Raw genomic sequence first — 56215 nt, 5'->3', positions numbered from 1 at the left:
CTCATGACCGGCATCGCAAACGAGCGCAGCATCTGGCCCGGCGACGAGATGTCAACCGAATAAGACAGCGCCGGCAGCCAGCGCAAATGCACCGCAAACACCAGCACCGCGAGTGTGGCGACCAAAAATTCGGGCACCGAGACCACGGCCACCGCGCCCATGCTGGCGGCGCGGTCAAACCAGGAGCCGCGCCAGACCGCCGACAAAATGCCCAGCAGCAGCGCCAGCGGCACCGACACCAGCGCGGTCACGCCGGCCAGCATCAGCGAGTTGGGCAGCCGGCTGCCGATCAGGTCGGCGACCGGTGCGCTGCTGACAATCGACTGGCCCGGGTTGCCGCGCAGCAAGCCGTTCAGCCACTGCCAGTAACGTTCCGGGCCGGACTGCGTGAGGCCCATTTGCTGGCGCAGCGCTGCCAGGGCTTCAGGCGTCGCCTCCTGGCCCAGCTGCTCCTGCGCCGCGTCGCCGGGCAACAAACCCGTGATCGTAAACACGACGGCCGACACGATAAGAAGCGATACCAGCCCCACGGCCAGCCGGCCCGCGATAAGGCGCAGGAGTTGCAGGTTCATGCTTCCAGCCAGACGTGTTCAGCGAAGGCGTAGCCCATCAGGCCGCCGACCGGGATAGGCGACAAGCCCTTGAGTTTCTTCGAGTGGCCGTCAATGCTGGCCAGGAACAGCGGAATGCCGATGCCGCCCTGCTCGTGCACCAGCACCTGCATGTCGGCGTACATCTTGCGGCGCTTGGTGTCGTCGGTCTCGGCACGCGCGGCAACCAGCAGCTGGTCGAACTTCTCGTTTTTCCAGCCCGACTCGTTCCAGGCCGCATCCGACTTGAAGAACTGCGTGAACAGCGTGTCGGCGCTGGGGCGCGGATTGACGTTGCCGAAACCGACCGGGCTCTTCATCCAGTGATTCGACCAGTAGCCGTCGGCAGGCATGCGTTTGACGTCCAGGTTCAAGCCCAGTTTCTGCGCCGTCTGCTGCATCACCAATGCCATCTCGACAGAATACAGCGCCGCGGGCGAGGCCACAACCGGAATCGGGGCACTGCCCAGATTGGCTTTTTGCAGGTGGAACTTGGCCTTGTCCAGATCGAAGGCGCGCTGCGGCAGGCCCGCGAAGTAAAAGCGGTTGGTCGGATCGATAGGCTGGTCATTGGCAACGACCGCATGGCCCAGCGCAATGGAGCGCTTCATCTGCTCGCGGTCGAACAGGTACTTCATGGCCAGCACAAAGTCGGGGTTGGAGCCCGGGCCACCCTCGCGACGCATCACCAGGTCGGTGTACTGGCCCGCCTGCGTCTCAAAGATCGCATGGCCGGCGGAGTCGCGCACCCGCTGCACCGAACGCGGATTGACCGAGCCCACCAGGTCCAGGTCGCCCGACAGCAGCGCATTGACGCGCGCGCCTTCGTCGCCGATGCCTACGTATTCAATCTCGTCGAGGTAGGGACGGCCAGGCTTCCAATAGGCGTCGTTGCGCACCGCGATCGAGCGCACGCCAGGCTTGAATTCCTTGACCTTGTAAGGGCCGGTGCCGATGCCGGCATTGAAGTCGGTGGTGCCGTCCTTGACGATATGGAAGTGGAAGGTGCCCAGGATCACCGGCAAGTCGGCGTTAGGCGCAGTCAGCCTGATCGTGACTTCGTTCGGGCCGGTGGCCTTGACGTCTTCAATCTGGTCGGCCAGCGCCTTGGCCTTGGAGGCCGTGGCCGGGTCCTTGTGGCGCATCAGCGAGAACACCACGTCGGCCGGGACCAGCGGCTTGCCGTCATGGAACTGCACGCCCTTGCGGAGCTTGAAGACCCAGGTGGTCGCATCCCTGGTGGTGAACTCCTCGGCCAGCGCGGGGCGCGGCGTGAGGCTGCCGTCCAGCACCGTGAGGCCGTTGTAAAACATGCTGCCGCGAATGTAGTCGCTCTGGTTGGACTGCTTGGCCGGATCCAGCGTGTCATTGATGGCAGCGGTAGCGCCGGCCACCCGAATCCGTCCGCCACGGCGCGGGGTCTGCGCATGGGCAACACCGGCGAGGCCCGCCAGGCTACCGGCCAGCGTGGCCTGCATGCCGCCGGCCATGAGCATGGCGAGCACATCGCGCCGCTTGGCGCCTGTCTGCATCGCGTTCATCACGCGCATGCTTTCCTGGGGGCCGATCAAGGCTTGCAGTTTTTTGCTTTCGTTCATCGCGGTTCTCCTGGGTGGTGGTTCGATAACAACTAAAAGAGGTCAGAGCAAAGAGATCAAAGCAATTTGTCTTTGAGGCGGTAGTACAGGCCGATCGCGGGCAAAAACCAGGGCGGCCCGAAGTGGCCCGGAATCGCCGGCCAGCGCAGGTCGCGCCAGGGGTTGGCCGAAAGCTCGCCGCCCATCACACGCGCCATGCACTGGCCCATGTGCACCGACATCTGTGTGCCGTGCCCGCTGTAACCCATCGAGTAATACAAACCGTTGTGCTGGCCCGCGTGCGGCAGCCGGTCCTGCGTCATATCGACCAGGCCGCCCCAGCAGTAGTCGATGCGCACGTCGCCGAGCTGAGGGAACATCTGCGCCAGCGCCTGCTGCAGGATGAGGCCGCTTTTGGCGTCCGACTGCGGGCTTGACATCGCAAACCGCGCCCGCCCGCCAAAGACCAGCCGGTCGTCGTGCGTGAGGCGGAAATAGTTATGGATGTTGGCCGTCGTCGTATAGGTGCGGCGGCCCGACAAAACCTTGAGCGCGCGTTCGCGCCCCAGCGATTCGGTGGTGATGATGAAACTGCCTATGGGCACAATGCGCCGACGCCAGAAACCGTAGCTGCCGTAGTTGCCATGCAGCGTGGCGCCCGTGGCAACCAGCACCTGCGCCGCCTCAATCACGCCACGCGCGGTATGCACACGGTGCGCGTGGCCGGTGGACGTGATGCGTTCCAGCTTCATGGCCGGCGTCTGCGCATGGATCTGCGCGCCGTGCTTGATCGCCGCTTGCGCCAGGCCCACGGCAAAACAGCCCATGTGCATTTGCCCGCTGCGTTTTTGCAGCAGCCCGCCGTAAAACTTGTCGCTATCGACTTCCTGCCTGACCTGGGACGCGTTGAGCAATTCCACATCGGCATCGACCTCGCGGCGCAGGCGGTCCAGGCCGCGCGCCAGCGTGTCGTAATGTGCGGGGCGCGAAGCCAGCTTGAGTTTGCCGTTGCGCTCGAAATAACAGTCTATGTTTTCCTCGCGGATCACTTGGGCCACGGTATTGACCGCCGCATCATAGGCGCGGTACCAGTCGCCGGCTTTTTCGCTGCCGACACGCTCGGCCAGCAGCGCGTAGTCCACCGCCAGGCCGTTATTGACGTGGCCGCCGTTGCGGCCCGATGCTTCGCCGGCCACGGCGCCGGCTTCCAGCACCACGACCTTGGCGCCGCGCTTGGCCAGCGCCAACGCGGCGGACAGGCCGGTAAACCCACCGCCCACAATCACCACGTCGGCACGGGCCGGCAAGGCCTCTTGCGCGGGCGCAAACAGCGGGGCGCTGTCGGTCCAGTAGGAGTGGAGTTTCATATCCGCCGTGTCAAAAATTAAAGGCCGACCACACCGGGCAAGCCGCCGATGTCCTGGATCTCGACGTAGTTGTACGCCGGGTTGCCAGGACCATGACCGCGATTGACGAACACCTTGTTTTTGATGCCCAGGTCATCAGCCGACATCAGGTCGTAGCGCAGGCTGGACGAGACATGGAGAACGTCTTCAGGACCGCAACCGAGCTGGTCCAGCATGTACTCAAAGGCCTGCAGACGCGGCTTGTAAGCCTGGGCCTGCTGAGCGGTGAAAACACGATGAAATGGCGCACCGAGCTTGTCTACGTTCTTGTGTATCTGGTCGTTGGACGCGTTGGAAAGAATGACCAGCGGAATCTTGTCGGCGATGCGCGACAGGCCGGCAGGCACATCGGCGTGCGGCCCCCAGGTGGGCACGGCGTCGTAGTAAGCTTGGCCTTCGGCGTCGGTGCACTTGATGTTCCACTTTTTGCAGGTGCGGTTCAAGGCGTTCTTGAGCACATCGGCATAAGGCTTCCAGGCGCCCAGCACTTCGTCAAAACGGTAGGCGCTGAAGTCGGCGACAAACAGCTCCATCTGCGCGGCCGGGATACGGTCGGCAAACATCTCGCGGGCCATGTCGCCCATGCGAAAACGCGTCAGGGTGCCGTAGCAGTCAAAAGTAATGAATTTCGGGCGGAAGCTCATGTCTGGAGTCCTGATTAGATTGAAGGTTGAAAAAAAAAGGTTTCAGATGTTTAAGCGATGCGCTTATTCGCCTGTCACCATGACGTCATTGAAACATGGGCCTAAAAAATATTTGAGGCGTATTGAGGCCACTTCAAAGCGAAAACTGGTGTTTTGGACGGCCCGCCCGGCATGGACTGCGGTGCGCACGCTGGAAGTGCACCCGGCACCAAAATACTTCGCGTTAACCCTAGGCCGCCCATGAACAGGGCGCGGCCTAAACCGGCACGGCAAAGTCGACCAGCACGCTCTTGAAACGCAGGTTGGCTTCCACCGCCTGGCGTCCCAGGTCCTTGCCTATGCCCGACTGGTGATAACCGCCGGTGGGAATCACAAAATCATTGCTGCGCCCATACCGGTTAACCCAGACCGTACCGGCCTCCAGCTTGCGCACCGCACGCAGCGCGCGGCTGATGTCCGCCGTATGCACACCGGCGGCCAGGCCGTAGCATTCATGAGCGGCCAGCAACAAGCCTTCATCTTCCTCTTCGAAGGTCTGCACCGTCAACACAGGGCCAAAGATTTCCTCGCGCACGGCAGGGTTGTCGCCGTCCACACCTTCCAGCAATGTGGGCAGGTAATACGCACCGCCCTGACGCGCAGCCGCGATATCGGCAAACGAGCCACCGCAGCGCACGATGGCGCCCGCCTCTTTTGCACGGCTCACAATGCCATCAATCCGCACACCCTGCGAAGCAGAAATGATGGGTGGCAGCGTGGCCTCGGCATCCCAGGTTGGGCCAGGGCGGTGAGCCGCAAAGTGTGCGGCGACACGCTCGATGAGCTCCTCGGCAATACCGCGCTGCACAATCAGGCGCGAGCCGGCGACACAGACCTGGCCCGCATTGCCGGTGATGGCACCCGCAATCAGGGCCGCAAGTCTGTCGATATCCGGTGCATCGTCAAACACCAGCTGCGGGCTTTTTCCGCCCAGTTCCAGCGTCACGGGTTTGGGGCCGTATTGCGCGCAGGTAGCCATGATGCTGGAGCCGGTGCGGGTTGATCCGGTAAACGTCATCTTGGCAATGCGCTGATGCCGGCTCAGCGCGTCGCCGGCCACATGGCCATAACCCTGGACCACATTAAAGATATCCGCCGGCACACCGGCCTGCACGGCCAACTCGGCCAGCCGCAGCGAACTGAAGGGCGTGAGTTCAGAAGGTTTCAGCACCACCGCATTGCCTGCGGCGAGCGCGGCGCCGACCTTCCACGACACCATCACCAACGGAAAATTCCAGGGTGTGATCGCGCCCACCACACCATAGGGTTCGGCAATCGTCATGCCGAGCTGGCTATGCTGCGTGGCCGCAACCTCGCCGCCTATCTTGTCGGCATACTCGGCAAAAAAGCGCAGGCCTTCAGCGGTGAAGGGAATGTCCCAGGCCATCACATCGCGCACCGGGCGGGTTGAACCCACGGCTTCTATCAGGCCCAGGGTGGGCGCATCGGCTTCGACCAGGTCAGCCCAGCGCCTGAGCACGCGCGCACGGTCGCGCGGCGCGCGGCGTGCCCAGTCGCTGCTGCGCCAGGCTTTCCATGAGGCCTCGACAGCGCGGTCCACCAGCGCCTCATCGGCCAGCGGCAGCTGCGCATACACCTGGCCGTCGGACGGACGGCGCACCGCCATCGTTTCTGCGCCGGCATCGCCGACCAAAGCGCCGTTAATAAAATGCCCTGTGGGGACGCTGATTTGATTCGGATCGAATGTTTGCAAACTGGGCCTCGTTATCAGGAATAAAAGCAACTTGCATGCTAGCCACGCTGCCGCGGCATTTGCTGCTGTAGCAGCCCGCGCCAGCGCAGCAAGTTGCGATTACGACGGCCTTCATAAACGATCATGGCGAAATTGTGAAACCCGCCCCAGGCATGCAAATTTGACTGGCGGTGCGCCGAAAATTAGGCAATAGTGAGCCTGCTTTTTGACGTATCGGAGAATGTCGTGCCCTCTTTTCCTCAAACCCTGAAAACCTCTGACGACGGTATCGTGCTGCAAGCCATGACGGCCGACGACTTGCCGGCCGCCCATGGGCTGTCGCAAGAAGTGCGCTGGCCGCACCGGCTTGCCGACTGGGAGTTTCTGCTGAGTTTTGGCGAAGGCCTGGTGGCCAGGAGCGACGGCGAAATCGTCGGCACCGCGATCTGCTGGCCCTGGGGCGACCACACCGCCACCGTGGGCATGGTGATAGTCGCGCCGCACTGCCAGGGCCGGCGTATAGGCCAGCGCCTCATGCTAGGCCTGCTGGACCGCCTCGAAGGCCGCTCGGTGCTGCTGCATGCGACGGCAGAGGGCCGTGGCCTTTACGAGCGCCTGGGTTTTATCGCCACCGGTGAAGTGCGCCAGCACCAGGGCAAGGCGGTGCAGGCACCGTTGATCGCGCTGGAGCCCGGCCTGCGCCTGCGCCCGCTAAGCCGCAACGACACCGAACGCCTGATAGCACTGGACACGGCAGCCTGCGGCATGCCGCGCGATGCGCTGATACGGCATCTGATCAACAAGGCCGACACCGTGGTGCTGGACCGCGACGGCGAAGCCCAGGGGTTTGCGATGATGCGGCGTTTTGGCCGCGGCCGGGCGATTGGCCCGGTGATTGCGCCCGATGCAGAAGGCGCCAAAGCCCTGATCGCCTACTGGGTCAACCAGTGCGTCGGCAAATTTGTGCGCGTTGATGTGGACTTTGCCAGCGGCATGACGACCTGGCTTGAAAGCCTGGGGCTGCAGCGCGCCGGCGGGCCGCTGGCCATGGTGCGCGGGCCGGCCCTGCAGCGCGATGCCGATGTGCGTCTATTCGCGCTGGCCAGCCAGGCTCTGGGTTAATTTGAATGCATGGGGTTGGAAGACTGAGATGACATTTTTATACAAAGCCGATCCAGCGCGTGGCGCTGTATGGCGCCAGTTGTTTACCCAGAAAGCGCCGCAGCGCGAGTTCCGTATCTGGCCCGATATCGGCGACCCCGAAAAAGTCCGCTTCCTGGCCGCCTGGGAACCGCCCCAAGACATTAAAAAAACCTTCCCGAATCTCGAGGTGCTGTTTTCCATAGCCGCCGGCGTGGACCAGTTCGACCTGTCCTTGCTGCCGCCGGAATTGCCGGTGGTGCGCATGGTTGAACCGGGCCTGGTCAATGGCATGGTCGAATACGCCTGCTTCGCGGTGCTGGGGCTGCACCGCAACATGCCGCTTTACCAGCGCCAGCAGCGCGCGGCCCGCTGGCAGGCGCTGCCGGTCATGCCGGCCGCCCAACGGCGCGTCGGCGTGCTGGGCCTGGGCAGCCTGGGCCAGGCCGTGTTGGCGCAGTTGCGCACCTTTGGTTTTGACTGCGCGGGCTGGAGCCGATCGCAACGCCATGTCGAAGGCGTGCAGTGTTTTGCCGGCCAGGACTCGCTGCCCGATTTTCTGGCGCGCACCGACATACTGATATGCCTGCTGCCTTTGACGCCCGAGACGCGCGGCATGCTCAATCACCGGTTTTTTGCCGGCCTGCCGCAGGGCGCCGCGCTGGTGCATGTGGGCCGTGGCCAGCACCTGGTCACCGACGATCTGCTGGGCGCGCTGGCCAGCGGCCAGCTCAGCGAGGCGGTGATCGATGTCTGCGATCCCGAACCGCCGCCAGCCAGTCATCCGTTCTGGCAACACCCCAACATCTGGCTCACGCCGCATATCGGCAGCATGACCCAGCCTGAAAGCGCGGTCGATGTGATGCTGGACAACCTGCGCCGTTATGAAGCCGGCGAGACCATGACCGGGCTGGTAGACCGCACGCGCGGTTACTAAAAATAAAAACGCGCGCCGCACGATCTGCTGCCAGTGCTTTCACAACAGCAGGCTGCTGCACCGCAAGCACCCAAAGCAGCAGCAGTCACCAGCGATGGCGGCTTACGATGACAGCATTCCATCGAACCACTGCTGCCGCACCATGCCGTCCAACACCTCCTCCCTCATAGACCTAGACCGCGCCCATCTGATCCACCCTGTTGCGCCCTGGCGCAAACACGAACAGCGCGGCGTCACCGTGCTGGAGTCCGGCCACGGCGCCTGGCTCAAAGACGCCGCCGGCAATGAACTGCTGGACGCCTTTGCCGGCCTGTGGTGCGTCAACGTCGGCTACGGCCAGGAGAGCGTGGTGCAAGCCGCCACAGCGCAAATGCGCAAGCTGCCCTATGCCACGGGTTATTTCCACTTCGGCAGCGAACCGGCCATTCAGCTGGCCGCCAAACTGGTCGAGATTGCGCCGCCGTCGCTCAAGCACGTTTACCTGACGCTGGGCGGCTCCGAAGCCATCGATGCCGCCGTGCGCCTGATCGTGCATTACTACAACGCCACCGGCCGCCCCGGCAAAAAGCAGTTCATCTCGCTGGAGCGCGGTTACCACGGCTCGTCGTCCACCGGCGCAGGCCTGACCGCACTGCCGGTCTTTCACCGCGGTTTTGACCTGCCGCGCCCGGAGCAGCATTACATTGCCTCGCCTTATCTGTACCGCAGCCCTGAAGGCAGCACCGCGCAGTCCGTCATAGACGCCTCGGTGCAGTCGCTGCGCGCCAAAGTCGCCAGCCTGGGCGCAGATAATGTTGCGGCATTTTTCTGCGAGCCGATACAAGGCTCGGGCGGCGTGATCGTGCCGCCCACGGGCTGGCTCAAGGCCATGCGCCAGGCTTGCACCGAACTCGGCATACTGTTTGTGGTCGATGAGGTCATCACGGGTTTTGGCCGCACCGGCCCGATGTTTGCGTGCCAGGCCGAAGGCGTGGAACCCGACCTGATGACCATGGCCAAGGGCCTGACCTCGGGTTATGCGCCCATGGGCGCGCTGATGATGTCCGACGCGGTGTATGCCGGCATTGCCGACGGTGCGGCGCCAGGAGTGCCTATCGGCCACGGCGCGACCTATTCGGCCCATCCCGTGAGCGCCGCGATTGCGCTTGAAGTCATACGCATCTACCAGGAAGGCGGCATGCTGGCCCACGCGCAAAAAGTGGCGCCACATTTTGCGCAAGGCCTTGACGCGCTGACAGCCCACCCGCTGGTCGGCGAAGCGCGTCACCGCGGTTTGCTCGGTGCGCTGGAACTGGTCAGCAACAAAACCACCAAAGCCGGCTTTGACCCCGCGCTGGGCCTGTCCGACCTGCTGTTTGAAACCGGCTACCGCAACGGCCTGGTGTTCCGTTCGTTTGGCGACAACATCCTGGGTTTTGCGCCGGCGCTGTGCTACACCGAGGGCGAATTTTCGCAGCTCTTCCGGCGCCTTGAAAAGACCCTCGACGAGGTTCTGGCCGTGCCCGAAGTGCGGCGCGCTCTGGGCTAACAAAACCGGTGGTGGTAGCGCAAAATCAGGCTTATGAATACCGATCTCAAACTCGACCGCCTCGACATCCGCATCCTTTGCCAGCTGCAAAAAAACGGCCGCATCACCAATGTGGATCTGGCCGATGCGGTCGGTTTGTCGCCCAGCCCCTGCCTGATACGTGTCAAACGGCTGGAGAAAGCCGGGTACATCGCGAGTTACGGCGCGCAGCTCAAACTCGACAAACTGGCCGACATGCTGACAGTGTTCACCGAGGTCACGCTGGCCGACCACAGGCGCGAGGACTTTGTGCGTTTTGAGCTGGCGATCCGCGAGATCGACGAGATCCTGGAATGCCATCTGGTCAGCGGCGGTTACGACTACCTGCTCAAGTTCACGACGCGCGGCGTCAACCACTACCAAAGCATTATTGAAGGCCTGCTCGAACGCAATATAGGCATTGAGAAGTACTTCAGCTTTATTGTCATCAAGTCCCCTTTCATCAAGCCGCACTATCCGATAGAACGGCTGATAGACCCTTCAACCTGAGGCCCGCCTCAAGGCTTTCATCACTCTTTTTTTTGCATGCCTTCTCCCACCAGCTCCCAAGCGCGCTTTGTCCGCCTGGCCGAAACCGGCCGCCCCGCCATCACCCTGCAAATTGACGGCGCCAGCGCCAACGCGCTGGAAGGCGACACGCTGCTGGTGGCCTTGTTAAGCCATGGCAAACGCGTGCGCGATTCGGAATTCGGCGACGGCACACGCGCCGGTTTTTGCCTCATGGGCGCCTGCCAGGACTGCTGGGTCTGGGACCAGACCGGGCAACGCCTGCGCGCCTGCACCACACCCGCGCAAGCCGGCATGGTCATCAGCACCCGCACCCCGGAGGCGACATGGCCGAAACACCCGTGAACCCGCGAGTCATCGTCGTGGGCGCAGGTCCCGCCGGCATACGCGCGGCCCAGGCACTGGCGGAAGCCGGCCTGCGGCCCATCGTGATTGACGAGGGCAGGCGCGACGGCGGGCAGATCTACCGCCGCCAGCCCGAAGGTTTTAAGCGCTCTTATGCCACGTTGTACGGCAGCGAAGCCGGCAAGGCCCAGTCCCTGCACCAGGACTTTGATGCGCTGCGCCAAAAAATCGATTACCGCAGCGACACCCTGAGCTGGAACCTCACCCCCGGCATGCTGCACACCGTGAGCCAGGGCCTGGCGCAAAGCCTGGCCTATGACGCGCTGATCATCTGCAGCGGCGCGACCGACAGGCTGATGCCGGTCGAAGGCTGGAACCTGGCCGGTTGCTACAGCCTGGGCGCAGCGCAGATTGCGCTCAAGTCGCAAGCCTGCTCGATCGGCGCCAGCGTGGTGTTTGCCGGCACCGGGCCGCTGCTGTACCTGGTGGCCGCGCAATATGTGAAGGCCGGCGCCAACGTCGAAGCCGTGCTCGACACCTCGCCGGCCCTGCCGCCGCTGGCCGCACTGCGCGGTTTGCTGGCGCGCCCGCGCCTGCTGCTGCGCGGCCTGGGGCTGATCGCCTCGCTGCGACGCTCGGGCGTCAAGGTCTGGCAAGGCATCACGCCCTTGCGTGTTGAAGGCGCGCCCGACAGCGGCGTCAGCGGCATCACGCTGCGCGATGCCCATGGCAACAAACAAACCATCCCATGCGATGCCGTGGCGCTCGGTTACCACTTGCGCGCGGAAACACAGCTCGCCGATCTGGCGGGCTGCGACTTTGTGTTTGATGCCTTGAGCCGCCAATGGCTGCCGCGCATGGACGGCGATGGCCGCAGCAGCGTGGCCGGCATCTATCTGGCCGGCGACGGCGCACGCATACTGGGCGCGGACGGCGCCGAGGCTGCAGGCCGGCTGGCCGCACTGGCAGCCCTGCACGACCTGGGCGATGACAAGGGCCGCACGCTGTTCAAGGAGCAGGCGCCGGGACTGCGCAGCACCTTGAACACCATGAACAAATTCCGTGAAGGCCTGGCGCGCGCTTTTCCGTGGCCGCACCAACAGGCCGCCACGCTGCCCGATGCGGCCGTGGTGTGCCGCTGCGAAGCCGTGACCGCCGGCGAATTGCGCCGCTCGGTGCACGAAATGGATAGCCAGGAGATCAACCGCGCCAAAGCCTTTAGCCGCGTCGGCATGGGACGTTGCCAGGGCCGTTATTGCGGCCATGCGGCGGCAGAAGTGGTGGCCCATGCGGCGCATATTCCGATTGAAGATGTGGGGCGGCTACGCTCACAAGCGCCCGTTAAACCGCTGTTGATGGATGTGCAGCCATGAGCCAGGACAAACGCAGCGATGTATTGATTATTGGCGGCGGCCTGATGGGTGTGACCACGGCTTTCTTTTTGCGCCATGACTACGGCCTTGGCGTGACCTTGCTTGAACGCGAGCTCATAGGCCGGCAAGCCAGCGGCACCAACTTCGGCAATGTGCGGCGCCAGGGCCGCGCGCTGGAACAAATGCCGCTGGCCAACCGCGCGCATGCGGTCTGGGGCCGCGTCAAATCGCTGCTGGGCGAAGACATAGAGTTTTTGCCGCTGGGCCACCTGCGTGTCTGCTACACCCACGAACAAGCCGCCAAACTTGAAGAGCATGCCAGGCTGGCGCGCCCCATGGGCCTGGACCTGGAGCTGCTCAGCGCCGACATGCTGCGCCAGCGTTATGGTTTTTTCAGCCAGGAAGTGGTGGCGGGCTCCCTCTCGCCGCTGGACGGCCATGCCAATCCGCGCCTGGCCGGCCCGGCCTTTGGCCGCGCGGCGCGGCGCGCCGGCGCCGACATCCTCGAGCACCAGGAAGTCGTGCATATTGAAAAGGACGGCGATGATTTTGTCGCCCACACCGCAGCCGGAAAAACTTTCAGAGCGGCGCAGATGCTGGTCGCCAGCGGCGCCTGGTCGGACAAACTCGCAGCGGCCTTTAATGAGCCCGTGCCCATGGAAGCACGCGGCCCGCAGATGGGCGTGACCGAGCCGGTGCCGTATGCGATTGGCCCGTCGATAGGCGTGTCATCGCCTGTCGAAGAAGAGGGTTTGTACTTCCGTCAAATCACACGCGGCAACATCGTGTTTGGCGGCGGGCTGAAAGGCCCGGCATCAACCGAAACGATCCGCGCCGGCGTCAGGCCGGACAACACCTTGCGCCAGTTCCGCGAGCTGCGGCGTTTTGTGCCGGCCATGGCCAGGCTGCAATTGCTGCGCGTCTGGAGCGGCATAGAGGGTTATGTCGGCGACTCGCGCCCGGTGATGGGCCCGAGCGCGCGCGTGCCCGGCCTGCACTATGCGTTTGGTTTTAACGGCGAAGGTTTTGCGCTCAGCCTGGGCGTCGGCGAGACCATGGCAGAACTGCTGGCCACCGGCAAGACGGTGACGCCGATCGAGGCGTTTTCCATCGGGCGATTTGCTCAGGCCTGAGCGGCCAGCACTGGCGCAGCCAGGTGGCGCCGTGGTTCGCCAGGACCGAACGATGATGCCATCGCTCGCGGCGTGTTCATCTCGGTACCGGAGCTCTCGTCGGGCGGCTGGCGCGTTCTTGGAAAAGGGTTGTCAGCCGCGTCGCGACAGCTCGGTCACGGCAGCGCGCAGGTCGCGCCCGAATTCGCGGCCATAGCGCGTCTGCGGTCGCAGGGTGCTGGTCGACAGCACAATCTCCAGAGACACTTCCGGGCAGAACGGCCGCACCTCGAGTGCGCCGTAGCTTGTCCACGGCACCAGTCCATCGACCAGCGCCACGCCGAGCCCGCGCTGCACCAGGGGCAGAGCGCCGATCGACAGCGAGATTTCAATCTGCACCTGGCGCTCGACGCCGGCTTCTGTAAATGCCACTTCGAGCATGGTGCCTACCCGCGTGTTCACACCGTAGCTGATCAGCGCCTGTCCGGCCAGATCGGCCGGCGTGACGACCTTGAGGTCGGCCAGCGGCGAGTCGTGGCGCATCAGCGCGACGATGGCGGCCTTGCCCAGCGACTCGCAACGGATTTGTGGTTCGCTTGACTGCTGCATCGTCACGCCGAGGTCGATATCACCGACCAGGATGTGCTCGTCGATGGCCTCGGCCGGCAGGGTTTGCAGCACAACGCGCAGCCCGGGGTTGCGCTGGCGGAAGCGCTCAATCGCATGCGGTAGCAAGGCAAAGGTCGGCGGCGCGCTGGCGCCTACGCGCAGCAGGCCGAGTTGTTTGTCGCGGATGCGATCCGACAGCCCCTGGAGCACCACGATCTCTCGAAATATGCGGTCGGCATCGCGGTACAGCAGTTGCGCCTCTGCCGTCGGCACCAGTCGCCCGCCGAGGCGCTCGAACAGCCTGTAGCCGATCTGAATCTCAAAATGGCGCAGCACCTTGCTCACGGCCGGCTGCGAGACGTGCAGCGACTCAGCGGCGGCGGTTAATGAGCGGTTGCGCATGATGGCGCGGAAGACCTCGAGCTGGCGGGCGTTCATGACCGGGCCACTATAACCAGGGGTTTGGCATTTCACAACAATTGATATTGGCCTGCAGCGCCGGCGCGGTCCAGAATTGTTTCCATGAACTTCTTACCTCACCGCCACGGCGGCAGCGCCGCATGAATACGGGGCGTTTCATCCGCCTCGCCGAGACGGCTCGCGCATCGGTCCAGTTGCAGGCCAACGGCCGCACGATCAGCGCGCTCGAAGGTGACACCCTGATGGTCGCGTTGCTCGGCAACCTCGGTCATTTGCGCCACTCTGAATTCGGTGACGGCGTGCGATCGGGCTTCTGCCTGATGGGCGCCTGCCAGGACTGCTGGGTCTGGACCGAAGACGGCGAACGGCTGCGCGCCTGCACCACCGCCGTGCGCGAAGGCTTGCGCATTGTCACCCACCCACCGGAGGTGTCATGGCCCAAGCACGCGTGATCGTCGTCGGCGCCGGGCCGGCGGGCGTGCGATGCGCACAGACGCTAGTCGAGGCGGGCCTCAAGCCCATCTTGATTGAGGAGGGCCGCCGCGACGGCGGGCAGATCTACCGCCGTCAACCTGAGGGCTTCAAACGGGTCTATGCCGCGCTGTACGGCACCGAAGCGGCCAAGGCCGAGGACTTGCACCGCAGCTTCGACGCGCTGCGTCCGCAGATTGACTACCGACCCGAGACGCTGGCCTGGAACGTGACGGCGGGCAAGCTGCACGTGGTGCATGACCACACGCATACCGAGACGCTGCGCTACGACGCCCTGGTCGCGTGCAGTGGGGCCACCGACCGCCTGATGCCGGTCGAGGGCTGGAACCTGGCCGGCTGCTACAGCCTCGGCGCGGCGCAGATTGCGCTCAAGTCCCAGGCCTGCGCGATCGGACGGCGCGTGGTCTTCATGGGCACGGGCCCGCTGCTCTACCTGGTGGCCTTGCAGTATGTGAAGGCTGGCGCCAAGGTGCTAGCCGTGCTCGACACCTCGGCCTTCAGCCGGCGCCTGCGCGCCTTGCCCGCATTGGCAGCCCGGCCCGACGTGCTGATCAAGGGCATGTTGTTGACCGCCGCGCTGCGCAGGTCCGGTGTCGAAGTACACACCGGCGTGACGCCGTTGCGCATCAGGGGCACGCCCGAAGCCGGCGTGCAGGGCGTGGTCGTGCGTGATGGCAAGGGCCGCGAGCTGAGCTTCGACTGCGACGCGGTAAGCCTCGGCTACCACCTGCGCGCCGAAACCCAGCTCGCCGACCTGGCGCGGTGCGCGTTCCGCTTTGACGCCGAGTCGAGACAGTGGCTGCCCAAGATCGATGTCGACGGCCGCAGCAGCATGGCCGGCGTCTACCTGGCCGGCGACGGTGCGCGCCTCCTTGGCGCTGACGGCGCCGAGGCCGCAGGCCGCCTGGCTGCACTGGCGGTGCTGTCCGACCTCGGCCACCAGGTGCCGCAGGACAAGATAACGGCGCTGCGCCGCACGCTCGAGAAGATGGACCGTTTCCGCCGAGGGCTGCTTCAGGCTTTCCCGTGGCCGCACGAGCAGGCTGCCACGCTGCCCGACGCTGCGGTGGTGTGCCGCTGCGAAACCATCACCGCCGGGGAACTGCGCCGCGCCGTCACCGAGATGGGTGGCTGCGAGATGAACCGCACCAAGGCCTTCAGCCGCGTCGGCATGGGCCGCTGCCAGGGTCGGTACTGCGGCCATGCCGCGGCCGAGGTCGTGGCGCATGCGGCTGGCGTGCCGATCGAGATGGTGGGCCGGCTGCGCGGGCAAGGCCCGGTGAAGCCGCTGCCGATGGCGGCCCTCGAAGCCGCGGGGGGAGTCGCCTGATGGGACAAGAATTGAGAGCCGATGTCGTCATCATTGGCGGCGGGCTGATGGGTGCGTCCAGCGCCTTCTTCCTGCGCAAGCGCGGCCGCTCGGTGATCCTGCTCGAGCGCGGCCTGGTCGGCCAGCAGGCCAGCGGCGTGAACTTCGGCAACGTGCGCAGGCAAGGCCGCTTCCTGCCGCAGTTGCCGCTGGCGCATCGCTCGCGCGCCATCTGGGGCCAAATGAAAGAGTTGATCGGCGACGACGCCGAGTTCCTGGCCACCGGCCATGTGCGCGGCGTCTACGACGAGGCGCAGGCCGCGGTGGTCGAGAAGTACGCCGCCGACGCCCGCGGCTGGGGGCTCGATCTCGAGATCGTCGGCGGTAGCGAGTTCCGCCGCCGCTTTCCGTTTTTCGGCCCGGAGGTGATCTGCGGCTCCTACTCGCCCAACGATGGGCATGCCAACCCCCGCCTGGCAGCGCCCGCCTTCGGCCGCGCGGCCAAGCGCGAAGGCGCCCAGGTGATGGAGAACTGCGAGGTGCTGTCGGTCGAGAAGGAAGGAGAGGACTTCCGCGTGCAGACCGCTGACGGCCGCACGGTGCGCGCCCCGGCGGCGCTGATCTGCGCCGGCGCCTGGGGCGACAAGCTGTCGGCCGCCTTCGGCGAGCCGGTGCCGATGACGCCGCATGGTCCCACGATGGGCGTCAGCGAGCCGATGCCCTACGGCATCATTCCGGTGGTGGGTGTGTCGAGCAAGGTGCCGCACGAGGTGGTGTACTTTCGCCAGGTCAAACGCGGCAACATCGTGTTCGGTGGTGGTCTGCGCGGCCCGGCCTACCCGGACCTGAAGCGTGCCTACGTGCTGCCCGAGAACACGCTGCGCCAGTTGCGCGAACTGCGCCGGCTGGCGCCGGGTCTGGGCAAGCTGCAGCTGCTGCGAACGTGGAGTGGCATCGAGGGCTACCTGCGCGACGAGCTGCCGGTGATGGGTCCCAGCGCCCGTGCCAGCGGCCTGTACTACGCCTTTGGTTTCTGCGGGCATGGCTTCCAGCTCGGCCCCGGCGTCGGCGATGTCATGGCTGAACTGATTGACACGGGTGCCACCAGCACGCCCATCGAACCCTTTCACATCCAGCGTTTCGCCGCCTCGCCACTGAGCGCGGGCTACAACTCTTCGGCACCGGCGAAGGCCGCTGCCTGATTTCAAACCATTTTCTTCTGGAGTTCCCCATGTCCGTTACCGCCCATCCCGCTGAAGCCCTGATCGCTGACGGCCAGACGCGCCGCTTCCACGAAACCAGCCTCGTGTTCGACGGCCTGGCGATCGCCTATGTGCTCGACGAGAAATACACCCAGCGCGCGCTCGAAGGCGGCGTCAACGCCGCCAACGTGACCTTCGCGCTGGAGGAGAACTGGGACAAGACGCTGCACAACTTCGAACGCCACCTGTCCAAGATCGACAAGAGCCCGCTGCTGATGCTGTGCAAGACTGCCAACGACGTGTTGGCCGCCCAGGAGAAGGGCAAGCTTGGCATCGTGATCGGCACCCAGGGCGCCAGCATGATCGAGGACTCAGACCAGTTCTGGCGCCTGGAGGCCATGGCGCGCATGGGCCTGCGCTTCCTCGGTCTGGCCTACACAACGGCCAACGCGCTGGGCGACGGCTGCGGCGAGAAACGCGACGCAGGCCTCACCTACCTCGGCGAGGAACTGATCGCGCTAGCCAATACGCTGCCGCTGATGCTCGACCTGTCGCACTGCGGCCACCGCACGCGCGCCGAGGCCACCATGCTGGCGCGCGCGCCGGTATGCACCCATTCGAACAGTGACGCGCTGCGCGCCAACGGCCGCAACACAACCGACGCGACGGTCAAGGCCATGGCCGCCAAGGGCGGAATGATCGGCGTGTGCGGCTTGCCGCAATCGCTGTCCGACGAGACGCCCACCCTGGACGACTTGCTCAATCACCTCGACCACTTCGTCAAGCTGGTTGGCGTTGAACACGTCGGCATCGGCATGGATTATGTCGAAGCGTTCCAGGAGCAGGCAGCGGTGGTGGCGCCGCCCAGCGTGGTGACCTGGCGCACGCGCCGCCCGGACATCTTCGGTCCGCTGTCGGCGTTTGGCCGTCAGTCGTACCCGATCGGCGTCGAGTCTGTGCGCAAGATGCCGAACTTCACGCAAGGACTGTTCGACCGCGGCTATTCGGCCGACGATGTTGAGGCGCTGGTTGGCGGCAACTGGCTGCGCGCGATGCGCAAATTTTGCGGCTGAAAGCCGCGATCGATCGCCTGTCAATGGATTCACGCTATGAGCATCAGCGCTACGGTGGGGCCGTCGCCGGCCGTGTCAAAGGAACTCGACGCCTGGAAGCCATTTCTCGATGTGCTGAAGAACGCTCTGCGCCGCACTTGCAAGAAGTGGAAGATTGCTTGCAAAAACTGTCCTGAACCATCCCTTCCCTTGTTAACCCCCACCACTCCAGGAGATCCGCCATGAACGAGAGCAAGAAACTGCAAGCCCTGATCGGCCCCCAGGAAAGCATGCGCATGATGAATGCGATGCAACGCGGCGCCAGCCGACGCGACGTGCTCGCGATGCTCATGGCCGGCGGCATGCAGGCCGCGTTGGCCGGCAGCATTGCGGGCATGGCCGGCGCCGCCCATGCGCAGACCCCGCGCCGCGGCGGGCGTATTCGGGTGGCTGGCCATACCGCCGCCGTGAGCGATACGCTGGATCCTGCCAGACAGTCCAATCACAGCGACTATATCCGTTGCAATATGTCCTACAACGGTTTGACAGTGCTGGACGGCAGCCTGACGCCGCAGCCGGCGCTGGCAGAAGAGTTCTTCACCAAGGACGCCATTACCTGGGTCTTCAAGCTGCGCAAGGGCGTGCAGTTCCATGATGGGAAGCCACTGACGCCGGCCGATGTTGTGTTTTCACTCATGCGCCACAAGGACCCTGCGACGGGCTCCAAAGCCAAGGTCCTGGCCGATCAGATGGACGACGTGAAGGCGACTGGCCCGAATGAAGTCACCATCCGGCTCACGGCGCCCAACGCCGACCTGCCAGTCGTCCTCGGCACGTTCCACTTCCACATTGTCAAGGACGGCACGACCGACTTCACTGCAGGCATAGGCACGGGTCCCTACAAAATCAAGGAATTCAAGCCTGGTGTACGCTCAATCTCGGTGCGCAACGAGGCCTACTGGAAGCCGGGCCGCCCCTACCTCGACGAGATCGAGTACGTGGGCATCGGCGACGAAGGCGCGCGCGTCAACGCAATGCTGTCCGGCGATCTGGATCTTGTCGCCGCGGTCAATCCGCGCTCCGTGCAGCGCGTGCGCGACTCGGCCGGTCATACGATCTTTGAAACTCAGGCGGGGCTGTACACGGATCTGGTGATGCGCCGCGACGGTGGTCCGGGCGCCAATCCTGACTTCGTGCTGGCCATGAAATACATGATGGATCGTGAGCAGATAAAGCGTTCGATCACGCTGGGTCATTCGGTGATTGCCAACGATCAGCCGATCGATCCGACCAACCGTTTCTACTTCGCCGGCCTGCCGCAGCGGCCTTTCGACCTTGACAAAGCCAAGTTCCATCTGAAGAAAGCCAACCTCGGCAGCAGCCCGGTGCCTATTGTGGCTTCGCCGGCCGCGGACTATTCTGTGGAAATTGCTCTTGTCATGCAACAAACCGCGCAGAAGCTGGGCTTGAACCTGGACGTCAAGCGCATGCCCGCCGACGGCTACTGGGCCAATCACTGGATGAAGAGCCCCATAGGCTTCGGCAGCGTCAATCCCCGCCCGAGTGCGGACACACTGTTCACGCAATTCTTCAAGTCTGACGCGGCCTGGAATGAGTCTGGCTGGAAAAACGACAAGTTCGACCAGCTGCTGCTGGCCGCGCGTGCCGAGACAGACATTGCCAAGCGCAACAAGATGTACGCCGACATGCAGGTGATGGTTCACGAGCAGGGCGGCATTGGCATCCCGCTATTCCTGGCCAGCATCGACGCCCACTCGAAGAAACTCAAGGGCCTGTCGTCGATTCCAGTGGGCGGCCTGATGGGCTATGCCTTTGCTGAACACGTCTGGCTGGAGGCATGAGCCCCCACGCTCGGCACTGCGTGTCCTCGCTGCCCCCCGAGGGGGCGCTGCGCCTGCGGCCCGGCAAAGCCGGTTCCGCGGCCCCTGCGGGAAGGGGAGGTTGTATCGCGCGACGCACGGTCATCATTTTCACTGCGTGTAATGCGGTGCCCCCCGAGGGGCATGCCTTCCTTGGGGCGGCTAGGCGGAAGGCCGCTTCATTGCCGTTCGTGCGGTTTTCAGGCCTGTGAGGCGAACACCACGTACACCTTGCGCAGCGTCTCGCGGATGTGCCACACCCCGGTGGTGTTGGCGGGAAAGAAAAGCGTGTCGCCTGCCGTGATTTCCAGCGGCTCGCCGCCCGTCGGGGTGAAACTGCAGATGCCCGAGAGGATATGCATCACCTCGGCCTCGGCAATCTGCCGCTCGAAGCGGCCGGGGTTGCATTCCCAGAGGCCGCAGCCGTTGTTGCCGGCACCGGCCAGGGTGATATCGAGGCCGCGCATCCGGCACGGCGGCTCGCTCAGGGGACGGCCGACGACGCCCTGGTCATTGAGCGGGGACAGGGTGGCGCTTTGGGAAAGAATCTGGATGGACATGGATTTGTGAACAAAAAAATGGAAGACGGCCCAGCGTAGCGGCGCACTCCCTTGCGGGATTGGACGCTCTTGTCGCGCTTTCGATTCCGGCACGATCTGCGCACCAGGCGCCTCAATTCGCAATGGCCTGCCGCACCGGGCGCCACTTACGGTGCCATCGTCGGCGTGGCCGGCCTAAGCTGTCGACATGCCTTCCCATTCCCGGATACCCCAGATACCCCAAACACCGCCCCCCGCCTGCAGGCTTGACGGCGTCCTGGCGCACATCGACACGCACTTGGGTGAACCCTTGCCACTGGAAAGCCTGGCGGCCATGGTCGGCCTGAGCGTGTGGCGCTTTGCCACGGTGTTTCGCGAGCGCGTGGGGGTGTCACCGCACCGCTATATCTGCAGCCGGCGCGTGCGCCATGCGCAGGCCTTGCTGCGCCAGGGCATGCCCCTGGCCAGCGTCGCGAGCGCCGTCGGCTTTTGCGACCAGAGCCACCTTTCGCGCCGCTTCAAGCACCTGTGCAGCATGACGCCGGGCCAGTACCAGTCCCAGCACCGGCGGAATCACTAAGTCCGGCGGTTTCTTTTTTTTCAAGGAGTTTCACCACTATGTCCCTGCAAGATTTCAAGGTCCTCACGTTCGACGTGGTGGGCACGTTGATCGACTTCGAACGCGGCATGCTTGACTATCTGCACCATGCCGTGCCTGACGCCACCGTAAGCGACGACGATTTCCTTGCCGCATACCGCGCCGCGCGCGCCAGCGACCACAGCGGCGCCTTTCCCGATGACCTTGTGCGCGTGTGGGGCGAGGTGGCGGCCGCCGTCGGCCTGCCCGATACGCCGGAACTGGCCAAGGGCCTGCGCGACTCGGCCGCCCAATGGCCGGCTTTCGCCGATTCGGTGCAGGCGCTGCAGCGCCTTCGCAAACGCTTCAAGCTCGTGGCGATGACCAATGCGCAGCGCTGGGCCCTGAACCATTTTGAGCGGACGCTGGGCATGCCCTTCGACGACAGCGTGACGTGCGACGATGCCCGGTGCGAAAAGCCGGACCCGCGTTTCTTCTCATTTGCACGCGGCCTCCTGAGCACGCGCGGCTTCAGCCAGGCCGACAACCTGCATGTGGCGCAAAGCCAGTACCACGACATCGGCGTGGCGAAAAGCCTGGGCCTTTCGACCTGCTGGATCGAACGGCGCCATGGCCAGCCCGGCTTTGGCGGCACGCTGGCCGTCAAGCAGATCACGACACCCGATTTCCACTTCCATACCCTCGCCCAGCTGGCCGACGCCGTGGATGCCGCGGCCTGAGCCATGCAGCATTTCCACGCACCGGATGACGTCGAGGACCTGCTGCCGGAACTCATCGCGCTGCGGCACGACCTGCACGCCCATCCAGAACTGGCTTTCAACGAACACCGTACGGCAAGCATCGTGGCTGGCGCCTTGCGCGAGTCCGGGCTGGAGGTTCACGAAGGCATAGGCGGAACAGGCGTGGTGGGCGTATTGCGCCATGGCAGCGGCTCACGCAGCGTGGGCCTGCGCGCCGACATGGACGCGCTGCCCGTCACCGAGCAAAGCGGGCTGGCGCATGCCAGCACCACGGCCGGCATCCATCATGGCTGCGGGCATGACGGGCACACCAGCATGCTGCTGGGCGCCGCGAGACAGCTGGCGCGCACGCGGCGCTTCGACGGCACCGTGCACTTCATCTTTCAGCCTGCGGAGGAAGGCCGTGGTGGCGCGAAAGCCATGGTCGAGGATGGTCTGTTCGACCGCTTTCCGTGCGACGCGGTCTACGCCCTGCACAACTGGCCCGACTTGCCGCTGGGCACGGCGCAGACCCGGCCCGGCGCCATCATGGCCGCGGCCGACCGGTTCGACATCAACGTGTCCGGGCGCGGCGGCCATGCGGCCCAGCCGCATCACACGGCCGATGCCGTGCTGGCCGCGAGCACCCTGGTAACACAGCTGCACACCATCATCTCGCGCCGCATCGATCCCGGTGAGTCCGCCGTCCTGTCGGTGACGCGCATCGAGGGCGGCACCTCCCACAACGTACTGCCCGCCAGCGTGGGCATCAAGGGCACGGTGCGCAGCTTCGATCCCGGCACTCAGGACCGCATTGAAGCGGCGCTGAGGCAGACTGCCCAGGGCATCGCGATGGCCAGCGGAACCGATATCGAGGTGAAATACACCCGCTACTACCCAGCCACCGTCAACAGCGCCCCGCACTCGGCGCTGGCCCTGCAGGCCGCAGCCGCCGCAGGTTTGCGCGCAGAGCTTGCGGCCCGTCCCGCGTTCACTTCCGAAGATTTTGCGTTCATGCTGAATGCGCGGCCAGGCGCTTACCTATGGCTGGGCCAGGGACGTGGCAACGGCGCGGATGCGCCTTTGCATCACCCGCGCTACGACTTCAACGACGATGCGATGGCGTTGGGTGTCCGCTGGTTCACCATGGCCGCCGAGCTGGAACTGGCCAGCTGAGCATTTCAGCTCAGGCGGCTTGATGGTTATGCCGGGCGGTCGATTGCAAGAAAGCTGAATCTCGCCAGATTAAATTCCTCACCAGTCGCTATCAATTAAATAGCTGCTCATGCACTATTTGCTTGTACTACAACCATTTTTATTCAAAAGCGGGCATCCAGCCAGGCTTTGAGCACATCAAACACCGGGGCTGCGTCGACCTCGTTGAAGAGCTCGTGGTAGAAGCCGTCAAAGCATTTGGTGCTTACCATCCCCGGTTTGACGGCGGGCGAACTGGCGGCAGTTTCGGCAAAAGCACGGCTGCCCGCGGGATTGACGAGCCGGTCGGCACCGGCATACATCAGCAGGGTGGGCGTGCGCCAGCGGGCCGCCGCCGCGACCGTGGCCGGGCCGGCGTCGGCGATGAACTTGCCCAGGCGCGCAGAAATTTTGTTGTGCACCCGCCGGTCGGCCAGATAGCGTTGAACGACCTTGGGGTCGTGGGAAAGGTAGCGGGCATCCAGCCCATTGCCCACGCAAAGATTGGGCGCCAGTGTCGGCATCACGGCCAGCAACAGTTTCTGCAATCCGTTGAGCCCGGCATCGAGTGCCGACGACGACATCACCAGACCGTCGACCGGGCGCATGTTGAGCGCGACAAAGCGGCTCACCACCAGGCCGCCCAGGCTGTGCCCGAGCAGAATCAAGGGCAGGGGTGAGCCGTCTGCGCCGCCAGCCCCATGCGGCAGGTGCCGGCGGTGCAGCCGCGTGTCGTCAACGATCTCCGCCAGATCGTCGAGCAGGGCGGTGTCATTGGGCAGCACGCCGCGCGCGCCCCCCGATTCCCCATGGCCGCGCTGGTCATAGGCGCGCACCGCAAAACCCCAGTCGAGCAGCCGGCTCGCCACATGCTCGTAGCGGCTGGCATGCTCGCCCAGGCCGTGAACAATCAGCACCACCGCGCGGGGCGGCGGTGCATCCTGGCCCATTTCACTGTCCCAGGCGTCGATCGGCCACTCGTAAAGCGCCAGGTTTTCGCCGTCGCGGGTGGTGAAGGGCGCTAAAACCGTGGAATGCATGCTGCCGGCGCCTGGCTTGAAAAAAACCGCGCCTTACAGGGTGCGGTTGAATGCGAGACCGGGCACGCAGATTCAGCCAGGCACCCGGGCCATCACATGGGCGACGGCGGCGGTCAGCTTCTTGGCATAGGGCACGTTCAAAAATTCGTTGGGCCCGTGCGCATTGCTCTTGGGGCCCAGCACGCCGCAAACCATCATTTGCGCCTTGGGAAAGCCCTGGCTGAGCAGGCCCATCAGCGGAATCGTGCCGCCCTGGCCAATCGTGCCGCAGGGCGCGCCAAAGAAACTCTGCGACGCGTCGTTCAGCGCATTTTCAAACCAGGGCGCCGTGCTGGGCGCATTCCAGCCGGTGGCGCCGCCATTGCTTTCAAAGGTGACCTTGGCCTGGTAGGGCGCGTTGTCTTCCAGCAGGGCCTTGAGCTCCTGCACCGCCGCGCCGGCGTCGATCAGCGGCGGAAAGCGCAGCGAGAGCTTGAAGGCGGTGTAGGGGCGCAGCACATTGCCGGCGTCCTTGAGCGCCGGAAAGCCCTCGGCACCGGTCACGCTGAGCGTGGGCCGCCAGGTGCGGTTGAGCAGCGCCTCCACCGGATCGGTGGTGGTGGGCAGGGCAAAACTGGTCGAGCCCTGACAGTCGTAATGCGCCCACGGAAAGCGTTTGTAAATTTCGTCACCGAGGATTTTGGCCGTGGCCTGGGCCTGGGCCAGCCGCTCGGCCGGGATTTCGCAATGAAAGCTTTGCGGCAGCAGGCGGCCGGTCTTGCTGTCTTCCAGGCGGTCCAGCACCTGGCGCAGGATGCGAAAGCTGGACGGCACCAGGCCGCTGGCGTCGCCCGAGTGCACGCCCTCGGTCAGCACCTCGACCTTGAGCACGCCCGCCGCGTTGCCGCGCAGGCTGGTGGTCAGCCACAGCTGGTCGTAGTTGCCGGCGCCTGAATCGAGGCAGACCACTAACGCGACCTCGCCGAGGCGCTCGCGCAGGGCGTTGACATAGGGCAGCAGGTCGTAGGAGCCGCTTTCCTCGCAGGTTTCAATCAGGCCGACGATGCGCGGATGCGCCACGCCCTGGCTTTTAAGCGCCTGCACGGCGGCAATGCTGGCATAGACCGCGTAGCCGTCATCGGCGGCGCCGCGGCCGTACAGCTTGCCGTCCTCGTATTTGGGCGTCCACGGGCCCAGGTCATTGCGCCAGCCGGTGAACTCAGGCTGCTTGTCGAGGTGGCCATACATCAGCACGGTTTGCGTGGAATCGGCGCGCGTGGCCGGGATTTCAAAAAACAGCACCGGCGTGCGGCCTTCCAGGCGCACGATCTCCAGCTTCAGCCCCTCGACCTTCTGGGCCTCGACCCAGGCCGCCGCGTTGCGGATGACGGTGTCGATGTAGCCGTGCTGCGCCCAGTCGCTGTCAAAGGTGGGGGACTTGGCGGGAATGGCGATGTAGTCGGTCAGCTGCTTGACGATGTCGCCATCCCACTGGGCCGTGATCTGGGAAAGGGCCTGGGCGGCGTTGAGGACGCTGGCGGGAATCTCGCGGTGCAAGGGGGCGTTCATTGAAGGACTCCGAAAATGAGAAGGTCAGCGACGTTGCTGCGCAAGGGCGTACTTTACGCCTCCGGCCAGCACCATGCCACGGCATGCCGCACAGCCGATCACCCAGGTATTTGATTTTTGCGGCCTCGGCCTACAGGGCTTGCGCTGGCCGGCGCCGAAGATGGGCGCTGACCGAATGCCCCGAAATCCGCCATGCCCCCTTCTTCCAGCCATCCGGAATCTGCGCCTGGCGCTGTTCAAGCCCCGGCGGCCCGGCGCATCCGCGTGGGCGTGGGCGGCTGGACCTACGAACCCTGGCGCAACAACTTCTTCCCGCAAGGCCTGCCGCACAGCCGGGAACTCTCCTACGCCAGCCGCCGGCTGACTGCCATTGAAGTCAACGGCACCTATTACGGCACGCTCAAACCCGCCAGCTTTAAAAAATGGCATGACGAGACGCCTGACGATTTCGTTTTTTCGCTCAAGGCCTCGCGTTATGCGACCAACCGCCGGGTGCTGGCCGATGCCGGCGACTCCATCACCCGTTTTGTCGAGAGCGGCATCAGCGAGCTGGGCCGCAAGCTCGGCCCCATCGTCTGGCAGTTCATGCCCGGCAAGGTGTTTGAGGCGCCGGACTTCGAAGCCTTTCTGGCGCTGTTGCCGCGGCAGACTGACGGACAGGCGCTGCGTCACGTGGTGGACGTGCGCCACGAGAGCTTCATGACGCCGGACTATCTGGCGCTGGCGCGCCGCTACCAGGTGGCCACGGTGTTCACCGACGCCGACAAATTTCCGTCGTTTGCCGACCTGACCGGTGATTTTGTCTATGCCCGGCTGATGCTGAGCGAGGCCGGCCTGGCCGCGGGCTACGCGGATTCGGCACTGGACGCCTGGGCCGGGCGCGCCCGCATTTGGGCCGCCGGCGGCGCACCCGATGACCTGCCCAGCCTGAGCGAGCCGCAGCCTGCTGGCCCGCGCGATGTGTTCATCTATTTCATCAACGGCGCCAAGGAGAAGGCGCCCGCGGCGGCGATGGCCCTGCTGTCGCGGCTGGGCTTCGAGCCAGCCGCTTGAAAAGGCCGGCCCCTAGCCGTAGCTGGCCATGGCCTCGCCCAGGCGCACGCCGCGGCCCGGCGCCCAGTCGGGATTGAAGCGCAGCGGCGCTTTGGGAAACAGCATGACGACGGTGGAGCCCAGCAGGAAGCGGCCCATCTCCTGGCCCTGTTTCAGCACGATGGCGGGCTCAGTACCCGCGCCGTAATGCCACTCGCGCACCACCTTGCCGCGCGGCGGATTCACCACGCCGTGCCACACCGTGGCCATGCTGCCGACAATCGTCGCGCCGACCAGGATCAGCACGAACGGACCGCGCGCGGACTCAAACACGCAGACCACACGCTCGTTGCGCGCGAACAGCCCGGGCACGCCACGCGCGGTCACCGGATTCACGGAAAACAGCTCGCCCGGCACATGGATCATGCGGCTCAGCCGCCCCTCGCAGGGCATGTGGATGCGGTGGTAGTCCTTGGGACTCAGGTACAGCGTGGCAAAGCTGCCATCCTGGTACTGCGCCGCCAGCGCCGCATCACCGCCGACCAGCGCCGTGGTGGAGTAGCTATGGCCCTTGGCCTGAAAAATCTGGTCCTGCTCGATAGTGCCAAACTGGCTGATGGCGCCGTCGACCGGGCAAACCAGCTCGGCCTGTGCCAGGGGCCGCGCGCCGGGCTTGAGCGCGCGCGTGAAGAAATCGTTGAAGGTGGGGTAGCCGGCGATGTCGGAATTCAGCGCCTCATCCATGTTCACCTGGTATCTGGCGACAAAGCGCCGAATGATTTCAGTGGTGACCCAGCCGCGCTCACGCCCTGCTACATAGCCTGCAAACGCCGTCAGCGCCTGCTTGGGAATAAGGTATTGAGGGAGTACGGCAAAACGGTCGGTCATAGGCAGGGGCGTGAAAAGGGGAGGTTCATTCTATCGGGGGGCCAGGCCAGACGGCCAAGGGGCATTCATCGCCCATTTTCCAGCCCGGGGGACTGCGTCAAGCGGTCGCCCATGGCTGGCCTGCTCAAGTAAAGTCCTCGTTTTCAACGCAGGAGAGCAGCTTATGACAGCAGAAAAAGTCGCCATCGTCACCGCCGGCGGAAGCGGCATGGGCGCCGGGGCCGCACGCAAGCTGGCCGCCGACGGCTTCCGTGTGGCCATTTTGTCCTCCTCCGGCCAAGGCGAGGCTTTGGCGAAGGCGCTTGGCGGCCTCGGCGTGACGGGCTCCAACCAGTCGAATGAGGATCTCAAGCGACTGGTCGATCTGGTGATGGACACCTGGGGTCGTGTCGATGTGCTCGTCAACAGCGCAGGCCATGGGCCCAGGGCGCCGATACTCGATATTTCCGACGAGGATTGGCACAGAGGGCTGGAGGTCTACTTTCTCAATGTGGTTCGCCCGGCCCGCCTGGTCACGCCCATCATGCAGAAACAGAAATCCGGTGTGATCATCAACATATCCACCTTCGCGGCGTTCGAGCCCGACCCGGTGTTTCCGACTTCCGCGGTGTTCCGGGCGGGACTTGCCGCCTACACCAAGCTGTTCGCAGACAGATACGCGGCAGAGAACATTCGCATGAACAACGTGCTGCCGGGATTTATTGACAGCCTGCCGGAAAAGCAGGAATTCCGAGACCGGATTCCCATGAAGCGATACGGGAAAACCCAGGAGATTGCGGCTGTGATCGGCTTTCTGGCGTCCGAAGGCGCGGGCTACATCACCGGGCAGAACCTGCGGGTCGATGGCGGAATCACCCGGTCTGTGTAAGGCGCTTCCAGCCGCAGCCATTCACCAGCTACTTGCTATTCATTCAATAGCTGATTGAGGTCGTTTCTGGTCTGGCCTGGTCGCAAAGGGCGCTGCGACGAACTCAAGCGAGGCTTAGCCCCTTCGACAAGCTCAGCCAGAACAGCCGTTGAAGCTCAATTTTGCTATAAATTTAATAGCTTCTTGCGCCCGCAGTGCCTGGGCTGTGGCCACAAAATGCTTAAGAAGACCCAGACTTCCTTCACTGCACCGGATAACCCGCTTCAGCCAGCGCCGCAGCCACAGTCTCCCGGTCTTGCGTGGTCTGCACCGTCACTTTTTTCGTGTCCAGGTCAACGCTGACCTGGGCGTCGGGGTCGGCTTGCTTCACGGCGTTGGTGACGGCGCTGACGCAGTGGCCGCAGCTCATGGCGGGGACGTTGAATTCCATAAATAGCTCCTTGAACGGTTGAAAGTTGATGTCTGCTGGCCGAAGTCTGAAGCTTGCCACGGGGGCAAGGTCAACGGCCGGCCATCAATGCCCTTGTGCCATATCGGCTATTGTGGGCGCTGGCTTGACCCTGCCACGATGGTAAGGTTCAGACTTCGTTCCATGCCCCTTCAAACTTTCACCGACCGACACGGAGCTCGAACATGAACCTCACCGCCAGCCTGCAGACACCCGCCACCGGCCTGGCCGAATGGCAGTTTCCGGTGGAAGGCATGACCTGCGCCTCCTGCGTGGCGCGGGTAGAACGTTCGCTCAGCGCGGTCACTGGCGTGGCCGAGGCGAGCGTGAATTTCGCGACCGAGCAGGCCCGCGTGAAGGCCGGGCCCGGGGTCAGCCTGCAAACCCTGAAGGCCGCCGTCGAAAAAGCCGGTTACGCCGTGGGCCAGCAGGCCTTGCGGCTAGCGATTGAGGGCATGAGCTGCGCGTCCTGCGTGGGGCGGGTGGAAAAAGCCCTGCGCCAGGTGCCGGGCGTGCTGCAGGCCGAGGTCAACCTCGCCACCGAAACGGCGGAGGTGAAAATCGCAGGCGCCTCGGCCACCTTGGCGCAGCTGCTGGCGGCGGTGGACAAAGCCGGCTACCAGGCCCGCGCCCTGGACGACGCCAGCGCTGCGGCCCAGACAACCGAAAAGCCCGGTGCCGCCATCTGGCCCATCCTGGTGGCGGCGGCGCTGTCGGCTCCGCTGCTGCTGCCCATGCTGGGCATGTTGGTGGGCCGGGACTGGATGCTGGACGGCTGGCTGCAATGGCTGCTGGCCACGCCGGTGCAGTTCTGGCTGGGCGCGCGTTTTTACCGCGCCGGCTTCAAGGCGCTGCGCGCCAAAACCGGCAACATGGATTTGCTGATCGCCCTGGGCACCTCGGCCGCCTATGGTCTCAGCGTCTACCAGTTGCTGGTGCACGCCGATCACGGCATGCCCCACCTTTATTTCGAGGCCTCGGCCGTCGTGATCACGCTGGTGCTGCTGGGCAAATGGATGGAGGCGCGCGCCAAGCGCCAGACCACCGCGGCGATCCGGGCGCTGAACGCGCTGCGGCCCGAAACGGCCCGCCGGCGCAGCCAGGGCATGGACGAAGAAGTCGCCGTGTCGCGGCTGGCGGTGGGCGACCTCATCGTCGTGCGGCCCGGCGAGCGCATTGCGGTGGACGGCGAGATCACCGAAGGCGCCAGCCAGGTCGATGAGTCGCTGATCACCGGCGAGAGCCTGCCGGTGCACAAGCAGGTGGGCGACCGCGTCACCGGCGGCGCGGTCAATGCCGAGGGCCTGCTGCTGGTGCGCACGACGGCAGTGGGCGCAGAGTCCACGCTGGCGCGCATTGTGCGGCTGGTGGAGTCGGCCCAGGCCAAAAAGGCGCCGATCCAGCGCCTGGTGGACCAGGTCAGCGCCGTGTTTGTGCCGGTCGTCATGGGCATCGCTTTCATCACGCTGCTGGGCTGGGGCCTGGGCACCGGTAACTGGGAGGCCGCCATCCTCAATGCCGTGGCCGTGCTGGTGATTGCCTGCCCCTGCGCGCTGGGCCTGGCCACGCCCACGGCCATCATGGCCGGCACCGGCGTGGCGGCGCGGCACGGCATTTTGATCAAGGACGCCGAGGCGCTGGAAGTCGCGCACAGGCTCAAAGTGGTGGCGTTTGACAAGACCGGCACGCTGACGCAAGGCCATCCCGAGCTGGTGGCGCTGGAGGCGAACGGCATCACGCGCGCGGCCTTGCTGGCACAAAGCGCCGCGATTCAGGCCGGCAGCGAACACCCGCTGGCGAAAGCCGTCACCAAGGCGGCAAACCAGGACCGGCTCAGCATTCCGGCCGCCACGCAGCTGCGCGCGGTGGCCGGGCGCGGCATGTCGGCGCAGGTAGCGGGGCGCGAGTTGCGGCTCGGCAGCCCGCGCTTCATGCAGGAGCTGGGGGTGGAACTCGGCGACTTTGCCGCGCGCGCGCAGGCGCTGGAGGCGGCGGGCCGCACCGTGTCGTGGCTGGCCGATGTCACCGAGACCGACAAGCCACTGCTGCTGGGCCTGCTGGCCTTTGGCGACACGCTGAAAAGCAGCGCCGCAGCGGCCATTGCACGCCTGCATGCGCTGGGCGTTCAAACAGCGCTGGTCACCGGCGACAACCACGGCAGCGCCCAGGCGGTGGCCGCACAGCTGGGCATGGACCGGGTGCATGCCCAGGTCCTGCCCGAAGACAAGGCCGCCATCGTTGACGGGCTCAGGCGTGAAGCGGGATGCGTGGCCATGGTGGGCGACGGCATCAACGACGCGCCGGCGCTGGCGGCGGCCGATGTGGGCATCGCCATGGCCACCGGCACCGATGTCGCCATGCATGCGGCCGGCATCACGCTGATGCGCGGCAACCCGGCGCTGGTGGCCGATGCCATCGACATCTCGCGCCGCAGCTACGCCAAGATTCGGCAAAACCTGTTCTGGGCCTTTGCCTACAACGTGGTCGGCATTCCGCTGGCGGCTTTGGGCCTGCTGAGTCCGGTGATAGCGGGCGCCGCCATGGCCTTTAGCAGCTTCAGCGTGGTGATGAATGCCTTGCTGCTGCGCCGCTGGAAAGGAAGCATCCAATGAGCCACGATCTCACGGCAAGCGACCCCTTCAACATCGGCGAGGCGGCCAGCCGCTCCGGCGTGTCGGCCAAGATGATCCGCCACTATGAGTCGCAGGGCCTGCTTCCGGCCGTGCAACGCACCGACGCGGGCTACCGTCAGTATGGCGAAAAGGAAGTTCACACCCTGAGCTTTATACGGCGGGCTCGCGCCCTGGGCTTCAGCATGGCCGAGATCGCCGAGCTGCTCAAGCTCTGGCAAAACAAGCGCCGCGCCAGCGCCGACGTCAAACGCATCGCGCTGGCCCATGTGGCGGATCTGGAACGGCGCATTGCCGAGATGGCGGCGATGAAGCAAACCCTGCAGCATCTGGCGCATTGCTGCCAGGGCAACAGCCGGCCGGACTGCCCCATCCTGAGCGAGCTGGCCGCCTGAAGCGCTTGAATGAAACGTCCGAATCCGGCGAGTTCTAGCGGATGCGCCGATTTATGCTGAGGCATGGATTTGTTCACCTCACACCTTGCGCCAGCCACCCCCTGCTGGGCCGACACCATTGCCGAGCTGAACTGCCAGGGCAGCACCGTCATCCCGCAGCTGCTTAGCGCTGCGGAGTGCCTGGCCCTCGTCAAGCTCTACCCAGAAAGCCGGCATTTTCGCAGCCGCGTCGTGATGCAGCGCCACGGTTTTGGCCAGGGCGAGTACCAGTATTTCAGCTATCCCTTGCCCGAGACCGTGGCCCGGCTGCGCGCCACGCTGTACCCCGAGTTGGTGGGCCTGGCCAATGCCTGGAACGAGGCCATGGGCATTGAGGTGCGCTATCCCGACGACCACGCCAGTTTTCTGGCGCGTTGCCATGCGGCCGGCCAGGAGCGGCCCACACCCCTGCTGCTGCAATACGGGCCGGGCGACTACAACTGCCTGCACCAGGACCTGTATGGCGAGCATGTTTTTCCGATCCAGGTGGCGGTGCTGCTGTCGCGGCCCGGTGAAGACTTCCGCGGCGGCGAATTTGTGCTGACCGAGCAGCGCCCGCGCATGCAATCGCGCGCCGAAGTGGTGCCGTTGACGCAGGGCGATGCCGTGCTGTTCGCGGTGCACCAGCGCCCGGTGCGGGGCACACGGGGCTTTTACCGCGTCACGATGCGGCATGGCGTCAGCCAGCTGCACTCCGGCCAGCGCCACACCCTGGGTATCATTTTTCATGACGCCCAGTAACCGCTTGGGGGAAAGCCTGTGACCCAAAACCTGTTCGAGGAAGAGCCGCTGCCCTATGTTGCGCCGGAGCTGATGGCGCCCGGTGCCGTGCTGCTGCGCGGCTTTGCCGGCGCTGTCGACGCGGCATTGCTGGAAGCGGTGGCGCAGGTGATCGCGGCCGCGCCGCTGCGCCATCTGGTCACGCCGGGCGGCTACACCATGACGGTGGCCATGAGCAATTGCGGCGCGCTGGGCTGGACCTCCAGCCGCAGCGGTTACCGCTACACCAGCACCGACCCGCTGTCCGGCCAGCCCTGGCCGCCCATGCCCGGCTGCTTTGCCGATCTGGCGCTGCGCGCGGCGGCCGAGGCCGGTTTCAATGACTTCAGGCCCGATGCCTGCCTGATCAACCGTTACGAACCCGGCGCGCGCCTGTCGCTGCACCAGGACCGGGACGAGAGCGACCTGAGCGCGCCCATCGTGTCGGTGTCGCTGGGTTTGCCTGCCGTGTTTTTGTTTGGCGGCACGCGGCGCACAGACCGCCCCACGCGTTACCAACTGGTCCACGGCGACGTGGCGGTGTGGGGCGGCCCGTCGCGGCTGGCCTACCACGGGGTGGCGCCGCTGGCGGAGGGCGAGCATCCCCGGCTGGGACGGCAGCGCATCAACCTGACGTTTCGCTGCGCAGCTTAGGGGCTGGCTTTCGCGTTCGCCTTCATCCAGCCCAGGCCCGCCGACGTACCGCCAGGCTGGGCGCCACGGCTGGGCCGGTATTCACAGCCAACCCAGCCGGTCCAGCCGCATTGCTGCGCCACCTCGTCGATCACCTTGAACAGGTAGGGGTAGTTCATCTCGCCCACGTCGGGTTCGTGCCGCTCGGGCACGCCGGCGATCTGGAAATGGCCGACCCGGCCGGTGGGCAGGTATTGGCGGATCTTCATGGCCACATCGCCCTCGACGATCTGGCAGTGGTACAGGTCGAACTGCACCTTGACATTGGGCGCGCCAATCTCGGCGATCAGTTCATGCGCATGGTCCTGCCGGTTCAGAAAGAAACGCGGAATGTCGCGCGTGTTGATGGGCTCGATCAGCACATCGACGCCCTGCTTAGCCGCCTCGGCCGCGGCCCAGCGCAGGTTGCCCACATAGGTCGGGCGCAGGGCCTCGCGCTCCATGCCCGCGGGCAGCAGGCCGGCCATGACATGGACGCGCGGGCAGTTCAGCGCCGCCGCGTAGGCCAGCGCCTTGGCGATGCCGGTGCGGAACTCGGCCTCACGTCCCGGCAGGCAGGCCAGGCCGCGCTCGCCCTGGTCCCAGTCGCCAGGCGGCGCATTGAACAGCACTTGCTGCAGGTCATGGGCCTGCAGACGCGCCGCAAGCTCGTGACTCTCGTAGGCATAAGGGAACAGGTACTCGACCGCCTTGAAGCCATCTTTCGCGGCCGCTTCAAAGCGGTCGAGAAAATCGAGTTCGGGGTAGAGCATGGAAAGGTTGGCAGCGAATTGAGGCATAGGGTTCACCAGCGCGCGCCAAAGGTCTGGCGTAGTTCGTCGATCTGGGTTTCAGTCAGGGGTTGAGGTTGGGGGTGGCTCAGGGCCCAGAGCCTGGCGGTTTCTTCAAGTTCTTCGAGCGTGGCCATGGCGGCGGCGGGCGAGTCGTGCCAGACATTGGGCCCCAGGCGCTCGAGCATGACGGCACGGATCGGCGTGCCTTGCTCGCCATAACGGGCTATGGTCTGCGCCACCAGGGCTGCCGCCTGCGGATCACCGGGGCGGTGGTAGGGGATCAGCGGCACATGGCCGACCTTCATCACGAAGTAGGGCGTGATGGGCGGCAGCAGTTCTTCACTGCAGGGCTGCAGAGTCAGTGCCACGCAGTGTGTGCTGTGGGTGTGGATCACGCACCGGGTTTTGACATCAAATCGGCCAGCAGCCCCATAGATATGAGCGTGGAGCGCTATTGTTTTGCTAGCAACATCACCACTGGTCTGCCGGGCGTTGGTATCGAGCCGGGCCAGCCGCACCGGGTCCAGAAAACCCAGACAGGCATCGGTGGGCGTGATCAGGAAACCATCGTCCAGCCGCACACTGATATTGCCGGCCGTGGCATGCACATAGCCGCGTTCGAACAGGCTTTTGCCGATGCGGCAGATTTCTTCGCGGGCTTGGTTTTCAGTCATCGCAGCATTGTGAAGGCTTTGCTGAAAAAGTCATCGCTGCCGAAGTTGCCCGACTTGAGCGTGAGATGCACTCCTTTCGCGTCGGCCGCGTCAGACAGCGCATGGCACCAGGGCACACCCGGGTCGATCTGCGGGCCAATCTGCAGCTGCGTGATGTTCAGGGCCTGCACGCAGGCGCCCGAGGTTTCACCGCCGGCAACGACCAGCTGGCGCACGCCGCGCTCGACCAGGCCGCGCGCAATGGCCGCGATGGTGCGCTCGACCATGGCACCGGCTGCTTCGACGCCGAGGCGGCCCTGCACCGATTTCACCGCGTTCGAGTCCGCCGTGGAATACACCAGCACCGGGCCTTTCCGGATCAGCGGTACGGCCCAGGCCAGCGCCTCGGCCGCAACGTCCACCCCGGCCGCGATGCGCAAGGGGTCGATGCCCAGCGCCGGGCGGCCGGCCCTGATGAAGGCCAGCACCTGGCGGTTGGTGGCCAGCGAGCAGCTGCCCGACACCACGGCCTGCAGGCCGCCTGCCGGGGGCAGTTCGCTGGCTTGGGTGGACGGCGTGATGCCGAAGTTTTGCGGCAGGCCAATCGCCACACCGGAGCCGGCGGTGACCAGCGGCATGCCCTTGAGCGCCGGGCCCAGGCGCAGCAGGTCGTCATTGGACAGCGCATCCACCACGGCTGCCCCTATCCCCTCGGCCTTGAGCTGCTCAATGCGCGCACGGATCGCGGCCTCGCCCCGGGCCACGACGCGGTAGTCGATCAGGCCGACCTTGCGCTTGCATTGCGCCTGCAGCACACGCACCAGGTTGGCGTCGGTCATGGGCGTGAGCGGATGGTTCTGCATGCCGCTTTCATTGAGCAGCACGTCGCCGGCAAACAGGTAGCCCTTGAAGACGGTGCGCTGGTTGTCGGGAAAGGCGGGTGTGGCGATGGTGAAGTCGGTCTTCAGCGCGTCCATCAGGGCTTCGGTCACCGGGCCGATGTTGCCTTGCGGCGTGCTGTCGAAGGTGGAGCAGTACTTGAAATAGATCTGCTGCGCACCCTGGGCCTGCAGCCAGGCCAGCGCCTGCAGCGATTGCGCCACGGCCTCGGACGGCGCAATGGTGCGCGACTTCAGCGCCACCACCACGGCATCGACCTCGGCGTCGAGCGCGCCGCTGGGGGTTCCGATGGTTTGCACCACGCGCATGCCCGCGCGCACCAGGTTGTTGGCGAGGTCAGTGGCACCGGTGAAGTCGTCGGCGATGCAGCCCAGAAGAATCTTGCCCATTACAGACCCTCTTGCAGCGACAGCTTCACGGCACCCGGGTTTTCACGCACGTAGTCGCGGATCACGTCTTCGAAGTTGTCGTCCGCGCGCAGTCCCAGCATGCTGGCGCGCGCCGCCTGCACCCGGCTGGGCCAATTGCCGACGATGGCCGTGATGCCTTCGTCGATATCCCAGTCAAGCAGCGCGGTCGCGGCCGGCCCGGCGACACGCTCCAGCGCCGCGGCCATTTCGCGCACCGTCACCGTGAGGGCCGGCAAATTGACCGCGGTGCGGGCGCCCCATTCCCGGCTGCCGGCCTGCGCTGCCCGCAGCAGCCCGGCTATGGTGCTCGCCGGGGAGGAGAGCGCGACGGCCGTGTCGGGATGGACCGGCACGCGGGCACGCACGCCGGCCAGCGGCTCGCGCAGCATGCCGCTGAGAAAGCTCGACGCGGCGCCGTTGGGCCGGCCCGGGCGCACCGACACCGTCATCAGCCGCACATTGCGACCCTGCACAAAGCCCTTGCGCGTGTAGTCGGCCACCAGTTGCTCGCCCATGAATTTCTGGATGCCGTAGCTGCCCTGCGGCGTGGGCAGGGTCATGTCTTCGATCACGGCCGGCAGCGGCTGCTCGGGTGAATTGCCGAACACCGCGACCGAACTCGAGAACACCAGCACCGGCTGCGTGCCGAGCGCGCGGCAGCCTTCGAGCAGTGCGCGCGTGGCATCCAGGTTGCTGCGCATGCCCAGGTCGAAATCCGCCTCGCATTCGCCGCTGACGGCTGCTGCCAGGTGAAAGATCAGCGCGACACCCGCGTTGGGAAGCTGCTTGCAATCCAGCAGCTCATTGAGATCGCCGCCAACAAAGGCAATGCGCGGGTCCCGGGCCAGATCGTCGGGTGGCGGCACGCGGTCGGCCAGCGTGACGGTGGTGATGGGCTGCGCGGGGGCGCCCGCAAGCGACAGCGTGCCTTGGGCCAGCAGCGTGCGCGCCAGCCGCGCGCCGAGAAAGCCGCAGCCGCCGGTGATCAGGATGTTCATGGTCGTGTCCTGTGAAAAGGGGTGAGGGGGAGGGGGCCGCCTTGGCGGCTCATTCCGCCGCCTTGGGCGCTTGGGGCAGCTCGATGCCGGGGAAGATCTTGATCACGGCGCTGTCGTCTTCCTTCGCGAAACCGGCCGTCGACGCCTGCATGAACATCTGGTGCGCGGTGCTGGACAGCGGCAGCGGAAACTTGCTGGCGCGCGCCAGGTCGAGCACCAGCCCCAGGTCCTTGACGAAAATGTCGACCGCCGACAGCGGCGTGTAGTCGGCCGCCAGCACATGGGCCATGCGGTTCTCGAACATCCAGCTGTTGCCGGCACTGTGGGTGATCACCTCGTAGAGTGCCGCCGCGTCCACGCCTTCGCGCAGGCCCAGCGCCATGGCTTCGGCGGCGGCCGCGATATGCACGCCGGCCAGCAGCTGGTTGATGATCTTGACCTTGCTGCCGGCGCCGGCCCGGTCGCCCAGCTTGTAGACCTTGGCGGCCATGGCGTTGAGGACGGCTTCGCAGCGGTCATAGGCCTCGGGCTTGCCCGAGGTCATCATGGTCATGTCGCCGCTCGCCGCCTTGGCGGCGCCCCCGGAAATCGGGGCATCGATGTAGAGCAGGCCGAGTCCCGCCAGGCGCTGCTCCAGCGCGGCCGACCAGTTCGGATCCACCGTGGAGCACATCACGAACACGCTGCCGGGTTTCATGGCGGCCGCGCAACCGGCGACCTCGCCGCTGCCGAACAGCACACTCTCGGTCTGCGCGGCGTTGACCACCACCGAGATGACGATGTCGCACTGGGCGCCGAGCTCCGCCAGCGTGGCGCAGGCCGTTCCGCCGTCCTGCGCAAAGGCCTGGGCCACGTCGGCGCGCACGTCGAAGACCCGCAAGGCGTAGCCGGCGCGGCGCAGCGACCGCGCCATGCCGCCGCCCATGGCGCCGAGGCCGATCAGGCCGATGATGGGATTCATGTCAAAACTCCTTGGGTAACGGGGATGATAGGGCGCGGCTCAGCGATTGACGAGCTCTTTGGGCGTCCACCAGACGGCGATCGCGCCGACCACCAGGGCGCCGGCCAGCACGTACATGCCGACCTGGGTACTGCCGGTGGCGTCCTTGAGGTAGCCGATCAGGTAGGGGCTCACGAAGCCGGCGAGGTTGCCTACCGAGTTGATGACGGCAATACCGGCGGCTGCGGCCGTGCCCGACAGGAAGGCCGTGGGCAGCGACCAGAACAGCGGTGCGCAGGTCAGCACGCCAGCCGCGGCCAGTGAGAGGAAGGCCAGCGACACGGCGGTGTTCTGGGTGTACGAGGCGGCAACGGTGAAACCGACCGCGCCCATCAGCGCCGGAACGATCAGGTGCCAGCGGCGCTCGCGCCGCTGGTCGGCGCTGCGGCCGAACAGGTTCATCGCAATGATCGCGCAGATGAAGGGGATGGCGCTCAGCAGTCCGATGTTCAGGTTGCCCTTGACGCCCGTGGCCTTGATCAGCGTTGGCAGCCAGAAGGTCAGCGCGTACTGGCCCATGACGAAGGCAAAGTAGATCAGCGCCATCCACCAGATGCGGCGGTCCTTGAACACGGCGGCTACCGAGTGCGGGCCTTTGCTGCCGTGCTGCTGGTCGAGTTCGACCTCGCGCGCCAGCAGTTTCTTTTCGTCGGCATCCAGCCACTTGGCCTTGGCAATGCCGTTGTCCAGGTAGAACAGCACCACCACGCCGATCAGCAAGGCGGGCACGGCCTCAATCAGGAACATCCATTGCCAGCCTTGCAGCGAGGAGGCACCGTTGAAGGCATCCATGATCCAGCCCGACAGGGGGTTGCCAAAGATGCCCGCCACCGGGATCGCCGACATGAAGACCGCGATGATTTTGGCGCGCCGGTGCGCCGGATACCAGTAGGTCAGGTACAGGATCACGCCCGGGTAGAAGCCAGCCTCTGCCAGGCCAAGCAGGAAGCGCAGGACGTAGAAGGTAGTGGGCGTCTTCACGAACATGAAGCAGGCCGACAGCAGGCCCCAGGTGATCATGATGCGCGCGATCCAGATGCGCGCGCCGACCTTGCTCATGAGCAGGTTGCTGGGCACCTCGAACAGGAAGTAGCCGAGGAAGAAGATGCCGGCACCGAGGCCGAACACGGTTTCGCTGAAGCCCAGCTGTTGCGCCATCTGCAGCTTGGCAAAGCCGACATTCACGCGATCGAGGTAGGCGATCACGTAGCAGAGCATGAGGAAGGGCACGAGGCGCCAGAACACTTTGCCGTAGGCACGGCGCTCAAGCGAGTCTTGGGCGGGCAGGGCGCCCACCAGGGTCGAGGAAGTCATGTAGTGCGTCTCCGGGATTGTGCGACCCCACCAGCAGGACCGGTCGCTTGGGTAGTTTGTATGGTTATCATACAACTTTGCCATTTCATGTCTTCTGGGGTTTTCCCCAGTGGAGGCGGTGGTGGGCGCTTTGCGCGCGCGTCAGGGTCAGGTGTTGTGACGCAGACCCGTGACCAGAGGACGCGCCAGTTGCACGCCTTCCTCTTGCCAGAACACCGGGTCGGCTTGCTCGATGCGCTTGATGGCGTTGTCCATGTGACGCGCGGCCGATCGCCGGGCCGCGGCAACGTCGCCGGCCTCGATCGCCTGGGAGATTTGCTCGTGCTCGTCGGCCACCTGCCTGGCGAAGTCGGCGCGCCGCGCTTCGTTGGCCCGGGTGACGCGCGTGGCCCCTTGCAGGAACTGGCCCAGGTACTCAAGCGTGCCGATAAGGAAGGGATTGCGTGCCGCGTCGGCGATGGCACGGTGAAACCTGACATCCTCGCTGACACCGTCGCCGCCGGCTTGCACCGCCTTTTCCAGCGCGGTGATCGACTGGCGGATGCGCTTCACATCGGCCTGGGTGCGGCGCTGGGCGGCGAGCGCGGCGACTTCGGCTTCCAGCGCGCGCCGCACCTCCACCATCTGGATCACCGCCTGCTTGGACACCGCGTAGCGTGGGTCGAAGTTCAGCGGCGAAAAGCCCGCATCCTTCACATACACACCGCTGCCCTGCCGCGAGTCGACAAGCCCGAGCGACTTCAGGCGCGAGACCGCCTCCCTGACCACCGTGCGGCTGACCGAGAACTGCTCGACCAGCACCGCTTCGGTCGGGAGCTTGTCGCCGGCCACAAGGCGGCCCGCGCGAATCTCTGCGGCGAGCGCATCGGCAACCCGGTCGGAAAGATGCGCACCGGGGGTGATGGACTTGAAGTGGCTGATCATAGGAATCGGAATTTATCGTACAACTTTAACCCATCGCTCGGGTGCTCAAGCGGGGTCGGCGTCGGCATCCGCGTCAGGTTTCGGAACGCTCTGGCATTCCCAGAAAATCCGCGCCGTGCAGCGCCGGCAAATCTCGGGATCCAGCTTGCTGAAGATGGTGGAAATGGCGGTGAACTTGTCGGGAAACTGGTGTTCTGGCCCCAGCACCTGGGTGAAGCCGGTCTTGCGCCACATGCGGATCACCTCGGGCCTGGGCCGGTGAAAGTACAGGTCGCCGCCCATGGCGCGGCGCGCGGCGAGCTCGGCCTCCCACAGCTCGGCACCGGCCAGGTCGATGAAGTTCATGCTCTTGCCCATGACCAGCAAATGCTTTTGCGGCTGCGGCTGGCTGCGCAGCGCGTGCAGGATGTCGGCCACATGCTGGGTGGCGCCAAAATACACCTCGCCCTCCATGCGCAGCAGCTTGAGCTGCGGGCATTCGGGAAGCACTTGGCGAGGAGCTTCCTCGGGCACTTCCGGACCGGGCGCCTTCTTGGCTTCCAGCCCGGCGTCGGGCGTGTTGTCTATTACCACAAACTGCCGGTCCAGGCCGCGGCTGTCAAAGCCCATGGTGCGCATGGCGGGCCGCGAGGTGCGGTAGAGAAAAGACATCAGCGACAAAATCATGCCCAGCAAAATGGCGATCTCCAGCCGGATGGTGACCGTGGCCGCCAGGGTGGCCAGCGCCACGCCGAAATCGCTGCGGCTCAAGGTGAACAGCTGGCGCCAGCGCGCAAGGTCGAGCAGGGCCAGCGCGACCAGCACCAGCAGCGCCGACAGGGCGGCCATGGGAATCTGTGCCAGCAGCGGCGCGCTGACGGCCACCAGCACCACAAGCAGCAGCGCCGAGAACACCGAAGCCAGCGGCGTTCGGGCGCCGGCTTCCAGATTGGGCATGGAACGGTTCATGGAGCCGCAAGACACATAGCACGAGAAGAACCCACCGACGATGTTCGACAGCCCCTGGCCGCGGAACTCGCGGTTGGCATCGATGCGCTGGCCGGACCGCAAGGCCACCGTCTTGGCGATCGAGATCGCCTGGCCCAGGGCGACGATGGTCAGCGCAAACGCCAGGCCGATCAGGTCGTTGGCCTGCGCCCAGCTGATGCGCGGCAGCTCAAAGCGCGGCCACGGCGCGGGGACCTGGCCGAGCATGCGCAGCGCCGTGGCTGGGGAGGCAAGCGCCGCGGCGCTGTTGGCGTTCAGACTCGGGGAATGGCGCCACAACCAGGCCAGCGCGGTGGCCGCCACCAGGCCGATGAGCATGTAGGGCCAGTTGCGGCGCAGGCGGCGCAGCAGCAGTGCCACGACTATCGTGACCGCGCCCACGGCCAGCGCTGCCGGCTGCGCCCGGGGCAGCTGTGTGAACACATGGCCGAGCACGGCCGCGGCACTGTGCTCGGGTGCGGCGGCCAGGCCCAGCAGGTCGGGCAGCGCATGCACGGCTATCAGCAGCGCCGCGCCCGAGGTAAAGCCAAACAGCACGGCCGGCGAAATGAAGTTGGCCAGCACGCCCAGGCGCAGCGCACCAATCAGCCACTGCATGACGCCGACCATCACGGTGACGGCCAGCGCCAGCTGGATATACAGCGGGCTGAAGGCCAGCGCTAGCGGCGAGAGCATGGCAAACAGCGCCAGCGAATTGGCGTTGGTCGGGCCCGACATGACGTGCCAGCTGGAGCCAAACAGCGCGGCGATGATGCAGGGAATGACTGCGGTGTAGAGGCCATACTCGGGCGGCAGGCCGGCCAGCGTGGCAAAGGCAATGCCTTGCGGCAATACCAGCACCGCGCCCAGCAGGCCGGCCATGGCGTCGGCACGCAGCGTGGCGGGCGAGACCAGGTGCACCCAGCCGCCGAACAGGCGCTCCAGCAAGGGTAAAACGGACTGGGTACTGCGGGATTCTGAAGGATTCATCACGAGGTGCGAGCATACCGCGAGTGCCCGCCGGACTCGCTCCGCGAACTCAGGCCAGACCGGACCAGCGCAGCAGCCAGCCCAGCGCCGCCGAAGCGGCGATCACTGGAATCACGCCCCACTTGAACCGCCACAGCGCCAGGGCTGCGGCCGCGGCCAGCGTCAGCGCGATCCCGTCTGGTCTTGAGTCAAACAGGCCTGTAGCGCCGGAAGGATAAGCGATGGTAGCTATAAAAAACAGAGCAAGATTGGCGATCACGCCAACCACCGCCGCAGTCACCGCCGCCAGGGGCGCCGTCAGCCTGAGGTTGCCGCGCGTGGACTCCACCCACGGCCCGCCCGCCAGGATAAAGATGAACGAAGGCAAAAAGGTGAACCAGGTGACCAGCGTGGCGGCCAGCGCCGCCCCCAGGAACAGGGCATCGGGCCCCAGCACCTGCCGGGTCCAGCCGCCCACAAAACCCACGAAAGCCACCACCATGATCAGCGGCCCGGGCGTGGTTTCACCCAGGGCCAGCCCGTCGATCATTTGCGGGCCGGTCAACCAGCCAAACTGTTCCACCGCGCCCTGGTACACATAGGGCAGCACCGCATAGGCACCGCCAAAGGTCAGCAGGGCGGCCTTGGTGAAAAACCAGCTCATCTGCGCGAGGGCCCCGCCCCAGCCCTGCCAGGCCATGAGTGCGGCCATGGGCAGCAGCCAGAGCACCGCCGCGGCCGCCAGCACCTTGGCCAGCCGTGATTTTTTGAACCGCGCGTGCTCGGGCGTCGGCGTGTGGTCGTCGATGATGGCCGGGCCATAGCTGGCATGCGCCGCCCCGTGCCCGCCGCCGCCCGCGAACTGCCCCGGCGCCCACCGGGCACCCAGCCAGCCGGTGAGGGCGGCCGCCAGCACGATCCACGGGAAAGGGATGTGCAGCCCCGCAATTGCTATGAAACTGATCGCTGCTATCGCCCAGGGAATGGGGGCTTTGGCCGGGTTTTTTAGTGTCTTGCTGCCTATGCGGTGCACGGCATGCAGCACAATCGCGGCCACCGCCGGCTTGATGCCGTAAAACAAGCCGGCCACCAGCGGCACGTCGCCGAAGGCCACATACATCCAGCTCAGCGCGATCAGGATGAACAGCGAGGGCAGCACGAACAGCCCCCCTGCGACCACGCCGCCCCAGGTGCGGTGCATCAGCCAGCCGATGTAGGTGGCCAGCTGCTGCGCCTCGGGCCCGGGCAACAGCATGCAGTAGTTCAGGGCGTGCAGGAAGCGCTGCTCGGAAATCCAGCGCTTTTGCTCGACCAGCTCGCGGTGCATGATGGCGATCTGCCCGGCCGGCCCGCCAAAGCTGATGAAGCCGAGCTTGAGCCAGAACCGCAGGGCTTCCCTGAACGACACCGACGCGGGTTGTGCCGGGGGTGCAGCATTTGCAGTCGCTGCGGAAGAACCGGGGCTGCTCATTTTTCAAGGCCCATCATGGTTTCGGGTTTCCAGTTGTGTTTCTCGTCCTGCCCGGCCGTCGCCTGGCGGCACCAGGCGTACAGGGCGTCGTAGACCGGCAGGGCGGCCGCGAGCATGGCGTGGTCGTCCTGGTGCAGCTGCGACAGGCCCAGCGAGACCGCCAGCAAGCCGGCCGCCTGCGGCGCCAGGTCCAGCCGGTCGGTGTCCGCGCCGCGCACCATGGCCGCCAGCCGATCCAGCGCCGGATCGTGCAGGTCGAAAGCGCGCATCAGGGTGTCGAAGCTGCACCATTCGCCCTCGTGCGAAATCGGCGCGCCGGGAATGTCGCAGGCCACGGCGTTCAGGCGCTTCGCCTCGTCAAACACCTGCGCGGTCGGCACATAGAAGAATTCGGCACGCGGGTCTATGAAGCGCAGCACCAGCCAGGGGCAGGCGATGCGCTCGATCTTGGGCCGCGCACGCGTGATCCAGCGCGAGGCCTGCCCGCCGGTGACGCCCAGATCGGGGCGCTTTGCCATCGTTGGCAGGCGATGTGCGCGCCACTGCGCGATGTCTTGCGGTGTATCCACGCCGTCTTCGCCGCCCGCCATGCCCCCTTCCAGCGCATATGCGTCCCAGCCCGCCGCACGCAGCGCGGCCACGGCGTCGGCACTGACGTTGTGCCCATACACGCAATAAACCACCACCTCGCGCAGAGGCTGTGAAGCGGCAAAAGCGGCGATGTCTTCCGGCGCACAGCGCAGCGCACCGGCCAGCATGCACGGGCTTTCGCGGAATATGGCCTCGCGCCGCACATCGAGCAGCAACGGCGTATCCGCACGGCCCATGCGGGCGGCGAGTTCTTGGGGGGTCAGGGAAGGAATGGAAATGAAAGAGGTGTCCACGGAAAACTCCAAGTCAATTGCCAGCGCTTGGACGGGACACCGTCTATTCTCGTGAAGAGTCGGGAGGCTGAAATCCCGATGCGCAAATCCTAGCAGCAGAAAGCGGTGCCGGACAACCCCAGCCTGCAGCAACCCTCTCAGCCCCGCTGGAACTTGAAGACGGCGCGGCTGGCCCGGGCATTGGGCCAGAAGCGGATTTCCCGGCCGTCCTGCAAACCGAAGGAATCGAGGATCTGCAGATGGTTTTGCATGGCCAGCGCTTCAAAGTCCTGCAGCGTTCCCACGCGGATGTTGGGCGTGTCGTACCACTGGTAAGGCAGCACCTTGGTCACCGGCATGCGCCCGCGCAGCACGGCCAGGCGGTTCGGCCAGTGGCCGAAGTTGGGGAAAGCGACGATGCCGATACGGCCCACGCGCGCGGTCTCGCGCAGCATGACTTCGGCATTGCGCAAATGCTGCAGCGTGTCGATCTGCAGCACCACGTCGAACGACCCGTCGCCGAACACCGTCAGGCCTTCTTCCAGGTTGAGCTGGATCACGTTCACGCCGCGCGCCACGCAAGCCTGTACATTGGCGTCGTTGATCTCGACGCCATAGCCCGAGCAGCCGCGTTCATGGATCAGGTGGGCCAGCAATTCGCCGGTGCCGCAGCCCAGGTCGAGCACGCGGGAACCCTTGGGCACCAGCCGGGCGATAGAGAGCAAGTCGGGTGAGGGTTGCACATTGAGTTCGACAGGCAGCTTCATGCGGCCACCTTGCTCTGAAAATAGGAGCGCACCACGCCCATATAACGGTCGTCATCGAGCAAAAACGCATCATGGCCATGGGGCGCGTCGATCTCGGCATAACTCACGTCGCGCTGGTTGTCGAGCAGCGCCTTGACGATTTCGCGGCTGCGCGCCGGTGAAAAGCGCCAGTCGGTGGTGAAGCTCACCAGCAGGAATTTGGCCGTGGCCTGGGCCAGGGCGCGGCTCAGGTTGCCGCCAAAGGCGCTGGCCGGATCGAAGTAGTCGAGCGCGCGGGTGATCAGCAAATAGGTGTTGGCGTCGAAGTACTCGCTGAACTTGTCGCCCTGGTAGCGCAGGTAGCTTTCAATTTCGAATTCAATGTCCTGCGTCGTGTAGCGGAACGGCGCGCCCTCGGTGGCCGTTTCGGTGACGGCGCGCCTGAGCTGGCGGCCGAACTTCTCGTTCATCACGTCATCGCTGAGGTAGGTGATGTGGCCGATCATGCGGGCAATGCGCAGGCCGCGCTTGGGCAGCACGCCGTGCTGGTAAAAATGCCCGCCATGAAAATCGGGGTCGGTCACGATGGCGCGGCGCGCGACCTCGTTGAAGGCGATGTTTTCGGCCGTCAGATTCGGCGCGCTGGCCACCACCACGGCATGGCGCACACGCTCCGGGTATTGCAGCGTCCAGGCCAGCGCCTGCATGCCGCCCAGGCTGCCGCCCATGACGGCGGCCAGCGTCTGGATGCCCAGCGCGTCCAGCAGGCGGGCCTGGGCGCTGACCCAGTCCTGCACCGTGACCACCGGAAAATCCGCGCCGTAAATTTCATTCGTATCCGGATTGATCTGCATCGGCCCGGTGGAGCCAAAGCAGGAGCCCAGGTTGTTGACGCCAATCACGAAGAAGCGCTTGGTGTCCACCGGCTTGTCGGGGCCTATCATGGAATCCCACCAGCCTTCGGACTTGGGGATGACCTCTCCCCGCTCGTCCACATAAACGCCCGCCACATGATGGGAGGCATTCAGGGCGTGGCAGATCAGCACCGCGTTGGATTTGTCGGCATTGAGCTCGCCGTAGGTTTCGTAGCTCAGGTCATAAGCACGGATAGAGGCGCCGCTTCGCAAGGGCAGGGCCTCGGCGAAGTGCATGGATTGCGGTGTGGCAACAAGAACGGAAGCAGCAGACACAGTAGGAACATCCCCCTTAGCAAAATCCATCCCTCGGGGTGTGCACGCGGAAAACGCCGCCCCAAAAGAAAACCCGGCATCGCTAAGGGCGAGTCCGGGTTCATGGCGTCGTCTTTAGCGGTACTTTTTAAGCGCCCGCAAGCTGAGCAAATCGGCGCAGGTGACAGTTTAGCGCATCGATGGCGGCCGCTCCGTGTCACCAGCCGTCGCAAAAGCGCTAAGAAGCTGCGCCGAAAGAAACGCCGCCGAACAGGGCCAGCAGGCCCAAGACCAAAAAGATCAGCGCGGAAATCAGGTGAACCATCCTGATGGGCACCAGGCGGATCATGCGCTCACCCAGCCAGACCACGGGCGCATCGGCCAGCATCATGCCCAGGGTGGTACCTGCCACAACCCAGTACGGGTTGTATTGAGCGGCCAGCATCACCGTCGCAATCTGTGTCTTGTCGCCCATTTCGGCCAGAAAGAACAGGGCGACAGTAGTGCCGAACACACCGAAACGCGGCCCTTTATCGGACTCCTCGTCATCGAGCTTGTCGGGTATCAGCATCCAGCCGGCCATGGCGATGAAGGAAATACCAAGTACCCAGCGCAAAACATCCGGCCCGAGTTGCGTGGTCACCCATGCCCCGATAGCACCGGCGATGGTGTGGTTGATGATGGTGGCGGCAAAAATACCGAGCACGATGGGCCAGGGTTTGCGAAAACGCGCGGCCAGCACCAGCGCAAGAAGTTGCGTCTTGTCGCCCATTTCGGCGAGGGCGACGATGCCGGTAGAGATGAGGAAAGCTTCCATGAAATGACTCCGGCCGGTATAAAACCCATGACTGCACGACATCCCCGGCCTGAAACGGAGGCTGTGCAGTCAAAGGTCTCGCCAAGTCTGGAACCGTTTGCGCCATGTTGACCTTGTTGCAAGGCCAGACAAGTCTGTTGACGCAAACCCCTCTCAATTTGAAGAAGGGCGGCTACTCCCCAATGACAGCCGCCATTATAGGGGTCAATGACCGGGCCAGACCCTAATGCCCTATTGAGGGGAGAGGCGCCGACCTGGCTCGCACACTGAAGGCGCATTTCTTGCTTGTATTTGGTGCGGTTCTGAGAATCAGCAATAAAACGCACCAAAACATCACATTTCATTCGAAGAGGTTTTTATGGAAGCACTGAAACAGGGCGTGGATGCCCTGTTTATTTTATTGGGCGGCATCATGGTGCTCGCCATGCACGCTGGCTTTGCCTTTCTGGAACTGGGCACAGTCCGCAAGAAAAACCAGGTCAATGCGCTGGTCAAAATCCTGACCGACTTCTCGGTATCGACCGTTGTCTATTTTCTGGTGGGTTATGGCGTTGCTTATGGCGCCCATTTTTTTGTGGGCGCGGAAGATCTGGCCGCGAAAAACGGCTATGCGCTTGTCAAGTTCTTCTTTCTGCTGACCTTTGCCGCCGCCATTCCGGCCATTATTTCGGGCGGCATTGCCGAACGCGCACGTTTTTATCCGCAACTGATTGCAACGGCGGCCATCGTCGGTCTGGTGTACCCGCTCTTTGAGGGAATTGCCTGGAATCACCTTTTTGGCATCCAGGCCTGGGTCAAGCGGATGACCGGCGAAGAATTTCATGATTTCGCGGGCTCCATCGTGGTTCATGCGATGGGCGGCTGGCTGGCGCTGCCGGCAGTGATTTTGCTGGGCGCGCGCAGCAACCGCTATCGCAAGGATGGTGCGGTGTCGGCGCATCCGCCGTCCAACATTCCGTTTCTCGCGCTGGGGGCCTGGATTCTGACGGTCGGCTGGTTCGGCTTTAACGTGATGAGCGCGCAAACCATCGACAAGATTTCCGGCCTGGTGGCCGTCAACTCCTTGATGGCCATGGTGGGCGGCACGCTGGCCGCGCTGTTGTTTGGCAAAAACGATCCCGGCTTTGTGCACAACGGACCACTGGCCGGGCTGGTCGCGGTCTGTGCGGGCTCGGACGTGATGCATCCGCTGGGCGCGCTGGTGGTGGGTGGCGTGGCGGGCTGCATGTTTGTGGTGATGTTCACGCTGACCCAGAACAAATGGAAGATTGACGACGTGCTCGGCGTTTGGCCGCTGCATGGCTTGTGCGGCACCTGGGGCGGACTTGCCGCGGGAATCTTTGGCAGCAAGGCATTCGGCGGTCTGGGCGGCGTCAGCCTTGCCGCGCAGGTGATTGGCAGCGCGATGGGCGTGGGCTGGGCCTTGCTGGCGAGCTTTGTCGTTTACGGCACACTCAAGGCCAGCATGGGGCTGCGCCTGAGCCAGGAAGAAGAATATGAAGGCGCGGACCTTTCAATTCACCGTATAGGCGCCACGCCTGACCGCGAAGTCAACTGGTAAGGGTAAGGCGATGCGCGCTGCCGGTCGAAGCGCGGGTCACGGCTATTTCTTCAAGAACCAGGCCGGACCCCGCGCATACACAGCGCGCGACTCACATTTCAGGCAAAGGGTGAGCCATGGCGCCCGAAGTTTTGTGTAACTACTTATTTCCCCAACCTGTTGCAAGATTGCCTCATTTATAACGGGCGGGCAGATTTGCGCCCAGGGGCGGATAGATTGGCGAGCCGCCGGGCATCACCGCCGGCGCTTCAAGTCAGCCAGGCCGGATTCCCTTGGAATTCCGCATGCGTGTGCTCACTTATCTTGAAAATCAACCTGCATTTGATTTTTATTTGATTTTTACTTGATGAAGCATTTGGTCTTTAGACTTGAACGGGTCGTTTTTTCGGCCGCTTTGGGAGCTTTCACGCCAGCCGGCCGCTGGAGGCGACTTGGCCGGCACCCGAGCAATCCGGCTTTTCCCAAGCAACCCACCGGCAATGCACTGTGCTTTGAGCGCCAAAGCGCCTGTTTATGCGGGCTGTGACGATTCTAGGGGTTAACGATAGTTGCTTGCATTTTCAATAACTGGCGCATAATAGGGCTTGTGCGTATGCAAGCATTCGCACATGTTAGGTGATCGGTCAGTTTCGCGCGCTACAGCGGTACGTTCAAGATTTGTTGTGCTTTCGGGACCCCATCGCTTTTATTTTTGTGTTTTAGAGGAGTCCCTTCATGGGCAACAAACTTTACGTCGGCAACCTGCCTTACTCGGTGCGTGACGAAGACCTGCAACAATCTTTTGGCCAATTCGGCGCTGTCACCAGCGCTAAAGTCATGATGGAACGTGACACCGGTCGCTCCAAAGGCTTTGGCTTTGTGGAAATGGGCAGCGATGCAGAAGCCCAGGCCGCTATCAACGGCATGAACGGTCAGCCTCTGGGCGGCCGTAGCGTTGTGGTGAACGAAGCCCGTCCGATGGAAGCTCGTCCTCCACGTACCGGCGGCTTCGGTGGTGGCGGCGGCTACGGTGGTGGCGCTGGCGGCGGCGGCGGTTACGGCGGCGGTGGCCGTTCGGGCGGCGGCAGCGATGGCGGTTTCCGTAGCCCATACGGCGGCGGCGGTAGCGGCGGTGGCCGTTCCGGTGGCGGCGGCGGTGGACGCGGCGGCTACTAAGCCCTGCTATTACGCTGGCTAACTGGCCGGCGAACCCAGCATCTTCGGCCTTGTGCTGAAGATTGCCTTGAAAGGCTTCAAGACTCCGGTTTTGAAGCCTTTTTGCGTTGTAGCCCAGGAATCACGGGTGCAACCAGCTACCATTTCCATAGCAAATGAGGTCGCCTGTCGCATGCAAGCGTCTCGGGGCACACGGCGTCAGCGCGGCGCCATTGAGTCAGCGCTCACCCTGCCGGTGCTTGCGGGCACGGCCTTTGAGGGCCTCGTCAAAAACGGCGTTGGGCAGAAGGCGCAGCAGCTTTGCGACCAGCCCCATTTGCCACGGAATGACCCGGTAGCTGCGCCCCGCCTGGATGGTCGCGAAGGCCTTGTCGGCAAACGCCTCGGCCTTCATCAAAAACGGCATGGCATAGCGGTTTTGCCGCGTCAGCGGCGTATCGATATAGCCCGGGCAAATCGTCACCACCTTCACGCCGGTGGACCTGAGTTCACCGCGCAAACTTTCACAGTAGCTGATGACCGCCGCCTTGCTGGCGCAGTAGGCGCCGTGACCGGGCAGCCCGCGTACGCCGGCCACACTGCCAATGCCCACCAGTGCGCCCGTTCCGCGCGCCACCATGGCCGCGATAAAAGGATGAAAGGTGGCCGCCACGCCGATATTGTTGGTGGCAAAGGTCTGCACCATGACGTCGAGATCCTCGCGCGCGGCGGTGTCCATGCCGATGCTGATGCCGGCATTGGCAATCACCACGTCGGGCACGCCCTGCGCGGCCATGCAAGCCTGGCCCGCCGCCACGATGCTGTCGATTTGAGAAACATCGGCGCTATAAATCTGATAGCGGCCTGCGCCGATTGAGTTTTCCTCAGCCCAGGTTTGGACCTCCAGGGTTCGCCGCGCCACGAGTGCCAGCCGGTAGCCCGCCGCGTAATAGCGCAGCGCCAGGGCCTGGCCAATGCCACTGGAAGCGCCGGTGATGAACACAAGTCTGGACATGATGGGCGAGGGCACGGGTTGGAAACGACAGACTGCCCGTGCCGATACCGCCGCTGGCTAGCGCGCCGGGCTCCCAGCCGTGGGAGTGGCGCCCGCAGCACTGGCCGCCGACTTGGGCATCAGCACCCCCCGAACACGGCCCCTGAGATTGGCCACCTGGTCCAGGTTGTCATAGGTAAAGGTGTCGCCGGTGAACTGGTCGTTGCCGCGGGTCAACACCACGGGCTTATGCGACTGGACGCGCTCCTCGTTCAAAAACGCATGCAGGAACTCGCCGCGAAACTCCATGCGCGGGGCTTCCTTGCCGCTGGCATCCTGGCTGGCTTCGCGCACCACCACCGCATTGCCCACCAGCTGGACTTCCGAGCCGTCACCGTTGGTATAGGCCCGATTGGCCGTCGCCGTGGTCACGCGCCCCTCGAGGCTGATGCTGCGCATCCGCACCCGGTCGACTTCCAGGATGTCGGTGTCCGGAAAATGCCGCCCCTCGGCGCCATAGATTTCGCTTTTGAGCTTGCCACCCTCGTCAAATGTCTTGACGGTGAATTTGCGCATGAAATAGTCCACCTCGTGGCTCGCCTCCCTGGCCGCCTCGGGGGTGCTGAAGCTCGGCGTATTGCGCACCAGCCAGTAGGTGCCCAGCGCCAGCGCCCCCATCATGAGCAGCGGCATGTAGATGGCCAGGCTGTCCCACAGGCGAAAAAGCGTGCGTGCCGATCTTTTCAGCGGCATCAGCGCACTGTGCCGGTCCTCTGCAAGGTCCGGCAGGGCGGTCGTCATTCGGTGTACTCCCGCAGCAGGCCGGCATAACGGCCGCTGGCGACCAGCAACAGGTCACACAGCTCGCGTGCCGCACCGTGGCCGCCGGCGGCCTGTGTCACGTAGTGGGCTTGCGCTTTGACTTCCGCATGCGCATTCACGGGTGCACAACTCAGCGCCGCGCGGCGCATCATGGGCAGATCGGGCCAGTCATCGCCCATGGCCGCCGCCGCGGTCCAGTCGAGTCCCAGCGCCCGCAGGGTCATTTCGGCGGCAGGGCATTTGTCTTCGGTGCCGAAATGCGCATGCGCCACGCCCAGCGCCTGCAGCCTGGCGCGCAGCGCGTGGCTGTCGCGGCCCGTGATCACGGCGGGCGTGATGCCGGCTTTTTGCAGCAGCTTCAGGCCGTGGCCGTCCAGCGTATTGAAGCGCTTGATGATCTCGCCCGCGGCCCGGAAGCCGCCCGTCGATAGCGCCCGCTCATCGCCGTCAGGGTACTCGGAATAATACAAGCCGCCATCGGTCAGCACTCCGTCCACATCAAAGAAAACAACCTTCACGCCCTGCGCACGCAGCAGCAGTTCGGGCGCGAAATTGAGTGTTGGGACGGGCATCATCGTTTCGCCGCCGGGCCGCCCCAAGGCGAAACAGCCCCTTCGGGGGGCAGCGCAGCGCGCGTTGTGTTCTCGAAGAGCGGCGTAGCCACAAGCGTGGGGGTCATATCACCTTGGCGCGCATGAGGTCGTTGGTATTGAGGGCGCCGCACAACACGCCGGCCGCGTCGACCACCAGCACACTGGTGATGCGGTGCTGCTCCATCAGTGCCACCGCCTCGACGGCCAGCGCATCCGCCCGTACCGTGCGCGGGTTGGCATGCATCACGTCGCCGGTCTTGCTGCTGCGCAGGTCCGCCCCCTTTTCCACCAGCCGGCGCAGGTCGCCATCGGTGAAGATGCCCAGCACGCGCTGGTTTTCATCCACCACGGCCGAAGCCCCCAGGCCCTTGGCGCTCATCTCGCGCATGAGCTCGGTGAAAGGGGTCTCCAGCCCCACTTTCGGAACGGCATCGCCGCTGCGCATCACGTCGCTCACATGCGTCAGCAGCTTGCGGCCCAGCGCACCGCCGGGATGGGAGCGGGCAAAGTCTTCTTCCCTGAAGCCGCGCGCATCGAGCAAGGCCACGGCCAGGGCATCGCCTATGGCCAGTTGCGCCGTGGTACTGGCCGTAGGCGCCAGGTTCAGCGGGCAGGCCTCCTTGACCACACTGCTGTCGAGTATGACGCGCGCCTGCCTGGCCAGGGTGGAGTGCACCCCGCCGGTGATGGCCACCATGGGCACGCCCTGGCGGCTCAGCACCGGAAGAATCGCGGTGAGCTCTTCGCTCTCGCCGCTGTTGGAGATCGCCAGCACCACATCGACGGCCTTGATCATGCCCAGATCGCCGTGGCTGGCTTCACCCGGATGCACAAACATCGCCGGCGTTCCGGTGGAGGCCAGGGTGGCGGCAATCTTGTGGCCGATGTGGCCGCTTTTGCCCATGCCCATGACCACCACGCGGCCCCGGCAGGCCAGCATCAGTGCGACCGCCTCGGAAAATTCGCGGCCGACACGGCCCGCCAGGCCCAGCACCGCCGCCGCTTCTATTTCAAAGGTTTTTCTGGCAAGGGTCTGCGCCTGCTCGGCATCAAAGTTCGCTGCATCAAAGCTCATGCCCGCATTCTATAGAGGAGCGCAAAGGCACACGCTATGTGTGCATGGCCGGAACAGGCACGAAAAAAAGCGGTATTTCTGTCAAGGGCCGGCAAACCTCATCGGCTACCATCAAGCATGAGTGCGCTTGAACTGACCCTGCTCTACCTGCTGGCCGCCGTGCTGGGTGTGGTCGCGTGCCGTTCGCTCAAGTTGCCGCCCATGCTTGGCTACCTGGCCGTGGGCGTGGTGATCGGGCCCCATGCGCTGGCATTGTCGGCCAACGCCGAAGGGGTGCGCCACCTGGGTGAGTTCGGCGTGGTGTTTCTGATGTTTGTGATCGGGCTGGAGTTCAACCTGTCCAAGCTGCGCTCCATGCGCCGCCATGTCTTCGGTCTGGGGCTGCTCCAGGTCGCACTCACCATGCTTGTCGTCACCTTCGGCTCCCTGTTTCTGAGCAGCCTCGCACCCGCCCTGTGGAAGATGAGCTGGCAGACCGCCCTGGCGCTGTCGGGCGCGATGGCCATGAGCAGCACGGCCATTGTGGTCAAGCTGCTGGCCGAGCGGCTGGAGCTGGCGTCCGAACATGGCAAACGCGTCATGGGTGTGCTGCTGTTCCAGGATTTGGCCGTGGTCCCGCTGCTGGTGCTGATTCCGGCACTCGGTTCATCACCCGACAAACTCTTCATGGCCCTGGCCCTGGCCGCCCTGAAAGCCACCGTGCTGGTCGGCCTGTTGCTGACCGGCGGCCAGCGCGTCATGCGCTGGTGGCTCACCATCGTCGCGCGGCGCAAGAGCGACGAGCTGTTCGTACTCAACCTGCTGCTGGTCACCCTGGCGCTGGCCTGGCTGACGGAAAGCGCCGGCCTGAGCCTGGCGCTGGGCGCCTTCATCGCCGGCATGCTGATCTCGGAAACCGAATACAAGCACCAGGTGGAGACCGACATCCGACCCTTTCACGATGTCCTGCTGGGCCTGTTTTTCATCAGCGTCGGCATGATGCTGGACTGGCACATCGTGCTTGGACGCCTGCCGCTGGTGCTGTTGCTGCTGGTACTGCCCGTTATTTTCAAGCTGCTGCTGGTGACGGTGCTGGCGCGCGCGCTGGGGGCGCCCGGCGGCGTGTCCCTGCGCTCCGGCCTGTACCTGGCGCAGGCGGGTGAGTTCGGTTTCGTGCTGCTGTCCCTGGCGCAGGGCGGCCGGCTGATACCGCCCAGCCTGCTCAATCCCATCCTGGCCAGCATGGTGCTGTCCATGCTGGCCACGCCCTTCATCATCATGTACAGCAACCGCATCGTGATGAAGCTGGTGGCCAGCGAGTGGCTGCAGCAGTCGCTGCAAATGACCACGATTGCGCGCAAATCCATCAATACCAACAAGCACGTGATCATTTGCGGCTATGGCCGCTGCGGCCAGAACCTGGGCCACATGCTGGAGCGCGAGGGCATACAGTACATCGCGCTGGACCTGGACCCGGACCGGGTGCACCAGGCCACGGCGGCAGGTGACTCGGTGGTGTTTGGCGATGCCGTGCGCCTGCAGAGCCTGATGGCCGCCGGCCTGGCCCGCGCCAGCGCCGTGGTGGTGACCTACCTGGACACCGCCAGCGCGCTCAAGGTGCTGGCCAACACGCGCGCCCATGCCCCCACGGTGCCGGTGATTGTGCGCACCGTGGACGACCAGGACCTGGAAAAGCTGCAGGCCGCCGGCGCCACGGAAGTCGTGCCCGAGGCGATTGAAGGCAGCCTGATGCTGGCCAGCCATGCGCTGGCGCTGGTCGGCGTGCCCATGCGCCGCGTGATCCGCGTGGTGCAGGACCAGCGTGACGCGCGCTACAACCTGCTGCGCGGCTACTTCCGCGGCGCCGACGACGACACGGTCAACGAACTGGAGCAGGAACGCCTCTCGACCGTGACACTCACCGCGGGCATCAACGCTGTGGGCCAGCCGCTGGGCGCGCTGGCGCTGCAGGCCGAGGGCGTACGGGTGGTCAGCCTGCGGCGCGGCAACGGCAAGGCGCAGAACGTCCATGAGGACATGCTGCTGGAGGACGGCGACACGCTGGTGCTGTCGGGCAAACCCATGGCGCTGGCCATGGCGGAAGAAAAACTGCTGCGCGGAAAACCCGCCAAAACCCCGTCCACAGGCGCTCAGGCCTGAAGCGCCGGGCTGGCGGCTTGCTGCCCGCAGCGCTGGCGCCCGCCGGCTCTGCCTCATCCCTGGCCTGTGCAGGCGCAAAATACCGGCTGCCGCCTCCCAGGACAAACCATGCCCGACCTCGACCGCCTTCATCATCAGGCCATCAGCCAGTACCTCAAAAACCATATCCGCACCGTTGCCGACTGGCCGGCGCCGGGCGTGCAGTTTCGCGACATCACGCCGCTGCTGCAAAACCCCAAGGTCTTCCGTGTGCTGATTGACGCTTTTGTCCACCGCTACATGAACCCGGCCCTGCGCCCGGATGTGGTGGCCGGCCTGGATGCGCGCGGCTTCATTCTGGGCGCTGTCGTGGCCTACGAATTGAACGTCGGTTTTGTACCCATCCGCAAAAAAGGCAAGCTGCCGTTTGCCACCGTGCAGGAAACCTATGAGCTGGAATACGGCAGCGCCACCGTGGAACTGCACACCGATGCGGTGAAATCCGGCGACAGGGTGCTGCTGATTGACGACCTGATCGCCACGGGAGGCACCATGATGGCGGGCAAAAAACTGCTGGAAAAACTCGGCGCGACCGTCACGGAAGGCGCCGCCATTGTGGATCTGCCGGAACTCGGCGGGTCGGCCAAATTGCAGGCCGCAT

Annotated in this window: 53 protein-coding genes and 1 riboswitch (1 of these 54 cut by a window edge); of the genes, 25 read left to right on the top strand and 28 right to left on the bottom strand. The window is 64.8% G+C overall.

The window, feature by feature from the left end; genetic code table 11:
- From PJE01S_RS12535 to PJE01S_RS12515, 5 genes are all read right to left on the bottom strand, one after another.
- Window positions 1–572, bottom strand: partial view of an ABC transporter permease gene (locus PJE01S_RS12535; protein WP_068833965.1) — the 5' portion only. 385 nt of this gene lie to the left of the window's left edge; the window shows 572 of its 957 coding nt (coding positions 1–572); it begins with the start codon at window positions 570–572; the stop codon falls past the left edge of the window.
- Complete coding sequence (locus PJE01S_RS12530) at window positions 569–2188, bottom strand: ABC transporter substrate-binding protein (protein ID WP_068833964.1); 1620 nt, start codon at window positions 2186–2188, stop codon at window positions 569–571. Before PJE01S_RS12530 ends, PJE01S_RS12535 begins: the two co-directional genes overlap by 4 nt.
- Before the next feature lie 56 nt (window positions 2189–2244).
- Complete coding sequence (locus PJE01S_RS12525) at window positions 2245–3534, bottom strand: NAD(P)/FAD-dependent oxidoreductase (protein ID WP_068833963.1); 1290 nt, start codon at window positions 3532–3534, stop codon at window positions 2245–2247.
- A 17-nt stretch (window positions 3535–3551) separates the two neighbouring features.
- Window positions 3552–4217 carry a haloacid dehalogenase type II gene (locus PJE01S_RS12520; protein WP_068833962.1) on the bottom strand — a complete coding sequence of 222 codons (666 nt, stop codon included), beginning with the start codon at window positions 4215–4217 and terminating at the stop codon, window positions 3552–3554.
- Between the two features lie 256 nt (window positions 4218–4473).
- A complete protein-coding gene (locus PJE01S_RS12515) occupies window positions 4474–5970 on the bottom strand; it encodes an aldehyde dehydrogenase family protein (RefSeq protein WP_068833961.1) in 1497 nt (498 codons plus the stop codon).
- 225 nt (window positions 5971–6195) lie between these two features.
- On the opposite strand from PJE01S_RS12515, the gene PJE01S_RS12510 reads away from it, so the two are divergent.
- From PJE01S_RS12510 to PJE01S_RS12480, 7 genes are all read left to right on the top strand, one after another.
- Entirely contained in the window at window positions 6196–7071 is an 876-nt protein-coding gene (locus PJE01S_RS12510) for a GNAT family N-acetyltransferase (protein WP_068834049.1), read from the top strand.
- 28 nt (window positions 7072–7099) lie between these two features.
- Window positions 7100–8026, top strand: coding sequence for a 2-hydroxyacid dehydrogenase (locus PJE01S_RS12505; protein ID WP_068833960.1), 927 nt, complete (start codon window positions 7100–7102; stop codon window positions 8024–8026).
- A 142-nt stretch (window positions 8027–8168) separates the two neighbouring features.
- Window positions 8169–9554 (top strand): aspartate aminotransferase family protein, encoded by a 1386-nt coding sequence (locus tag PJE01S_RS12500; RefSeq protein ID WP_068834048.1) that lies wholly within the window; start codon window positions 8169–8171, stop codon window positions 9552–9554.
- Between the two features lie 33 nt (window positions 9555–9587).
- Window positions 9588–10082 carry an Lrp/AsnC family transcriptional regulator gene (locus tag PJE01S_RS12495; protein ID WP_068833959.1) on the top strand — a complete coding sequence of 165 codons (495 nt, stop codon included), beginning with the start codon at window positions 9588–9590 and terminating at the stop codon, window positions 10080–10082.
- Between the two features lie 36 nt (window positions 10083–10118).
- Window positions 10119–10445, top strand: coding sequence for a (2Fe-2S)-binding protein (locus PJE01S_RS12490; protein WP_068833958.1), 327 nt, complete (start codon window positions 10119–10121; stop codon window positions 10443–10445).
- Entirely contained in the window at window positions 10427–11818 is a 1392-nt protein-coding gene (locus PJE01S_RS12485) for an FAD/NAD(P)-dependent oxidoreductase (protein ID WP_068833957.1), read from the top strand. Before PJE01S_RS12490 ends, PJE01S_RS12485 begins: the two co-directional genes overlap by 19 nt.
- Window positions 11815–12951 carry an NAD(P)/FAD-dependent oxidoreductase gene (locus PJE01S_RS12480; protein ID WP_068833956.1) on the top strand — a complete coding sequence of 379 codons (1137 nt, stop codon included), beginning with the start codon at window positions 11815–11817 and terminating at the stop codon, window positions 12949–12951. The genes PJE01S_RS12485 and PJE01S_RS12480 overlap by 4 nt, the downstream gene beginning before the upstream one ends.
- A 132-nt stretch (window positions 12952–13083) precedes the next feature.
- Here PJE01S_RS12480 and PJE01S_RS12475 read toward each other — a convergent pair whose 3' ends face one another.
- Window positions 13084–13977 (bottom strand): LysR substrate-binding domain-containing protein, encoded by an 894-nt coding sequence (locus PJE01S_RS12475; protein ID WP_157090316.1) that lies wholly within the window; start codon window positions 13975–13977, stop codon window positions 13084–13086.
- A 122-nt stretch (window positions 13978–14099) separates the two neighbouring features.
- On the opposite strand from PJE01S_RS12475, the gene PJE01S_RS12470 reads away from it, so the two are divergent.
- The 5 genes from PJE01S_RS12470 (at window position 14100) to PJE01S_RS12450 (ending at window position 19876) form a co-directional block, all read left to right on the top strand.
- Window positions 14100–14411 (top strand): (2Fe-2S)-binding protein, encoded by a 312-nt coding sequence (locus PJE01S_RS12470; protein ID WP_068833954.1) that lies wholly within the window; start codon window positions 14100–14102, stop codon window positions 14409–14411.
- Window positions 14393–15781 carry an FAD/NAD(P)-dependent oxidoreductase gene (locus PJE01S_RS12465; RefSeq protein WP_068833953.1) on the top strand — a complete coding sequence of 463 codons (1389 nt, stop codon included), beginning with the start codon at window positions 14393–14395 and terminating at the stop codon, window positions 15779–15781. Before PJE01S_RS12470 ends, PJE01S_RS12465 begins: the two co-directional genes overlap by 19 nt.
- Window positions 15781–16962, top strand: coding sequence for an NAD(P)/FAD-dependent oxidoreductase (locus PJE01S_RS12460; protein ID WP_068833952.1), 1182 nt, complete (start codon window positions 15781–15783; stop codon window positions 16960–16962). The genes PJE01S_RS12465 and PJE01S_RS12460 overlap by 1 nt, the downstream gene beginning before the upstream one ends.
- Before the next feature lie 29 nt (window positions 16963–16991).
- Complete coding sequence (locus tag PJE01S_RS12455; protein ID WP_068833951.1) at window positions 16992–18035, top strand: membrane dipeptidase; 1044 nt, start codon at window positions 16992–16994, stop codon at window positions 18033–18035.
- A gap of 221 nt (window positions 18036–18256) precedes the next feature.
- Window positions 18257–19876 carry an ABC transporter substrate-binding protein gene (locus PJE01S_RS12450; protein WP_068833950.1) on the top strand — a complete coding sequence of 540 codons (1620 nt, stop codon included), beginning with the start codon at window positions 18257–18259 and terminating at the stop codon, window positions 19874–19876.
- Window positions 19877–20094: 218 nt separating this feature from the next.
- Here PJE01S_RS12450 and PJE01S_RS12445 read toward each other — a convergent pair whose 3' ends face one another.
- A complete protein-coding gene (locus tag PJE01S_RS12445) occupies window positions 20095–20454 on the bottom strand; it encodes a cupin domain-containing protein (RefSeq protein WP_068833949.1) in 360 nt (119 codons plus the stop codon).
- Between the two features lie 187 nt (window positions 20455–20641).
- Between PJE01S_RS12445 and PJE01S_RS12440 the strand changes: the two genes are divergently transcribed.
- From PJE01S_RS12440 to PJE01S_RS12430, 3 genes are read left to right on the top strand one after another with little or no spacing between them, the layout of a single operon-like run.
- Window positions 20642–21013, top strand: coding sequence for a helix-turn-helix domain-containing protein (locus PJE01S_RS12440; protein WP_068833948.1), 372 nt, complete (start codon window positions 20642–20644; stop codon window positions 21011–21013).
- Between the two features lie 38 nt (window positions 21014–21051).
- Window positions 21052–21750 (top strand): HAD-IA family hydrolase, encoded by a 699-nt coding sequence (locus PJE01S_RS12435; protein WP_068833947.1) that lies wholly within the window; start codon window positions 21052–21054, stop codon window positions 21748–21750.
- A 3-nt stretch (window positions 21751–21753) separates the two neighbouring features.
- Complete coding sequence (locus PJE01S_RS12430; RefSeq protein WP_068833946.1) at window positions 21754–22926, top strand: M20 aminoacylase family protein; 1173 nt, start codon at window positions 21754–21756, stop codon at window positions 22924–22926.
- Window positions 22927–23069: 143 nt separating this feature from the next.
- Here the strand turns inward: PJE01S_RS12430 and PJE01S_RS12425 are convergent, their stop codons facing one another.
- Both PJE01S_RS12425 and PJE01S_RS12420 read right to left on the bottom strand, forming a co-directional pair.
- Window positions 23070–23984, bottom strand: a complete 915-nt coding sequence (locus tag PJE01S_RS12425) for an alpha/beta hydrolase (RefSeq protein ID WP_068833945.1) — start codon at window positions 23982–23984, stop codon at window positions 23070–23072.
- A gap of 72 nt (window positions 23985–24056) precedes the next feature.
- On the bottom strand, window positions 24057–25532 hold the full coding sequence (locus PJE01S_RS12420) for a M20 family metallopeptidase (RefSeq protein WP_068833944.1): 1476 nt from the start codon (window positions 25530–25532) through the stop codon (window positions 24057–24059).
- A 192-nt stretch (window positions 25533–25724) separates the two neighbouring features.
- Between PJE01S_RS12420 and PJE01S_RS12415 the strand changes: the two genes are divergently transcribed.
- On the top strand, window positions 25725–26585 hold the full coding sequence (locus PJE01S_RS12415) for a DUF72 domain-containing protein (RefSeq protein ID WP_068833943.1): 861 nt from the start codon (window positions 25725–25727) through the stop codon (window positions 26583–26585).
- A gap of 12 nt (window positions 26586–26597) precedes the next feature.
- On the opposite strand, the gene asd is transcribed toward PJE01S_RS12415, so the two are convergent.
- Window positions 26598–27452 carry an archaetidylserine decarboxylase gene (gene asd / locus PJE01S_RS12410; RefSeq protein ID WP_068833942.1) on the bottom strand — a complete coding sequence of 285 codons (855 nt, stop codon included), beginning with the start codon at window positions 27450–27452 and terminating at the stop codon, window positions 26598–26600.
- Window positions 27453–27615: 163 nt separating this feature from the next.
- Between asd and PJE01S_RS12405 the strand changes: the two genes are divergently transcribed.
- A complete protein-coding gene (locus PJE01S_RS12405; RefSeq protein WP_068833941.1) occupies window positions 27616–28320 on the top strand; it encodes an SDR family oxidoreductase in 705 nt (234 codons plus the stop codon).
- A 241-nt stretch (window positions 28321–28561) separates the two neighbouring features.
- Here PJE01S_RS12405 and PJE01S_RS12400 read toward each other — a convergent pair whose 3' ends face one another.
- Window positions 28562–28750: a heavy-metal-associated domain-containing protein gene (locus PJE01S_RS12400; RefSeq protein ID WP_068833940.1), complete on the bottom strand. Its 189-nt coding sequence runs from the start codon at window positions 28748–28750 to the stop codon at window positions 28562–28564.
- Window positions 28751–28953: 203 nt separating this feature from the next.
- Here PJE01S_RS12400 and PJE01S_RS12395 point away from each other — a divergent pair, with 203 nt between their 5' ends.
- The 4 genes from PJE01S_RS12395 to alkB all read left to right on the top strand — a co-directional run bounded on the left by PJE01S_RS12395 (window position 28954) and on the right by alkB (window position 33245).
- Window positions 28954–31380: a heavy metal translocating P-type ATPase gene (locus tag PJE01S_RS12395; protein WP_068833939.1), complete on the top strand. Its 2427-nt coding sequence runs from the start codon at window positions 28954–28956 to the stop codon at window positions 31378–31380.
- On the top strand, window positions 31377–31793 hold the full coding sequence (gene cueR / locus PJE01S_RS12390; RefSeq protein WP_068833938.1) for a Cu(I)-responsive transcriptional regulator: 417 nt from the start codon (window positions 31377–31379) through the stop codon (window positions 31791–31793). Before PJE01S_RS12395 ends, cueR begins: the two co-directional genes overlap by 4 nt.
- Before the next feature lie 63 nt (window positions 31794–31856).
- Window positions 31857–32573 carry a 2OG-Fe(II) oxygenase gene (locus PJE01S_RS12385; protein ID WP_068833937.1) on the top strand — a complete coding sequence of 239 codons (717 nt, stop codon included), beginning with the start codon at window positions 31857–31859 and terminating at the stop codon, window positions 32571–32573.
- Window positions 32574–32591: 18 nt separating this feature from the next.
- The gene (gene alkB / locus PJE01S_RS12380; protein WP_084389502.1) at window positions 32592–33245 is read left to right on the top strand and encodes a DNA oxidative demethylase AlkB; all 654 of its coding nucleotides are present in this window, start codon (window positions 32592–32594) and stop codon (window positions 33243–33245) included.
- Here alkB and otnI read toward each other — a convergent pair.
- The 13 genes from otnI to PJE01S_RS12315 form a co-directional block, all read right to left on the bottom strand.
- Window positions 33242–34063 carry a 2-oxo-tetronate isomerase gene (gene otnI, locus PJE01S_RS12375; RefSeq protein ID WP_068833936.1) on the bottom strand — a complete coding sequence of 274 codons (822 nt, stop codon included), beginning with the start codon at window positions 34061–34063 and terminating at the stop codon, window positions 33242–33244. The genes alkB and otnI overlap by 4 nt on opposite strands.
- A gap of 5 nt (window positions 34064–34068) precedes the next feature.
- On the bottom strand, window positions 34069–34731 hold the full coding sequence (locus PJE01S_RS12370; RefSeq protein WP_068833935.1) for a class II aldolase/adducin family protein: 663 nt from the start codon (window positions 34729–34731) through the stop codon (window positions 34069–34071).
- On the bottom strand, window positions 34728–35999 hold the full coding sequence (gene otnK, locus PJE01S_RS12365) for a 3-oxo-tetronate kinase (protein WP_068833934.1): 1272 nt from the start codon (window positions 35997–35999) through the stop codon (window positions 34728–34730). The genes PJE01S_RS12370 and otnK overlap by 4 nt, the downstream gene beginning before the upstream one ends.
- Window positions 35999–37018 (bottom strand): D-erythronate dehydrogenase, encoded by a 1020-nt coding sequence (denD, locus tag PJE01S_RS12360; protein WP_068833933.1) that lies wholly within the window; start codon window positions 37016–37018, stop codon window positions 35999–36001. The genes otnK and denD overlap by 1 nt, the downstream gene beginning before the upstream one ends.
- 49 nt (window positions 37019–37067) lie before the next feature.
- On the bottom strand, window positions 37068–37979 hold the full coding sequence (gene ltnD, locus PJE01S_RS12355; protein WP_068833932.1) for an L-threonate dehydrogenase: 912 nt from the start codon (window positions 37977–37979) through the stop codon (window positions 37068–37070).
- A gap of 39 nt (window positions 37980–38018) precedes the next feature.
- A complete protein-coding gene (locus PJE01S_RS12350; protein WP_068833931.1) occupies window positions 38019–39332 on the bottom strand; it encodes an MFS transporter in 1314 nt (437 codons plus the stop codon).
- A 147-nt stretch (window positions 39333–39479) separates the two neighbouring features.
- The gene (locus tag PJE01S_RS12345) at window positions 39480–40256 is read right to left on the bottom strand and encodes a FadR/GntR family transcriptional regulator (protein WP_068833930.1); all 777 of its coding nucleotides are present in this window, start codon (window positions 40254–40256) and stop codon (window positions 39480–39482) included.
- A gap of 45 nt (window positions 40257–40301) precedes the next feature.
- Window positions 40302–42212, bottom strand: a complete 1911-nt coding sequence (locus PJE01S_RS12340; RefSeq protein WP_068833929.1) for a SulP family inorganic anion transporter — start codon at window positions 42210–42212, stop codon at window positions 40302–40304.
- A 49-nt stretch (window positions 42213–42261) separates the two neighbouring features.
- Entirely contained in the window at window positions 42262–43662 is a 1401-nt protein-coding gene (gene chrA, locus PJE01S_RS12335; protein ID WP_068833928.1) for a chromate efflux transporter, read from the bottom strand.
- The gene (locus PJE01S_RS12330) at window positions 43659–44546 is read right to left on the bottom strand and encodes a chromate resistance protein ChrB domain-containing protein (protein ID WP_068834046.1); all 888 of its coding nucleotides are present in this window, start codon (window positions 44544–44546) and stop codon (window positions 43659–43661) included. Before PJE01S_RS12330 ends, chrA begins: the two co-directional genes overlap by 4 nt.
- A gap of 137 nt (window positions 44547–44683) precedes the next feature.
- A complete protein-coding gene (metW, locus tag PJE01S_RS12325; RefSeq protein WP_068833927.1) occupies window positions 44684–45292 on the bottom strand; it encodes a methionine biosynthesis protein MetW in 609 nt (202 codons plus the stop codon).
- Window positions 45289–46491 (bottom strand): homoserine O-succinyltransferase MetX, encoded by a 1203-nt coding sequence (gene metX, locus PJE01S_RS12320; RefSeq protein ID WP_068833926.1) that lies wholly within the window; start codon window positions 46489–46491, stop codon window positions 45289–45291. The genes metW and metX overlap by 4 nt, the downstream gene beginning before the upstream one ends.
- 187 nt (window positions 46492–46678) lie before the next feature.
- The gene (locus tag PJE01S_RS12315; RefSeq protein ID WP_068833925.1) at window positions 46679–47257 is read right to left on the bottom strand and encodes a TMEM165/GDT1 family protein; all 579 of its coding nucleotides are present in this window, start codon (window positions 47255–47257) and stop codon (window positions 46679–46681) included.
- Window positions 47258–47259: 2 nt separating this feature from the next.
- Window positions 47260–47450: riboswitch (yybP-ykoY riboswitch) on the bottom strand.
- Between the two features lie 165 nt (window positions 47451–47615).
- Here PJE01S_RS12315 and PJE01S_RS12310 point away from each other — a divergent pair.
- Both PJE01S_RS12310 and rbp read left to right on the top strand, forming a co-directional pair.
- Window positions 47616–48818, top strand: coding sequence for an ammonium transporter (locus PJE01S_RS12310; protein ID WP_068833924.1), 1203 nt, complete (start codon window positions 47616–47618; stop codon window positions 48816–48818).
- Between the two features lie 714 nt (window positions 48819–49532).
- On the top strand, window positions 49533–49973 hold the full coding sequence (gene rbp / locus PJE01S_RS12305) for an RNA-binding regulator (protein WP_068833923.1): 441 nt from the start codon (window positions 49533–49535) through the stop codon (window positions 49971–49973).
- 217 nt (window positions 49974–50190) lie between these two features.
- On the opposite strand, the gene PJE01S_RS12300 is transcribed toward rbp, so the two are convergent.
- The 4 genes from PJE01S_RS12300 to PJE01S_RS12285 form a co-directional block, all read right to left on the bottom strand.
- Complete coding sequence (locus PJE01S_RS12300) at window positions 50191–50967, bottom strand: SDR family oxidoreductase (protein WP_068834045.1); 777 nt, start codon at window positions 50965–50967, stop codon at window positions 50191–50193.
- A 57-nt stretch (window positions 50968–51024) separates the two neighbouring features.
- A complete protein-coding gene (lptC, locus tag PJE01S_RS12295) occupies window positions 51025–51747 on the bottom strand; it encodes an LPS export ABC transporter periplasmic protein LptC (RefSeq protein ID WP_084389500.1) in 723 nt (240 codons plus the stop codon).
- Window positions 51744–52343: a KdsC family phosphatase gene (locus tag PJE01S_RS12290; RefSeq protein WP_068833922.1), complete on the bottom strand. Its 600-nt coding sequence runs from the start codon at window positions 52341–52343 to the stop codon at window positions 51744–51746. Before PJE01S_RS12290 ends, lptC begins: the two co-directional genes overlap by 4 nt.
- A 100-nt stretch (window positions 52344–52443) precedes the next feature.
- Window positions 52444–53436, bottom strand: coding sequence for a KpsF/GutQ family sugar-phosphate isomerase (locus PJE01S_RS12285; protein ID WP_068833921.1), 993 nt, complete (start codon window positions 53434–53436; stop codon window positions 52444–52446).
- A gap of 117 nt (window positions 53437–53553) precedes the next feature.
- Here PJE01S_RS12285 and PJE01S_RS12280 point away from each other — a divergent pair, with 117 nt between their 5' ends.
- Together PJE01S_RS12280 and PJE01S_RS12275 are read left to right on the top strand one after the other, a co-directional pair.
- Window positions 53554–55575 (top strand): monovalent cation:proton antiporter family protein, encoded by a 2022-nt coding sequence (locus tag PJE01S_RS12280; protein ID WP_068833920.1) that lies wholly within the window; start codon window positions 53554–53556, stop codon window positions 55573–55575.
- Between the two features lie 108 nt (window positions 55576–55683).
- Window positions 55684–56215 (top strand): adenine phosphoribosyltransferase (locus PJE01S_RS12275; RefSeq protein ID WP_068833919.1); only part of this gene is annotated, 532 nt, incomplete at its 3' end.

The organism is Polaromonas jejuensis NBRC 106434 (assembly GCF_001598235.1).
Classification (GTDB): Bacteria; Pseudomonadota; Gammaproteobacteria; order Burkholderiales; family Burkholderiaceae_C; genus Polaromonas; species Polaromonas jejuensis.
Note: the sequence above shows the minus strand (reverse complement) of the source record. Positions and strands in the feature narration are given on the sequence as shown.

Bases quoted from the DNA above. Each gene is read 5' to 3' on its own strand.
- PJE01S_RS12530 (WP_068833964.1), bottom strand. From the start codon at position 2,188: ATGAACGAAAGCAAAAAACTGCAAGCCTTGATCGGCCCCCAGGAAAGC.
- PJE01S_RS12525 (WP_068833963.1), bottom strand. From the start codon at position 3,534: ATGAAACTCCACTCCTACTGGACCGACAGCGCCCCGCTGTTTGCGCCC.
- PJE01S_RS12520 (WP_068833962.1), bottom strand. From the start codon at position 4,217: ATGAGCTTCCGCCCGAAATTCATTACTTTTGACTGCTACGGCACCCTG.
- PJE01S_RS12505 (WP_068833960.1), top strand. From the start codon at position 7,100: ATGACATTTTTATACAAAGCCGATCCAGCGCGTGGCGCTGTATGGCGC.
- PJE01S_RS12500 (WP_068834048.1), top strand. From the start codon at position 8,169: ATGCCGTCCAACACCTCCTCCCTCATAGACCTAGACCGCGCCCATCTG.
- PJE01S_RS12495 (WP_068833959.1), top strand. From the start codon at position 9,588: ATGAATACCGATCTCAAACTCGACCGCCTCGACATCCGCATCCTTTGC.
- PJE01S_RS12490 (WP_068833958.1), top strand. From the start codon at position 10,119: ATGCCTTCTCCCACCAGCTCCCAAGCGCGCTTTGTCCGCCTGGCCGAA.
- PJE01S_RS12485 (WP_068833957.1), top strand. From the start codon at position 10,427: ATGGCCGAAACACCCGTGAACCCGCGAGTCATCGTCGTGGGCGCAGGT.
- PJE01S_RS12480 (WP_068833956.1), top strand. From the start codon at position 11,815: ATGAGCCAGGACAAACGCAGCGATGTATTGATTATTGGCGGCGGCCTG.
- PJE01S_RS12475 (WP_157090316.1), bottom strand. From the start codon at position 13,977: ATGAACGCCCGCCAGCTCGAGGTCTTCCGCGCCATCATGCGCAACCGC.
- PJE01S_RS12470 (WP_068833954.1), top strand. From the start codon at position 14,100: ATGAATACGGGGCGTTTCATCCGCCTCGCCGAGACGGCTCGCGCATCG.
- PJE01S_RS12465 (WP_068833953.1), top strand. From the start codon at position 14,393: ATGGCCCAAGCACGCGTGATCGTCGTCGGCGCCGGGCCGGCGGGCGTG.
- PJE01S_RS12460 (WP_068833952.1), top strand. From the start codon at position 15,781: ATGGGACAAGAATTGAGAGCCGATGTCGTCATCATTGGCGGCGGGCTG.
- PJE01S_RS12455 (WP_068833951.1), top strand. From the start codon at position 16,992: ATGTCCGTTACCGCCCATCCCGCTGAAGCCCTGATCGCTGACGGCCAG.
- PJE01S_RS12450 (WP_068833950.1), top strand. From the start codon at position 18,257: ATGAACGAGAGCAAGAAACTGCAAGCCCTGATCGGCCCCCAGGAAAGC.
- PJE01S_RS12445 (WP_068833949.1), bottom strand. From the start codon at position 20,454: ATGTCCATCCAGATTCTTTCCCAAAGCGCCACCCTGTCCCCGCTCAAT.
- PJE01S_RS12440 (WP_068833948.1), top strand. From the start codon at position 20,642: ATGCCTTCCCATTCCCGGATACCCCAGATACCCCAAACACCGCCCCCC.
- PJE01S_RS12435 (WP_068833947.1), top strand. From the start codon at position 21,052: ATGTCCCTGCAAGATTTCAAGGTCCTCACGTTCGACGTGGTGGGCACG.
- PJE01S_RS12430 (WP_068833946.1), top strand. From the start codon at position 21,754: ATGCAGCATTTCCACGCACCGGATGACGTCGAGGACCTGCTGCCGGAA.
- PJE01S_RS12425 (WP_068833945.1), bottom strand. From the start codon at position 23,984: ATGCATTCCACGGTTTTAGCGCCCTTCACCACCCGCGACGGCGAAAAC.
- PJE01S_RS12420 (WP_068833944.1), bottom strand. From the start codon at position 25,532: ATGAACGCCCCCTTGCACCGCGAGATTCCCGCCAGCGTCCTCAACGCC.
- PJE01S_RS12415 (WP_068833943.1), top strand. From the start codon at position 25,725: ATGCCCCCTTCTTCCAGCCATCCGGAATCTGCGCCTGGCGCTGTTCAA.
- asd (WP_068833942.1), bottom strand. From the start codon at position 27,452: ATGACCGACCGTTTTGCCGTACTCCCTCAATACCTTATTCCCAAGCAG.
- PJE01S_RS12405 (WP_068833941.1), top strand. From the start codon at position 27,616: ATGACAGCAGAAAAAGTCGCCATCGTCACCGCCGGCGGAAGCGGCATG.
- PJE01S_RS12400 (WP_068833940.1), bottom strand. From the start codon at position 28,750: ATGGAATTCAACGTCCCCGCCATGAGCTGCGGCCACTGCGTCAGCGCC.
- PJE01S_RS12395 (WP_068833939.1), top strand. From the start codon at position 28,954: ATGAACCTCACCGCCAGCCTGCAGACACCCGCCACCGGCCTGGCCGAA.
- cueR (WP_068833938.1), top strand. From the start codon at position 31,377: ATGAGCCACGATCTCACGGCAAGCGACCCCTTCAACATCGGCGAGGCG.
- PJE01S_RS12385 (WP_068833937.1), top strand. From the start codon at position 31,857: ATGGATTTGTTCACCTCACACCTTGCGCCAGCCACCCCCTGCTGGGCC.
- otnI (WP_068833936.1), bottom strand. From the start codon at position 34,063: ATGCCTCAATTCGCTGCCAACCTTTCCATGCTCTACCCCGAACTCGAT.
- PJE01S_RS12370 (WP_068833935.1), bottom strand. From the start codon at position 34,731: ATGACTGAAAACCAAGCCCGCGAAGAAATCTGCCGCATCGGCAAAAGC.
- otnK (WP_068833934.1), bottom strand. From the start codon at position 35,999: ATGGGCAAGATTCTTCTGGGCTGCATCGCCGACGACTTCACCGGTGCC.
- denD (WP_068833933.1), bottom strand. From the start codon at position 37,018: ATGAACATCCTGATCACCGGCGGCTGCGGCTTTCTCGGCGCGCGGCTG.
- ltnD (WP_068833932.1), bottom strand. From the start codon at position 37,979: ATGAATCCCATCATCGGCCTGATCGGCCTCGGCGCCATGGGCGGCGGC.
- PJE01S_RS12350 (WP_068833931.1), bottom strand. From the start codon at position 39,332: ATGACTTCCTCGACCCTGGTGGGCGCCCTGCCCGCCCAAGACTCGCTT.
- PJE01S_RS12345 (WP_068833930.1), bottom strand. From the start codon at position 40,256: ATGATCAGCCACTTCAAGTCCATCACCCCCGGTGCGCATCTTTCCGAC.
- PJE01S_RS12340 (WP_068833929.1), bottom strand. From the start codon at position 42,212: ATGAATCCTTCAGAATCCCGCAGTACCCAGTCCGTTTTACCCTTGCTG.
- chrA (WP_068833928.1), bottom strand. From the start codon at position 43,662: ATGAGCAGCCCCGGTTCTTCCGCAGCGACTGCAAATGCTGCACCCCCG.
- metW (WP_068833927.1), bottom strand. From the start codon at position 45,292: ATGAAGCTGCCTGTCGAACTCAATGTGCAACCCTCACCCGACTTGCTC.
- metX (WP_068833926.1), bottom strand. From the start codon at position 46,491: ATGGATTTTGCTAAGGGGGATGTTCCTACTGTGTCTGCTGCTTCCGTT.
- PJE01S_RS12315 (WP_068833925.1), bottom strand. From the start codon at position 47,257: ATGGAAGCTTTCCTCATCTCTACCGGCATCGTCGCCCTCGCCGAAATG.
- PJE01S_RS12310 (WP_068833924.1), top strand. From the start codon at position 47,616: ATGGAAGCACTGAAACAGGGCGTGGATGCCCTGTTTATTTTATTGGGC.
- rbp (WP_068833923.1), top strand. From the start codon at position 49,533: ATGGGCAACAAACTTTACGTCGGCAACCTGCCTTACTCGGTGCGTGAC.
- PJE01S_RS12300 (WP_068834045.1), bottom strand. From the start codon at position 50,967: ATGTCCAGACTTGTGTTCATCACCGGCGCTTCCAGTGGCATTGGCCAG.
- lptC (WP_084389500.1), bottom strand. From the start codon at position 51,747: ATGACGACCGCCCTGCCGGACCTTGCAGAGGACCGGCACAGTGCGCTG.
- PJE01S_RS12290 (WP_068833922.1), bottom strand. From the start codon at position 52,343: ATGATGCCCGTCCCAACACTCAATTTCGCGCCCGAACTGCTGCTGCGT.
- PJE01S_RS12285 (WP_068833921.1), bottom strand. From the start codon at position 53,436: ATGAGCTTTGATGCAGCGAACTTTGATGCCGAGCAGGCGCAGACCCTT.
- PJE01S_RS12280 (WP_068833920.1), top strand. From the start codon at position 53,554: ATGAGTGCGCTTGAACTGACCCTGCTCTACCTGCTGGCCGCCGTGCTG.